58 protein-coding genes are annotated in these 52,830 nt (G+C 67.8%); 11 read left to right on the top strand and 47 right to left on the bottom strand.

Features of this window, described 5'->3' with window-relative positions:
* The 8 genes from N825_RS30450 to N825_RS30415 form a co-directional block, all read right to left on the bottom strand.
* Nucleotides 1-896, bottom strand: an 896-nt coding sequence (locus tag N825_RS30450) for an Hpt domain-containing protein (protein WP_037460088.1), incomplete at its 3' end; no start/stop codon positions are given.
* Nucleotides 893-1,300 (bottom strand): response regulator, encoded by a 408-nt coding sequence (locus N825_RS30445; protein WP_037460087.1) that lies wholly within the window; start codon nucleotides 1,298-1,300, stop codon nucleotides 893-895. The genes N825_RS30445 and N825_RS30450, both read right to left, overlap by 4 nt.
* Entirely contained in the window at nucleotides 1,293-2,171 is an 879-nt protein-coding gene (locus N825_RS30440; RefSeq protein WP_198038967.1) for a CheR family methyltransferase, read from the bottom strand. The genes N825_RS30445 and N825_RS30440 overlap by 8 nt, the downstream gene beginning before the upstream one ends.
* Nucleotides 2,172-2,175: 4 nt before the next feature.
* The gene (locus tag N825_RS30435) at nucleotides 2,176-2,769 is read right to left on the bottom strand and encodes a HEAT repeat domain-containing protein (protein ID WP_037460085.1); all 594 of its coding nucleotides are present in this window, start codon (nucleotides 2,767-2,769) and stop codon (nucleotides 2,176-2,178) included.
* Nucleotides 2,760-3,881, bottom strand: a complete 1,122-nt coding sequence (gene cheB / locus N825_RS30430) for a chemotaxis-specific protein-glutamate methyltransferase CheB (RefSeq protein ID WP_037460083.1) — start codon at nucleotides 3,879-3,881, stop codon at nucleotides 2,760-2,762. Before cheB ends, N825_RS30435 begins: the two co-directional genes overlap by 10 nt.
* The gene (locus N825_RS30425) at nucleotides 3,878-5,416 is read right to left on the bottom strand and encodes a chemotaxis protein CheW (RefSeq protein WP_084165198.1); all 1,539 of its coding nucleotides are present in this window, start codon (nucleotides 5,414-5,416) and stop codon (nucleotides 3,878-3,880) included. Before N825_RS30425 ends, cheB begins: the two co-directional genes overlap by 4 nt.
* 20 nt (nucleotides 5,417-5,436) lie before the next feature.
* Nucleotides 5,437-7,401, bottom strand: a complete 1,965-nt coding sequence (locus N825_RS30420; RefSeq protein WP_037460082.1) for a methyl-accepting chemotaxis protein — start codon at nucleotides 7,399-7,401, stop codon at nucleotides 5,437-5,439.
* Nucleotides 7,402-7,607: 206 nt separating this feature from the next.
* The gene (locus N825_RS30415; protein ID WP_037460081.1) at nucleotides 7,608-8,072 is read right to left on the bottom strand and encodes an acetyl-CoA carboxylase biotin carboxylase subunit family protein; all 465 of its coding nucleotides are present in this window, start codon (nucleotides 8,070-8,072) and stop codon (nucleotides 7,608-7,610) included.
* Nucleotides 8,073-8,459: 387 nt separating this feature from the next.
* On the opposite strand from N825_RS30415, the gene N825_RS30410 reads away from it, so the two are divergent.
* From N825_RS30410 to N825_RS37210, 3 genes are all read left to right on the top strand, one after another.
* The gene (locus N825_RS30410; RefSeq protein ID WP_051513610.1) at nucleotides 8,460-8,846 is read left to right on the top strand and encodes a PRC-barrel domain-containing protein; all 387 of its coding nucleotides are present in this window, start codon (nucleotides 8,460-8,462) and stop codon (nucleotides 8,844-8,846) included.
* 321 nt (nucleotides 8,847-9,167) lie between these two features.
* Nucleotides 9,168-9,509, top strand: coding sequence for a hypothetical protein (locus tag N825_RS37215; protein WP_051513608.1), 342 nt, complete (start codon nucleotides 9,168-9,170; stop codon nucleotides 9,507-9,509).
* Between the two features lie 321 nt (nucleotides 9,510-9,830).
* Nucleotides 9,831-10,904 carry a tetratricopeptide repeat-containing serine protease family protein gene (locus N825_RS37210; RefSeq protein ID WP_051513605.1) on the top strand — a complete coding sequence of 358 codons (1,074 nt, stop codon included), beginning with the start codon at nucleotides 9,831-9,833 and terminating at the stop codon, nucleotides 10,902-10,904.
* Between the two features lie 414 nt (nucleotides 10,905-11,318).
* Here N825_RS37210 and N825_RS30395 read toward each other — a convergent pair whose 3' ends face one another.
* The 11 genes from N825_RS30395 to N825_RS30345 are packed head-to-tail and all read right to left on the bottom strand — an operon-like array spanning nucleotide 11,319 to nucleotide 24,109.
* On the bottom strand, nucleotides 11,319-12,491 hold the full coding sequence (locus N825_RS30395) for a tail fiber domain-containing protein (RefSeq protein WP_037460080.1): 1,173 nt from the start codon (nucleotides 12,489-12,491) through the stop codon (nucleotides 11,319-11,321).
* A gap of 4 nt (nucleotides 12,492-12,495) precedes the next feature.
* Nucleotides 12,496-13,299: a phage tail protein gene (locus N825_RS37205; protein WP_051513603.1), complete on the bottom strand. Its 804-nt coding sequence runs from the start codon at nucleotides 13,297-13,299 to the stop codon at nucleotides 12,496-12,498.
* Complete coding sequence (locus N825_RS30385) at nucleotides 13,296-13,490, bottom strand: hypothetical protein (RefSeq protein WP_037460079.1); 195 nt, start codon at nucleotides 13,488-13,490, stop codon at nucleotides 13,296-13,298. Before N825_RS30385 ends, N825_RS37205 begins: the two co-directional genes overlap by 4 nt.
* 25 nt (nucleotides 13,491-13,515) lie before the next feature.
* The gene (locus tag N825_RS30380) at nucleotides 13,516-13,992 is read right to left on the bottom strand and encodes a hypothetical protein (protein ID WP_037460078.1); all 477 of its coding nucleotides are present in this window, start codon (nucleotides 13,990-13,992) and stop codon (nucleotides 13,516-13,518) included.
* A complete protein-coding gene (locus N825_RS30375) occupies nucleotides 13,989-14,276 on the bottom strand; it encodes a hypothetical protein (RefSeq protein WP_037460077.1) in 288 nt (95 codons plus the stop codon). The genes N825_RS30380 and N825_RS30375 overlap by 4 nt, the downstream gene beginning before the upstream one ends.
* Entirely contained in the window at nucleotides 14,273-14,698 is a 426-nt protein-coding gene (locus N825_RS30370; RefSeq protein WP_037460076.1) for a hypothetical protein, read from the bottom strand. The genes N825_RS30375 and N825_RS30370 overlap by 4 nt, the downstream gene beginning before the upstream one ends.
* A 4-nt stretch (nucleotides 14,699-14,702) precedes the next feature.
* A complete protein-coding gene (gene gpJ / locus N825_RS30365) occupies nucleotides 14,703-20,321 on the bottom strand; it encodes a TipJ family phage tail tip protein (RefSeq protein WP_037460075.1) in 5,619 nt (1,872 codons plus the stop codon).
* Nucleotides 20,321-20,809 (bottom strand): NlpC/P60 family protein, encoded by a 489-nt coding sequence (locus N825_RS37200; RefSeq protein WP_051513601.1) that lies wholly within the window; start codon nucleotides 20,807-20,809, stop codon nucleotides 20,321-20,323. The genes gpJ and N825_RS37200 overlap by 1 nt, the downstream gene beginning before the upstream one ends.
* Before the next feature lie 5 nt (nucleotides 20,810-20,814).
* Nucleotides 20,815-21,288: a DUF1833 family protein gene (locus tag N825_RS30355; RefSeq protein ID WP_037460074.1), complete on the bottom strand. Its 474-nt coding sequence runs from the start codon at nucleotides 21,286-21,288 to the stop codon at nucleotides 20,815-20,817.
* A complete protein-coding gene (locus N825_RS30350) occupies nucleotides 21,288-21,644 on the bottom strand; it encodes a hypothetical protein (protein ID WP_051513599.1) in 357 nt (118 codons plus the stop codon). Before N825_RS30350 ends, N825_RS30355 begins: the two co-directional genes overlap by 1 nt.
* Entirely contained in the window at nucleotides 21,644-24,109 is a 2,466-nt protein-coding gene (locus N825_RS30345; protein WP_037460073.1) for a phage tail tape measure protein, read from the bottom strand. Before N825_RS30345 ends, N825_RS30350 begins: the two co-directional genes overlap by 1 nt.
* A gap of 56 nt (nucleotides 24,110-24,165) precedes the next feature.
* On the opposite strand from N825_RS30345, the gene N825_RS30340 reads away from it, so the two are divergent.
* Nucleotides 24,166-24,354 carry a superinfection immunity protein gene (locus tag N825_RS30340; RefSeq protein WP_037460101.1) on the top strand — a complete coding sequence of 63 codons (189 nt, stop codon included), beginning with the start codon at nucleotides 24,166-24,168 and terminating at the stop codon, nucleotides 24,352-24,354.
* An 8-nt stretch (nucleotides 24,355-24,362) separates the two neighbouring features.
* On the opposite strand, the gene N825_RS39315 is transcribed toward N825_RS30340, so the two are convergent.
* The 25 genes from N825_RS39315 to N825_RS30220 form a co-directional block, all read right to left on the bottom strand.
* Nucleotides 24,363-24,515: a DUF7697 family protein gene (locus tag N825_RS39315; RefSeq protein ID WP_157619648.1), complete on the bottom strand. Its 153-nt coding sequence runs from the start codon at nucleotides 24,513-24,515 to the stop codon at nucleotides 24,363-24,365.
* Nucleotides 24,516-24,562: 47 nt separating this feature from the next.
* Entirely contained in the window at nucleotides 24,563-25,129 is a 567-nt protein-coding gene (locus N825_RS30335) for a hypothetical protein (protein WP_037460072.1), read from the bottom strand.
* Nucleotides 25,126-26,415 (bottom strand): phage tail tube protein, encoded by a 1,290-nt coding sequence (locus tag N825_RS30330; protein ID WP_037460070.1) that lies wholly within the window; start codon nucleotides 26,413-26,415, stop codon nucleotides 25,126-25,128. The genes N825_RS30335 and N825_RS30330 overlap by 4 nt, the downstream gene beginning before the upstream one ends.
* A gap of 14 nt (nucleotides 26,416-26,429) precedes the next feature.
* Nucleotides 26,430-26,867 (bottom strand): hypothetical protein, encoded by a 438-nt coding sequence (locus N825_RS30325; protein WP_037460069.1) that lies wholly within the window; start codon nucleotides 26,865-26,867, stop codon nucleotides 26,430-26,432.
* Nucleotides 26,864-27,541: a DUF6441 family protein gene (locus N825_RS30320; RefSeq protein ID WP_037460068.1), complete on the bottom strand. Its 678-nt coding sequence runs from the start codon at nucleotides 27,539-27,541 to the stop codon at nucleotides 26,864-26,866. Before N825_RS30320 ends, N825_RS30325 begins: the two co-directional genes overlap by 4 nt.
* Nucleotides 27,538-27,897 (bottom strand): head-tail joining protein, encoded by a 360-nt coding sequence (locus N825_RS30315; protein WP_157619647.1) that lies wholly within the window; start codon nucleotides 27,895-27,897, stop codon nucleotides 27,538-27,540. The genes N825_RS30320 and N825_RS30315 overlap by 4 nt, the downstream gene beginning before the upstream one ends.
* Before the next feature lie 19 nt (nucleotides 27,898-27,916).
* Nucleotides 27,917-28,609 carry a hypothetical protein gene (locus tag N825_RS39915; protein WP_037460066.1) on the bottom strand — a complete coding sequence of 231 codons (693 nt, stop codon included), beginning with the start codon at nucleotides 28,607-28,609 and terminating at the stop codon, nucleotides 27,917-27,919.
* Nucleotides 28,610-28,645: 36 nt separating this feature from the next.
* Nucleotides 28,646-29,053 (bottom strand): hypothetical protein, encoded by a 408-nt coding sequence (locus N825_RS30305; protein WP_037460065.1) that lies wholly within the window; start codon nucleotides 29,051-29,053, stop codon nucleotides 28,646-28,648.
* 10 nt (nucleotides 29,054-29,063) lie between these two features.
* Nucleotides 29,064-30,122, bottom strand: coding sequence for a major capsid protein (locus N825_RS30300; RefSeq protein ID WP_037460064.1), 1,059 nt, complete (start codon nucleotides 30,120-30,122; stop codon nucleotides 29,064-29,066).
* A 4-nt stretch (nucleotides 30,123-30,126) separates the two neighbouring features.
* The gene (locus N825_RS30295; protein ID WP_051513598.1) at nucleotides 30,127-30,786 is read right to left on the bottom strand and encodes a head decoration protein; all 660 of its coding nucleotides are present in this window, start codon (nucleotides 30,784-30,786) and stop codon (nucleotides 30,127-30,129) included.
* A 17-nt stretch (nucleotides 30,787-30,803) separates the two neighbouring features.
* Nucleotides 30,804-31,292, bottom strand: a complete 489-nt coding sequence (locus tag N825_RS37190) for a hypothetical protein (protein ID WP_051513596.1) — start codon at nucleotides 31,290-31,292, stop codon at nucleotides 30,804-30,806.
* 10 nt (nucleotides 31,293-31,302) lie between these two features.
* Nucleotides 31,303-32,148 carry a S49 family peptidase gene (locus N825_RS30285; protein WP_051513595.1) on the bottom strand — a complete coding sequence of 282 codons (846 nt, stop codon included), beginning with the start codon at nucleotides 32,146-32,148 and terminating at the stop codon, nucleotides 31,303-31,305.
* Complete coding sequence (locus N825_RS30280; protein ID WP_084165195.1) at nucleotides 32,145-33,752, bottom strand: phage portal protein; 1,608 nt, start codon at nucleotides 33,750-33,752, stop codon at nucleotides 32,145-32,147. Before N825_RS30280 ends, N825_RS30285 begins: the two co-directional genes overlap by 4 nt.
* Nucleotides 33,752-33,970: a gpW family head-tail joining protein gene (gene gpW / locus N825_RS30275; protein WP_037460063.1), complete on the bottom strand. Its 219-nt coding sequence runs from the start codon at nucleotides 33,968-33,970 to the stop codon at nucleotides 33,752-33,754. The genes N825_RS30280 and gpW overlap by 1 nt, the downstream gene beginning before the upstream one ends.
* Before the next feature lie 15 nt (nucleotides 33,971-33,985).
* Nucleotides 33,986-36,097: a phage terminase large subunit family protein gene (locus N825_RS30270; protein WP_037460060.1), complete on the bottom strand. Its 2,112-nt coding sequence runs from the start codon at nucleotides 36,095-36,097 to the stop codon at nucleotides 33,986-33,988.
* Nucleotides 36,084-36,758 (bottom strand): hypothetical protein, encoded by a 675-nt coding sequence (locus N825_RS40140; protein ID WP_037460058.1) that lies wholly within the window; start codon nucleotides 36,756-36,758, stop codon nucleotides 36,084-36,086. Before N825_RS40140 ends, N825_RS30270 begins: the two co-directional genes overlap by 14 nt.
* Before the next feature lie 340 nt (nucleotides 36,759-37,098).
* A complete protein-coding gene (locus N825_RS30260; RefSeq protein WP_157619646.1) occupies nucleotides 37,099-37,845 on the bottom strand; it encodes a hypothetical protein in 747 nt (248 codons plus the stop codon).
* A 296-nt stretch (nucleotides 37,846-38,141) separates the two neighbouring features.
* The gene (locus N825_RS30255) at nucleotides 38,142-39,701 is read right to left on the bottom strand and encodes a DNA primase family protein (RefSeq protein ID WP_157619645.1); all 1,560 of its coding nucleotides are present in this window, start codon (nucleotides 39,699-39,701) and stop codon (nucleotides 38,142-38,144) included.
* Between the two features lie 82 nt (nucleotides 39,702-39,783).
* Nucleotides 39,784-40,110: a hypothetical protein gene (locus N825_RS30250; protein ID WP_037460052.1), complete on the bottom strand. Its 327-nt coding sequence runs from the start codon at nucleotides 40,108-40,110 to the stop codon at nucleotides 39,784-39,786.
* Nucleotides 40,107-41,750 (bottom strand): bifunctional DNA primase/polymerase, encoded by a 1,644-nt coding sequence (locus tag N825_RS37185; protein ID WP_051513593.1) that lies wholly within the window; start codon nucleotides 41,748-41,750, stop codon nucleotides 40,107-40,109. The genes N825_RS30250 and N825_RS37185 overlap by 4 nt, the downstream gene beginning before the upstream one ends.
* Complete coding sequence (locus N825_RS30240; protein ID WP_037460051.1) at nucleotides 41,743-42,120, bottom strand: hypothetical protein; 378 nt, start codon at nucleotides 42,118-42,120, stop codon at nucleotides 41,743-41,745. Before N825_RS30240 ends, N825_RS37185 begins: the two co-directional genes overlap by 8 nt.
* A 51-nt stretch (nucleotides 42,121-42,171) precedes the next feature.
* Nucleotides 42,172-42,843, bottom strand: a complete 672-nt coding sequence (locus N825_RS30235) for a hypothetical protein (RefSeq protein WP_037460050.1) — start codon at nucleotides 42,841-42,843, stop codon at nucleotides 42,172-42,174.
* Nucleotides 42,840-43,181, bottom strand: coding sequence for a hypothetical protein (locus tag N825_RS30230; RefSeq protein ID WP_037460049.1), 342 nt, complete (start codon nucleotides 43,179-43,181; stop codon nucleotides 42,840-42,842). The genes N825_RS30235 and N825_RS30230 overlap by 4 nt, the downstream gene beginning before the upstream one ends.
* Nucleotides 43,178-43,690, bottom strand: a complete 513-nt coding sequence (locus N825_RS30225; RefSeq protein ID WP_157619644.1) for a hypothetical protein — start codon at nucleotides 43,688-43,690, stop codon at nucleotides 43,178-43,180. Before N825_RS30225 ends, N825_RS30230 begins: the two co-directional genes overlap by 4 nt.
* A 65-nt stretch (nucleotides 43,691-43,755) precedes the next feature.
* Nucleotides 43,756-44,250 (bottom strand): hypothetical protein, encoded by a 495-nt coding sequence (locus N825_RS30220; RefSeq protein ID WP_037460047.1) that lies wholly within the window; start codon nucleotides 44,248-44,250, stop codon nucleotides 43,756-43,758.
* A gap of 1,218 nt (nucleotides 44,251-45,468) precedes the next feature.
* Between N825_RS30220 and N825_RS39905 the strand changes: the two genes are divergently transcribed.
* Nucleotides 45,469-45,756: a S24 family peptidase gene (locus tag N825_RS39905; RefSeq protein WP_037460042.1), complete on the top strand. Its 288-nt coding sequence runs from the start codon at nucleotides 45,469-45,471 to the stop codon at nucleotides 45,754-45,756.
* Nucleotides 45,757-45,762: 6 nt separating this feature from the next.
* Here N825_RS39905 and N825_RS30200 read toward each other — a convergent pair whose 3' ends face one another.
* Complete coding sequence (locus N825_RS30200; protein WP_157619642.1) at nucleotides 45,763-46,608, bottom strand: tellurite resistance TerB family protein; 846 nt, start codon at nucleotides 46,606-46,608, stop codon at nucleotides 45,763-45,765.
* 228 nt (nucleotides 46,609-46,836) lie between these two features.
* Between N825_RS30200 and N825_RS30195 the strand changes: the two genes are divergently transcribed.
* Genes N825_RS30195 through N825_RS30170 form a run of 6 tightly spaced genes read left to right on the top strand, consistent with a single transcriptional unit; the run spans nucleotide 46,837 to nucleotide 51,500 of the window.
* Nucleotides 46,837-47,151 (top strand): hypothetical protein, encoded by a 315-nt coding sequence (locus N825_RS30195; RefSeq protein WP_157619641.1) that lies wholly within the window; start codon nucleotides 46,837-46,839, stop codon nucleotides 47,149-47,151.
* Nucleotides 47,148-47,528, top strand: a complete 381-nt coding sequence (locus N825_RS37180) for a LexA family protein (RefSeq protein WP_051513589.1) — start codon at nucleotides 47,148-47,150, stop codon at nucleotides 47,526-47,528. The genes N825_RS30195 and N825_RS37180 overlap by 4 nt, the downstream gene beginning before the upstream one ends.
* Before the next feature lie 21 nt (nucleotides 47,529-47,549).
* Nucleotides 47,550-49,607, top strand: a complete 2,058-nt coding sequence (locus tag N825_RS37175) for a ParB N-terminal domain-containing protein (RefSeq protein ID WP_051513587.1) — start codon at nucleotides 47,550-47,552, stop codon at nucleotides 49,605-49,607.
* Nucleotides 49,604-49,885, top strand: a complete 282-nt coding sequence (locus tag N825_RS30180; protein WP_037460035.1) for a hypothetical protein — start codon at nucleotides 49,604-49,606, stop codon at nucleotides 49,883-49,885. Before N825_RS37175 ends, N825_RS30180 begins: the two co-directional genes overlap by 4 nt.
* 12 nt (nucleotides 49,886-49,897) lie before the next feature.
* Nucleotides 49,898-51,076, top strand: a complete 1,179-nt coding sequence (locus tag N825_RS30175; RefSeq protein WP_037460034.1) for a site-specific integrase — start codon at nucleotides 49,898-49,900, stop codon at nucleotides 51,074-51,076.
* On the top strand, nucleotides 51,069-51,500 hold the full coding sequence (locus tag N825_RS30170; protein ID WP_198038965.1) for a thermonuclease family protein: 432 nt from the start codon (nucleotides 51,069-51,071) through the stop codon (nucleotides 51,498-51,500). Before N825_RS30175 ends, N825_RS30170 begins: the two co-directional genes overlap by 8 nt.
* Nucleotides 51,501-51,677: 177 nt before the next feature.
* Here the strand turns inward: N825_RS30170 and N825_RS30165 are convergent, their stop codons facing one another.
* Together N825_RS30165 and N825_RS30160 are read right to left on the bottom strand one after the other, a co-directional pair.
* Nucleotides 51,678-52,058 (bottom strand): hypothetical protein, encoded by a 381-nt coding sequence (locus N825_RS30165; protein WP_037460032.1) that lies wholly within the window; start codon nucleotides 52,056-52,058, stop codon nucleotides 51,678-51,680.
* Nucleotides 52,055-52,830 (bottom strand): tetratricopeptide repeat protein (locus N825_RS30160; RefSeq protein ID WP_037460029.1); only part of this gene is annotated, 776 nt, incomplete at its 5' end. The genes N825_RS30160 and N825_RS30165, both read right to left, overlap by 4 nt.

Below are 52,830 nucleotides of genomic sequence, written 5' to 3'. Positions count from 1 at the left end.
CCCTCGTGGCGTAGCGCGTTCGCGGCGGCCGCCGCCGCGGAACCCCAGCGCCCCGCGACCTCACCCGCCGCCACGCCGCCGTCCGCCAGCAGCCGCCGCTGTTCGTCCAGCACGGAGCCGACGATATCGGCGGCTTCTGGCGGCGCCAGGGATTCCGCCTCCACGGCGCCGATCCGCACCTGATCGGTGACCAGCCGGAACGGCTGCCGCACCACCGATTCCTCCCCAACCGCCAGCGCGTCGATCCTCAGGGCGCAGACAAAGGGGTCCAGCGCCTCGGCGGCGGGCCACGCCTCGCGCGGCTGGATCCGCAGCGCCACCAACCCATCCAGCCGACGTACCAGCTTCAGCGGGTCCTCGCCGGCGAAGAAGCAGTTGCGGTCCGGCAGATAGGTGATCCGGAACAGGCCGGCCCCGGCCGGCAGCCCCTTCAGCGCCTCGAATCCCTTCCGCCGCTCCGCTTCGGTGAAGGCGTCGGGATCGTCCTCGTCCCGCGTCCCCACGTCGGCGCCCTTGGCCTCCACGCCCCGCAACCGCTGGACCAGCCCCGTCGCCACGGCGTCGGCACCGTCGTCCAAGCCGTCGCCCATTTCCAGCGCGTCCAGCCAGCGCGCCGTCTGGTCCAGCGTCTCCAGCAGCGCGTCGGTCAGGCCGCCGTCGATCGCCGCCGTCCCGGCGCGGGCGTTCTCCAGCACCTCCTCCGCCGCGTGCAGCACCCGCGTCATCGGCCGGACGTCGAACACGCCCGAAGACCCCTTCAGCGTGTGGAAGGCGCGGAACACCTCGGTCAGCAGCGTGTCATGGGATGGCGTCCGCTCCAGTGCGATCAAGTCGCGGGTCGCCTGCTGGATCAGGTCGCGGCCCTCCAGCAGGAACTGCTCCAGCAGCGCGTTCATGCCAGCGCCCCGCCGGAAGGGGTTCCCGTCAGCACGGCGACATGGAGCGTCAGGTCCGCCGCCGCCACCGGCTTGACCAGGTAATAGTTCGCCCCCGCCGCGCGCGCGTCGCGCGCGTCCTGCTCGCCCGCCTCGCTGGAGATCACCAGGGCGGGGATGGCGCCCGCTTCGCCGTCGCGCGCCCGCAGGGTCCGCAGGAAAGACACGCCGTCCATCTTCGGCATGTTGATGTCGACGATCAGCAGGTCGAACCGGTCGGTCAGCACCTTCTCCAGCGCCTCGATGCCATTGATCGCCTCGGCGACCTCGAACCCGGCCGCCTCAAGCGCCTCGCGGTAGTACAGGCGGATCAGGCTGCCGTCGTCCACCACCAAGACTCGCGCGGATGCTGGCCCGTCACGCATGGCCGCCCTCCTCGGGTTTCTGGTACACGATGGCGTCGGGGAACCGGCGGACCTCGAACAGAGGCGAGATCCTGCTCATGGATTCGGTGTGCCCCAGGCAGATGTAGCCGCCCGGCGCCAGGCTGTCGTAGAGGTTGCCCGCCGCCGTCCGCCGCGACACCTCGTCGAAGTAGATCAGCATGTTGCGGCAGAACACCACGTCGATGCCGCGCCACCGCGCCATCTCCGCCTGATCGATCACGTTGACCCGGCTGAACTGGACCGAGCCGCGCAAGCCCTCGTCGATCCTGTAGCGTTTGTCGCCGATCCGGGTGAAGTACTTATCGACCAAGGGGCGCGGCAGCCGCATCAGCGCCCGTTCCGAATACTCCCCCGCCTCGGCGGCCTCCAGCACCTTGGTGTCGATGTCGGACCCGATGATCTCGATGTCCCAGCGATCGACCTCGGCCCAATTCTCCAGCAGCCAGATCGCGATGGAGTAGGGCTCCTCGCCGGTCGAGCAGGGCATCGACCACAGCCGCACCGGCTGGCCGATCCGCTTCCGCGCCACGATCCCGTCAAGCAGGGTCGAGGTCAGGCAGCGCAGCTGGTATTCCTCGCGGTAGAAATAGGTCTCGTTGACCGTGAACAGCGAGATCAGCCGCTCCATCTCGCGCGGCTCCACCAGCAGCCGGGCGAAATGCTCCGCGAAGCCGCGCGATCCCGCGGCCACGATGCAGTCGGCCAGCCGCCGGTCGACATAGACCCGCTGCGTGTCGCCGAAGACGATCCCGGTTCGCCGGTAGAAGAAGTCGCAAAACCGCCGGAACTCCGGGTCGGTGATCCGGATGTCCGAGGCCACCAGCGGTTCCGTCGGGTTGACGCTGGCCATCGCGTCAGGCCCGTCCGCCGGTGACGCGCCTGATGGCGGCGTTCACCGCGAAGGGCACGATCGGCTCTCCGGGAAAGCGTCCGGCCAGCCGCCGCATCGCCGGCGCCGCGTCGGGTGTGCCGACCTCCGCCAGGATCTCCAGGGCGGCGACGCAGACATTGGCGTCGGTTTCGCGGTCCAGCAGTCCGCACAGCGACCCGGTGGCGTCGTCCGCCGGCAGGCAGCGCGTGATCTCGACGGCCAGCAGGCGGACATCGGCGTCACGGTCGGCCAGCAACTCCGGCAGCAGCGGAAGCACGGCGCCGGGCATCGCCTGCAACGCCTCCACGGCGCCGTTCCTCAAGCCGGCATCCTGCGACCGCAGCAGCCCGGCTAGCGAAGGCGCCGCCTCCGGGATCGCCGCCAAGCTGGTGAACACCGCCTCGCGGACGGCGGCGTCGGTCTCGGTCCCCAGCAGCGCCATCAGCACCGCCACGCTGGCGGGATCGCGCGGCAGCGCGCGGACCGCCCGCCTCCGTTCGGCGGGATCACCGCTCGCCAAATCGGGCCGCCCGTTGTCTGGGACCCCGTCCGAGGGGCCGCGCCGGATCAGGGGCATGTCACCTCCGCCTTCCGCCGAACCGCCCTGACCACAGCCCGGGCGATGTCGGGCAGCGGCGCCACGATGTCGGCGCCGTCGCGTTGGGCCAGCGACCCCGGCATGCCCCACACCACCGAGGTCTCCTCGTCCTGCGCGATGGTGTGGCCGCCCTCCTGGCGGATCCTCACCATGGCCGCCGCGCCGTCATCGCCCATGCCGGTCAGCAGCACGCCGATCAGCAGCTCGGCCGGGACAAGATTGAGGGCGCTCGCCACCATCCTGTCGACTGACGGATGCCAACGGTGGGATGCCGAGGCCGGCACCGGCAGTGCTATCAACCCGGCGGGCCGCCGCGCGATGATCATGTCGGCGTCGCCACGCGCCACATGGACCTGTCCCGGCCGCAGCGGCGTCGAGTGCCCGACCTCGATCACCGGCAGCGCGCAGATCCGGCTCAGCCTCTGCGCGAAGGCTCCCGTGAAGCTGGCCGGCATGTGCTGGGCCACCAGCACCGGCCAGGGCAGGTCGGCGGGCAGCCCGGTCAGCACGGCCTCCAGCGCCTGCGGCCCTCCGGTCGAAGCCCCGATCAGGATCAACCCGGAGCCACGCTCCATCTCCGCGGGCGGCGCCGCCACCGGAATCCGCTCGACCAACCCCGCTCCAGCCTGACCCGCTCCCGCCGGCACCGAACCCAGCCGATGCCGGATCCGGTCGGCCAGCCGCAGCGTCGGCCGCAGCTTGGCCCGCGCCGCCGCCCGGATCTTCTCGACCAGCATCGGCTCGATCCGGTCGATGCTGAGCGAGACTGTCCCCTCCGGCTTGGCGATCACGTCGACCGCCCCCAGCGCCAGCGCCTCGAAGGTCGTCTCGGCGCCCTCGCGGGTTTGGGACGACACCACCACGACCGGCAGCGGCGTCTCGACCATCAGCCGGCCCAGGCAGGTCAGCCCGTCCATCACCGGCATGTTGATGTCCAAGGTCGCGACATGCGGCGCGAAGCTCTTGGCCAGCTCCAGCGCCTCGGCCCCATTGCGCGCCGCCTTGGTCTCGAAGCCGCCGGCGCGCTCGAAGATGTCGGTCAGCAGCTTCCGCATCAGCGCGGAATCATCGATGATCAGGAGACGGATCACGCGTCCATCCCGGACAGCGCGTCGGCCTCGCGCCGGTCCAGCAGGTGCGCCGGATCGAGCAGCAGCACCATCCTGCCGGCGCCGTCGCCGGCCAGGTTGGCGACGCGCGAGATCAGGGCCATCTGCTCCGGCGACAGGTCGGGCGCCGGCTCGATCGCCTCGGCCGCGATCCGCAGCACGCCGGTCACGCCATCGACCAGCAGCCCGGCGCGGACGGTCCCGATCGCCACCACGATGATCCGCCGCCCCCGGCCAATCTCCGCAGGCGGCATCGCGAAGCGCCGCCGCTGGTCGATCACCGGCAGCACGGCGCCGCGATGGTTGATCACTCCCTCGATGAAGGCGGGAGCCTTCGGCACCTCGGTCAGCCGGTCCGGCACCGCCAGCACCTGCTCGACGCGGGAGGACGGCAGCCCGTATTCCACCCCGCCCAGCCGGAAGATCACGAAAGCCTCGGCGCCGGCCAAAGCGGCGCCCGCGCGGTCATCACCCATGTCATCCTCCACCGGACCCAGCCCGCGCGACACCGCCTCCGACTGGAACAGCCGCTCCGGGTCCAGCACCGAGACCAGCCGGCGCCCGCCGTCCAGTCGGCAGATCGCCTCGATCTCGCCGCTGTCCTGCCGGAACAGGGGCGGCACCGGATCGATCAGATCGCCGCCGACCCGCAGGATCTCGCGCGCCCGATCGACCACCAGCCCGGCCCGCACGCCGTTGAAAGACAGCACGATGATCCGCGCGGCGGCGGTGTCAGCCCGCTCGCCCGCTTCCAGCCCCAGCAGGCCCCGCAGGTCGAACAGCGGCACCAAGCGTCCCCGCAGCGTCGCGACGCCCAGCAGGTTGCCGTCGCCATGGGGCATCCGCGCCAGCCGGCCCTCCCGCCGCCCCTCCAGCCGGACCACCTCGCGCACGGCGGAGACCGGCACCGCGTATTCCTCCCCGCCGGCCTCGAAGCTGACCAGCATCAGCGTGTCTTCGCCGCCCGCGACCGCCACCGTTCGGCCGCCAGCGGGGGCCTTCCCCGTGATGGCCACCGCCGCGGCGGGACGCGCGGCCCGCGCCGCCACCCGGCCCAGCACGCGGTCCAGCGCCAGCACCGAGATAGCCGGCCGGGCGCCATCCGCCGGAACCGTCCCGCTGACGAAACCGGCGTCGCCATCACCCGTCCGCTCCAGCCGCGTGCCGTCCAGCCCGACGATGCCGACCACCCGATCGACCCGCAAGCCGACCCGGGTTCCCCGCAGCACGATCACGCGCGTCGCGTCGCCAGCCGGAGACGCGCCGGTAGACGCCGTGGTCCCAAGCACCCGCCCCATGTCGATCAGCACCGTCACGGTGCCGCGCAAGTTGATCAGGCCCTCGATCGCCGGCGGGCTCAGCGGGACGTCGAGCACGTCCGGCCGCCGGACCACCTCGCGGACCTCGGCAAGGGGCAATGCCGCCAGCGTGCCGCCGACATGGAAAAGCAGATGCGGCGCCAAGGCATGGGCGACCGGATCCGATGAAAGCGCCTGGGCGGCAGGGATTGGGGGCATGGGACCGGTCCGGCTCGGCGTCAACCGGCCGAATTCTGCAGTTCGTCGGCCAGCGAGGCGATCTCCTCGATGGCGGCCGCCAGATCCTCCGCGCCCCGCGCCTGCTGGCGAGACGCCGTCGCCGCCTCCGTCGCGGCCCTGCTGGCCTGTTCCGCGGCGGCCGCGACCTCCTGCGTCCCGGCGGTGGCCCGCGCCGCCGCCGACAGGATCACGTCGGCGTCCTTCAGCACGGCGGCGTTGCCGGCGGTGACCGTCGCCATATCGGCCTCGACCGCGCCAAACGTCGTGATGATGTCGCGGTTCTTCTGGACCTCCATCTCGGTGGCGGCCAGCGTCAGTTCCAGTTCCCGCCGGACCGCCCGGACATGGTCCTGGATCGCCCGCACGGTGTCCTTGATCTTGTCGCCATTCTCGGCGGAATCGCGGGCCAGGGTGCGGATGTCGTTGGACACCAGCGAGAACCCCCGGCCAGCGTCGCCGCTGCGCGCCGCCTCGACCGAGCCGCTGATCGCCAGCATGTTGGTCTGGATCGAAACGGTGTTGATGCCATCCACGATCTTCTCGATCCGCCGCACCATCCGTTCCAGCGAACCGATGCCGCCCAGGCTGGCTCGGGTCTGCTCGACCGCCTGTTCGACGCCGCCGATCAGCGACGTCACCGTCCGCCGCCCCTCGGCCAGCAAGTCGCTCATGACGGTCGCCCGCTCCACGGCGGCGCCGGTGGTGGCGCGGGTACGCTGGGCCGCCGCGTCGATCTGCCGGAGCGCCGCACTCGACTGCTGGGTGGCCGCCGCCTGCTGGGCCGAGCCGCGGCTGATCTGATCGACCGCCGTCATGATCTGCGCCGCGGCGCCCGACAACTCCTGGACCGTCGCCGACAGCTCCTCCGACGCGGATGCCACCTGTTCGGCGCCGCGGATCAGGTCGTCGGTCTGGCGCAACTCGTCGGACAAGCCGGACAACTCCTCCGCCGCCAGCCGCGCCTGTTCCAGCGCCAGACTCTGTTCCGCCAGCCCACGCAGCGATTCCTCGGTCGCCGCCGACTGCTCCTCGGCCGCCGCCGCGATCTGCTCGGCGCCGCGCTGGACCTCGACCGACGCGCGCTCGGCCTCCTGCGCGGCGTCCACCATGTCCAGGCTGCTTTGCGCCAGCCCGGCCATGTCGGCGCGCACCTGATCGAGGTTGGTCACCACCTTGGCGCCGTTGTCGACCTCGCGCATCGAGGTCGCCGCCGTGGCGGTGATCGCGGCGGCCAGCGACTTGACCTCGTTCTGGATCTTGTCGACCAGTTCGGTGATGTCGCGAGCACTCTTCTCCGCGACCTCCGCCAAGGCGCGAACCTCGTCCGCGACGACGGCGAACCCATTGCCGGCTTGGCCAGCGCGCGCCGCCTCGATCGCGGCGTTCAGCGCCAGCAGATCGGTCTGGTCGGCGATATGGCCGACTGTGCGGACGATGGAGCCGATGCTCGACGCAAGATCCTCCAGCTCGCCGATCAGGGTGACGGTGGCGGTCTGCCGCTTGGCGGCCGCCGCGATCCCTTCGACCGACGCGGTGATCCGGGCCCCGGTCTCCCCCAACTGGACACGCAACGCCTCGGTCTTCTCGCGCGAGGTGGTCGCCATGCCGCGCGCCTTGGCCAGCAACTCCACGATGCTGGTGACGGCCGAGAGCGACTCGCGCGCGGCGCTGGACGCCTCGTGGGCGCCGCTGGCGATCTGCTCCATCGCGCGCCGCAGCTCCTCCGCCGCCGAGGCCGCCTCGCTGGTCGACGAGGCGATCTCGGTGCTGGCGGCCGCGATCCGCTCGGCGATCTTCTGCTGCCGCGCATAGGTCCGGGCGCGGGCCCGCTGGGGATTGGCGTGGGGCAGGGGGGATTGGGATGGGGATTGCGACGAACTCGGCGGCGCGGCGCCGCCCGACCCCTGCTCCGAAGGCTCGGTGGGGCGCCGCGTGTCATAGGTGGATTTCTTGATCAACGCCATCCGACTTGCCCCTTCTCACCCGCGAACCCAGACCGGGTCGCCTAACCCCGACAGGGTCGCCGTCGGGGGTGAAGCGGCAAACATAAAGTATTGTAACTCGGTCGCAAGCGCTCTTTCCGATCGAATTTTCCGCCAATTCGCCGCTAAATCTTCCAACACACTAAGTACCGCCATCGAAGGGCACGATCCGACCGGTTGGCGGAGGTCTACCACGTGAGCGCTTGGATCTTCCGGATCGTCTCGATGTCGTCCAGTTTCTTGCCGGCCTGGGCTTGGCTGAAGATCAGCAGCATCTCGTTCAGCGTGGCGGCGATCGGCCCGGAGGTCGGCCGCGGGAAGGTCATGCCCGGTATCGCGTCCGACAACCGCTGCCGGATCTCGCGGAGTTCCGCCAGCACCCGCTCGTCCAACCCGCCCTGGACCCCAGCTGTCATCGCCGCGGCCTTGACCAGAAGCACCATCACCTCCCTGTCGTTCATCGGGCGGTGCGACAAGACCGGCTTCTCCGCGACGTCGGCCGAACCGCCGGGACCTGTCAGGGGCAGCAGCTGAAGCATCGGCCCGACATGGGAGGTGAGCAGGCTGGCCGAAGCCACGCGAAGCCCCGTCCGTCCGTTGATCGGCTCCAGTCGAGCCGAGTATTCATGGATCAAGGTCCTCGCCTTGTTCATCGAACACGCCGCGACCGGCGCCGAAGAATCGCCCTCGACATAGACGGGAATATGGCGAACCGATGAAAACCCCACGACCGAGCCCTCGTTTGTTGCCCGGTCACCCTGAAGCCAAAAGTTTTAGAACCAATTAAACCGCATCCCGTCAAGCTGCGGCGCCCACAAAGGGGACATTCTGGTTTGAAGTTTCCCGGCGGATGGTCGTCCTTGAAACATCAAACCAGAATGTCCCCATCCTCCTTACGCTCCGACTCTCGCTCGTTGAATTCCACCGTGACCAATTTGCCCTTTCGCGTGTTGTCTGGAAGCGCCGGGCATGCCGCATGCCCGAAAAAGGCGAAGCGAATGAACGCGATACGATTGAACGCAATGAGTTGGAGGAAGACCATGTCATACCGCACCACGCTGATGGCCGCCGCCGTGGCGCTCATGATCCCGGCCGCCGCGATCGCGCAGACCGCCGCCAATCCGCAGGGGCTGTCGAAGGTGGATGACGACCGCACCGACCTGACCTGGCGGGGACACACGATCGACAAGCTCGAGGACATGGACCTCTACAACAGCGCCGGTGACGAGATCGGCGAAGTCGAGGATGTTCTGATCGACGCCACCGGCCAGCTCAGCGCGGTTTCGGTGGAGTTCGGCGGCACCCTGGGCATTGGCGACCAGGAGGTCGTGGTGCCGCTCGATCGCCTTCAGGTCGGCGAGAATGGCCGTCTGACCACGGACATGGCGGAAGGCGAGTTGAGCCAACTGCCCAAGTGGGACGACTGATCCACAACGCCGGATAACCATCCAACCACCGCCGCCAGGGGGCGCCACGGCCAGCCACCACGCCCCTTGGCGGCACATCCAGATCAACCCCGAACCCGCAAGTCATCGATCGGCCTTCCGCAGCCACCCTGAAGTAAACATACCCCGATGTTCGAATATCGCGTCTGTAGCCCGTCCCAAAATTTCGAATTTGAAACATATAAAATTCGAACTTGAACGATCTTCCGCAAGTATCTACCTTGGGACCGTGCCTGTCGCACGGAAGTATTCATCCGCACCAACAAGCATCCGGATGAATGCTCGCTTCAATCCAGGGGATCGATGATGAAATTTGGCGCGTTCATTGTTGTGGGTCTCGCCCTGATCGCGGCGACGCCCGCGCAGGCGGAGAATTGGAAGAAGAATTTCTGCGGCAACCAAGATTACATCCCGGCCGGTGGCAAATACCCGCATCTGCATTGCGGAAGCGATTTCTATACCTACTCGGCCACCAGCAGCAAACATGTCAACATGGCGCAGGGTGACAAGGTGGATTGTGCCAAGGTGCGCTCGACCATCGACACCATCAAGGCGCTCGACCCCAACACGGCAGGAAAGGCGGAGATGCAGGCCAGCACCGTCAGCGTCGGGCAGGCCTATTGCAAGAAGAAGGACGGCAACTAAGCCCGCTGAAGCGATCCGCCGCCGGCGCGTCGGAACGCCGACTGTTGACGACCGTCGCAGCGGGGATTCCGACCCTCTCGGCGGCGGGAGGCTCAAACCTACCGCTTTGGCTACAGGCCTCACAGTTCTAATTTCATGAATGCATGAAATAAACACGAAGTAACAGAGTGCTCGCCCGAAGTAGGTCAAGTGTACCACTGAACCGTCACGGTGGTTGCCTAATCCGATGCCTCTAAAACTCCATGCGATCCGAAGAAGCGTGATTGCGTCGATCATGCCGGTTGAACCAGGCTCGTAGCACTTGCAGCTCCGGGGTTTGGGATGATCGCATTTATTCGGATTTTCTTCGTCGGGTTGGTCTTCATCAGCCCGGTCGCGCATGCTGAGCAGCCTGATAAGACGGTGATCGCTCTTGAAGTACTCGCCAAATCTGGAAGCACTCGCGCTCAGTTCGAACTTGGACGGCGGCTAGAATCAGGAATTGGGACAAACGCCGACATTTCTAGAGCATTCACGTACTTCTGCCAGGCTGCGGCCAAGGGTCACCCGATGGCTGCCTACAAGATCGGAAATCTGTATCTTTCCGGTAAAGGCGTGGCTCGTAACGAGGCGATGGCGGCCTCCTGGTTTCGTCGCTCAATCGAGCTGGGTAGTCCCGAAGCTCGGGAAATTATGCGCAGATTCTCCAGTATGAAGGATCTGCCTGCTCCGGGTTGTTTCACTGGCAAAATTCCCAACGGTCCACCCGGAGCGACGCAGTCCAAAGCCCGATTGCCGGCGCCGGAGCGCGCGCCCCGATACGTGGTTATCGGATCCGGGAGTGGCTTTTACGTCAACGACTTCGAACTGGTGACCAATCACCATGTCATCAAGTCCTGTGACAAGGTGACGGTGGAAAAGGGGAGCGAGTCCGTCACCGCTACCGTCGTCGCCATCGACAAGAGCCTGGACCTGGTCGTTCTACGCACGTCAACCAAACACACAAGTCATGCTCGCGTTCGCCAAAGTCCTGGCGCCTTGGGTGAGTCAGTTTATCTGTTCGGTTATCCACAACGCCCAATATTGACGTCGATCAACATGACCAGTGGAATCGTCAGTTCACTTACAGGTTTCAAGGGGGCCAAAAACGAGCTTCAAACGAACGCGGCGGTGCAACTTGGCAATTCGGGCGGGCCACTCGTGGACTCCACTGGCGCGGTCATCGGCGTCATCACATCCCTCCTCCGAAACAGTCAGAACGTCGGCTTCGCCGTGAAGAACACCACCCTCATCAACTTCCTGGAGGACAATAAGATCTCCTTTTCCAGTCGCAGCGTCCAGACCGTAGCGGCCACCGATGTCGCCAAGGAGGTCCAAGACTTCACCTTCCCAATCGTCTGTCAGATTAAGCGATAGTGTTATTTCGCCCCGGCTCGTGTTGGAGAGTGCAACGCGGGGGATGACTCTCGACGTGCCGCTCGGGGCAGGGTCGGTTGTAGGTACGAGGATGATCCTCTTGCTCCGAGTATTGGCGCAAGGAAAGCAGGTTAATCGGTACGAAGGAAAAAGCGCCAAGGCTGCATCAGATGTGCGCTTCGCCGCAGCTGTTTGCCGCGCTCCTTACCCGGTACTTATCGAGTCCGCACAGTGACACGGTGCCGGAATTGGAAGAGCCAGCCAACCCGGAAGGTTGGCTGGCTCTTCTGCTGGTAGCGGAGGAGGGATTTGAACCCCCGACACAAGGATTATGATACTTCTCCAACCCGTATAATATCAATGGGTTAGAGACGTTTTGTGGCGGTCTTGTGGCGGTGCGAACGCCGTTCGCGGTCAGTCGGATTGCGGCTCGAGCGCGGCGATCCGTGACTCCATTGCGGACAAGCGGGCGTCCTGCTGGATTTGGCCATGCCGAAAGGCGGCCACCACCATGGCCCACAGCTCGCTCTCGCGGACGCCGTACCTATCGCGTTCGACTCCATCGTCGCCGATCCACTTGTCGTAACAGACGACGCCGTAGCAAAAAGCGTCGAGGCCGTGATCCGCGAAAAGGGACACCACGTCCTGAGCGCGCACACCAAAATGAACACGTGCCGCGGCGCCCTTGGTCTCGATGGCCTCAATCCATCGATAGGCTCCGATCAGATCGGCGACCCCGATCGCGACGGCCAGTTCGGCCGGCGAGAGGGGACCGCGCCATTCTTTTTCGCGAGCGTCGGACGTGGAGATCACCGCCGTGCCGGCGACCAGTTGGGCGACGCGACGTGCGGACGATCCCACGCGGAGCAGGTTGTCGAGGGTTGGCGCGAACGTCCCATCGCTCATGACATCGAAAGCGCCGCCGGCGGATTGCAGCCGCGCCGCGCCAGCTGGCGTATTGATCGACATCAGCAGCAGGTCGCCAGCGCCGTAGTACCCCATGCCTCCTACCACCGTGCCCGCCGAGTTTTTCAACCCGAAGGCCGAAATTCCGCTCGGCTCGGTGTTCCTAATGTATGACACGTACTCATACGCTGCGGCCTTGACGATGTCCTGTGGCTCCAAAGTGGCCCAGAAGGTCACTTTCCCGGCCTGTATTTCCAGCACTTTCTGGCCAGCCACCGAAAGCGCGTAATGGTTCTGTCCGATCCGGTAGAGGCCATTGTCCTGGTCATTCGCGAACGCGATGCCCGGCGCCGCGGCGCTCCCGTCGCCGAACCGACCGGCGAGCGCCAGGTCCGCGGCGGCCTTGTACAGCGTCGCCAGGGCCTCCATGCGCGCCGTCAGCCCCGCCGTCGACAGGTAGAGCTTGAGGATCGCATAGGTCTGACCCGACCCCGTGGCGCCGAGGTATGGGGTCGTCAGGGTGAGGTGGGTATTGTCTTCCACCGCGCCCAGTTGGTACGGGCGACCGTCCGGCCCGAAGAACACGTCGTCGGCATCGGCGCCGGAAAAGCCTGTGCCGGCGCCGACGACGGCGGTGGATCCAGCGGTGACGCTCACGGTGCCGGTGCGCAGCCATGTCATCGTATCAAACTCCCGTGTAGATAATGTGGTTGACGACCAGCGTCGGCTGGAGGATGGGGTGCGATTGACCGCCGCCGACGGCGTTGTCGAACGACGTGTCAGTGTCCAAGCTACCGATGTCCGTGTAGGACGCTCCGATGTAGCGGCCTGGATTCGCGGCGATGCCGGCACTGACGCCGGTGGGCATAGGATGCGCGTGATGCGGGATCTCGGAGATGTCGAGCAGGTGTTGCTCGGCGCCGCCGGCAGCGCCGAGCGTCGAGCCGGAGATCGACGTCGCCAGCCGGCCCGCGACGGAGCCTCCCATATTGTCCCGGCCAGCCGCCACGCGGCCGCGGAGATCTGGCACCTGGAAGGTCGTGGCGCCATCTCCCGCGCCATAGGTCGAGCCGATCGCCGCGTGGAGCGCCGGGTAGTCCGACCGGCTAACCAACTGACCAGCGCACCACAACCAGCCCTGCGGCAGCGAGACGCCGGCATAGGGCGCGATCACGCCGACCGGCAACAGGCGACCGCCGGCCAGCACCGCATCGTACGCGGCCCGGGTCGCGCGCAGGGAGTCGGCGAGGCCGGCGGCCGACAAGCTGACCAGCAGGATCGAGTAGCTTTGACCTGCTCCCGACGCGCCGCGATACGCGGGCGCGATCGTCAGGTGGCCGTCGTTGGTTATGGCCGTCAGGCGGTACAGCCGATCATCGGGACCGACCAGCATGTCGCCCGGCGCGGCGGCGCCGAAGTTGGTACCGGCGCCGAGCACCATGTCCGAGCCGGTCGCCACGGTGACGGTCCCCGCGGTCAGCCAGGTCATTGGGGCAGCTCCCCAATCGCCGCCAGCTGGGCCGCGACGGCGGCGTCGAGGTCGGCCGGCGCCGCGAAGATCTCCGGGAAGGTCAGGTGGTAGGTGGCCACCACCTTGCTGACCGGACCGATCTCGTCGAGCAGCTGGACCTCGGCCTCGGTCCTGGGCACGCCGAAGGCCACCGCGGTTGAGCGGATCACGACTTTTCTCATTGTATCCTCATGGTTAGATGAATGTGCCGGCGTGGATGCGGTAACTGAGCGTACCGCCGACTAGGGTGAGGTTCAGGCTGGGGTGGGTGCCGGAATTTTGGTTCCACCACTCCTCCTCGAGGAGGAGTTGGCCGGAGACCGCGCGGAACGTGATCGTCCATAAGCCGCGCATGGTGCGCTGGACGTCCTCTCGGTACCAACCCCAGACGATCGTGCCGCCAGCCGAGAAGACGCCGACATTCGGCAACCCGCCGCCGGCCGGCGCGCTGACCGCCTTGACCTGCCCCATCACGAAATCGGCTTCGCTGTTGATCGACCCCAGGACGGTAGTCGCGCGCTGCATCCTGTTGTTATTCGACGGCTTGTCGGCGATCGACACGGTGCCGGTCAGCAAATTCGTGATCGCGAACATCCGGCGGTTGGTGTCGAACACCGTCTGCCCGGCGGCGTTGGTCACGTGGATGCGGTCGGACGCCATGTTGAGGCTCATGACGCGCACCCAACCACGACCGCCGCGAAGGACACGTCCGATGGTGTCGTGACCCCCGTGTTGGTCGCCGACACCCCACGGTAAACCCAGCCGCTGACAACGTAGGAGACGCCCTCGCCGCGATAGTCGTTGCCAGCCCCGGTCGATGGCGCCAGCGCGATGGTCTTGCCGCCGACCAGCGCGAATTCGGGACTATCGCTCTTGGCGATGTACTTCCGCGCGGAATTCAGTTTTCCGGCCGATGCGCGGAAAGCCGACGGTGAGAGATACAAGACTTCGGTCATTGGAAGTTCCGATCGAAGACGAAAATCCTGTAGTTGAAGGTTTGCGCCGGCGCCTTGACCGCGATCTCGTGGATGACGACGTGGGTGTCGGTCGAGCCCAGCGTCAGGCCGCGAAAATCGCAGGGAGACGGGGCCATCCAGGTGATCGTGGTGCCGACCAGCGGCTGACCGGATGGTACCAGCACACCGGCGACCAGCGGCGTGCCGGTGCGCCCGTGCGCGAAGAGCGACCGGCTGGTCGAGCCGGAGCCGGCGCCACAAGCAAGCGTCCCGGTGTGCTCGGACACGACGGCGAGGTAGTCCAACGACGAATGAAAAAACAGGTGGCGCAGGTTGCCGAGCGGGTTGTCGACCGCTGCGGACGTGCCGTCGTGGATGACGACGGTACCGTCGCTGCCCCGCGCGTACAGGGTCTTGGCCATGGTCCTACACCGTCATCGAAAGGCTTTTGCCGTCGAAGTCGAGCACGAACTTGTCGTCGGTCGACCGCAACTTGACCGCTGTCAAAAGCTCGATGAAGCCGTCGGCGATCGAGACCTTGCCGCCACTCACGACGAAGGGCGCGCGGACCTCGGAGCCGTCCAAATTGACCACCAGAAAGCGGTCGGCCAGCACCGCCACCTCGGAGCCCAGCGTCGCGTCCGCCGATACGCCGATGCCGGCAAACACCTTCCGGCCACCGGCCACGGTCTGGACCTTGACCTCGTATTTGGCCGATAGCTGGTCGGTTAAGTTGCTGACGGCGGTGGCGACTTGTTGTACGGCCGCCGTGCCGTTGTCCGCGACGACTTGCACCTGGTCGATCCGCTCGCCGATGGCGCGATCCTCGTCGATCCTGGCCTGACGCTCGGTCGCCACCGCGACCGTCGTCGAGTCAAGCCGCACCGCCGCCTCGTCGATCCTGCGCGCCAAGGCGCTGGTCGTGGTCACCCGGGTTTCGGCCTCGGACAGGAGCGCCGCCGCCGCCTCCGCGATCTTGGCGCCGAGCAAGCCGCGCTGGTGGGCTTCGGCCAGCTCGCCCTCGATCACGCGGGTCAGCAGGTCCTGCTTCAGCAGCGCGATCCCGCGTTCCTGGGCGATGGTCTCCAGCTGCTGACCGACGTCACCCTCGTCCGCCCGCCTTTGAGCCACCGCGACCAGCGACTTGCTCTCCGACGCCTGGGCACCGAGCGCGTCAGCGCTGGTGCGACGCACGGTCTCGATCGCCGACTCGTTGGTGGTCAGGCGGGTGCCGTGATCGCCGATCGTCCCCTCTGCGGTGGTGACGCGCGCGGCCACCAGCTCGCGGGCCGTCGCCTCGGCCGACACAGCGTCGGCCCGGGCCTGCCGCTCGTCCTGGAGCCCGGCCTCGGTGCCGGCGATCCGGGTGTCGGAGGTCTCAACCCAGCCGCCAGCCTCCCAGCGGTAGGAGCGGTTGCCATCGTCGGCGTCGTACCAGATGTCGCCGTCCAGGCCGGCCGCCGGCGCCGTCGGCTGACGGTAGGTCCTGTTGCGGGTCGCGACGGTTGCGGCCACCAGCTCGCGCGCCGTCGCTTCGGCCGTGAGGGCGTCGGCCCGAGCCGACCGCTCGCTCTCGATCGCCGCCTCGTTGGTGGTCAGCCGGGTGCCATGGTCGCCGATCGTCTCCTCGGCGGTGGCGACACGGGCGGCCACCGCCTCGCGCGCCGTCGCCTCGGCAGTGAGGGCGTTCGCGGTGGCGGTCCGGACATCGGCGATTTCGGCGTCCACGTCGTCGATCCGCGCCGTCAATTGGAGGCTGGCGGTGGCGGCTGCCGACACGCCTTCGGCTATGGCGGTGGTGAGTTCTTCCCTGGCGTAAGCGAGATTGGCCCGCACGCGTTCGCCGCCTTCGGCTTCAGCGACCAGGGCTAACAGTGTCAGCTCGGCAGAGGTGTCCGAGGCGACCGCGATCAGGGACCGGGTCTCTTGGGCGGTCGCGGTGTCGCCGTCGATCCGCGAACGCCGTTCGTTGGTGATCTGGGTAAGCGCCGACCCAAGCTCCACCTGGATCGTCTCTACGTCGGATGCGACGGCGGCGATCGCGGTGACCCGGATTTGCGATTCAGCGACCAGAGCCGCCTGGACATCGCCAACCGTACCGGACAGCTCCAGCCGGGAAGCCGCCTCGGCGGCGAGGCCGTCGACGATCGCGGCCGTCAGGTCGGTGCGGGCCCGGGCTACCGAGGTGCGCGCGGCTTGGTCGCCCTCGGCCGACGCGACCAGCGCCGCGAGGGTGCGCTCGTCGCCGGCGGTCTGGGTGACGGCCAGCCGCTCGATCGCCACGACCTCGTTGGAGATCTTGCCGGCGAGCGCGTCGATCGCGGTCTCGGCCGTGGTCAGTCGCTCGGACTCGCCGTTCAACTCCACCTTGGTCGCGGCGAGCTGCAAGGCGGCCGACAGCCCGTCGATCGTCGTCTCGGCGGAGGTGAGGCGCGTCGCCTGAGCGTCCACCGAGGTCTGGCTGGCTTTGAAACTCACCGTCGCGGTGAGACCGTCGATCGCCGTCTCGGCCGTGGTCAGGCGCAGCGTGACACCTTGAAAAAGCGCGAGATCGGCCTCGCCCAGCACGGCCGCCGCCAGCACGTTGTCCACATAAGTGACCGATGCCTTGGTCAAGACAGACGCCTTGATCGCGTCCAACGTCACCGTGACGTTGTTGACCCGCGCGTCGTTCTCTCCACGGTACGATTCCAGTGCGTAAAGCACCACCTTCCCGGTGGCCGGGTCGGTCCGGATGCCGGCGTCGCGCAACAGGCTCGATGTCTCCTGCTGGCTGGCGTGCAGCGACAGCAGCGCTTCGCCCAGCTGGTGGCGCACCTCGACCTTCACGGATTCGAGCCGGTCGGCCACGTCGGTCGCGGTGGTTTCGACCTTGGTCAGCCTGATTCGCGCCGATTGGAAGTCGGGTACGAGGGTGTTGATCTGGCCGATCAGGCCGCCGGTGATCGTCGGTACCGTCGGCACCCGCACGCCGTCGACCTCGTTGAACAGGTCGGTCGTGTCGATCAACTCGATCGTCTCGAGCAGGTCCGGCACCAGGGTGGAGCGCTCGACCACTTGGTTGGCCAAATCATCGTGACTGAGTTGCTCGGTGGTCGCGACCGTGCCCAGGGTCGAATTTAGTGGGCCGCGGTTGCCGCCAGCGTCGACCGCGTAGGCCCACAAATAATGTGTGACCAGTCCGCGCAGGTTGCCCTGGCGCAGCGTGACGCGGGCCAGCGGCGTCGCCGGCGTCGTCGCGACGGGTAAGGCCACGGTCCAATCGTCCACGGAGGCGCTGATCAGGGTGATGCTCGCGACATCGCGGTCGGCGGGTGCTGTGCAGGTCACCACGATTTCGCGGTGGCCGCCGATCGCCGCCAACGCGGCCGGAGCACCGGGCGCCAAGCCCTCGCCCTCGACCATGTAGGACGCGCTCGCCGGCACGCTGAGGCGCCCGTCGGCCCCCTCCGCGATCACCTCGATCCGGTGCTCGCCCTCCTCCGCGTCGAGGATCTCCAGCCGACCGGCTGCACTTTCCAGCGCCTGCCGCCAGAGGCCGTCCGCTCCGGCGATCCGGAGGCGGTGGCGGAGCGCCGAGGCGGTCGGACGCCACAGCCACGTCAGCTTGGTTCGCCGGGTCCCGGCCGACCAGTACAGGCTTTCCGATCCGCGCGGCTGGCTTGGTGCCACCACGTCCGCGAAGCTGATACCGGGGTCGTAGTCCGGGATCGCCTCGCCATCGGCGGTGTGGACCGCTGGCGCCATGTCAACCAGCGTCAGCTTGGCCGAGAGATCCGGGCCCGGCTCGATCGCCTTGACGACGCAGGCCAGCGTCTCGCGGCCGAGGCGTCCGAAAGCGACCAGCAAGTCGCGTCGCAGGAGATCGGCTGGGATCGGATCCACGAAGGTCAGGACCGACGTTTCGCCCGGCGCGGTCACCACCGCCGCCAGCCGGTTCGGCCGGCCGCGGCCGAGCCGGATCGAGAGGCCGTAGTCCTGGCCCTCGACCATCTCGACCGTGTCGTCGAGATCGACACCCGTGGCCAGCTCGCCGACGATGATCACCGCCTTTATCCTCGCCTGGGCCAGTCCGACCACCAGGACATCGTGGGCGACGTCGACCGGGTCGCCCCGCGCCACGACGATGTGCTCGACGTCCTGATAGACCGTGTAGGTTTCCGGCCGGAGGATCAGGCAGGCCAGATGGTAGCGGCCATGGCGCCAGGCGAGATCCGCGTCGGTGATGCCGTCGCCCAGGTCCAGCGCCTCGAACACGGTGGCGTTGGTCGCGTCGTAGCCGTCGGCGTAGACGGTGATCTGGTCGCGGCGCCAGCCGGCGGCCTCGCTGACGAAGCTGACCCGGAGCGCGTGGAGATCGCGGCGGAATGTCTTCACGCTGCTGAACCCCCAGCTGTTGCGCGGGGTCAGCAGGTGGACGGACGCGGCGCGCGGCCGGTCGATCAGCACGCCGTATCGACCGGATGGCATCGCGAAGGCGGCGCGGCCAGCCGAAGCGATGTCGTCGAGCAGCTCACGTTCGGTCTGGCCCCCGACGACAGAGGAATAGCTCCAGCCCTGGATCCGGCACCAATCGTGGAACTCGATCAGGCTGGACAGGTCGAGCCGATCGTCGCCGACCGGCACACGGCCGAACGGCGCCTGGAGCACATGGCGGTAAAGCGATGCCGGGTTGGTGGTCGCACGGTCGATCCACTGTCCTGTCGCGTGGTCGTAGTCCGGCAGGATCGATGTGACCAAAACAGAGAATGCCGGGAGCTGGCCCTGCAGCTGGCCGCTCGCCTTGACGCGCAGCGCGATGGTGGTCGCGTTGGTCATGACGGTGTCGGACAGCGGAGCCTCGTTGCGAAACCGCCGCAGGATGTTCCACCAACTTTCGTCGGCGACCCGGTCGGAGGTGCTGTCGCCGGTGATGCGGGTCAGCCGGACCGTGTAGTCGCCGCGCGCGACCGGCCACGTCACCGTGACCCGAACGGCGTTCGCGCGCGACGCCGTGACCGTCCGGGTCTCGACCACGGTCCAGTTGCCGCCGCTGGCGCGGTACGCGACCTCGATGCTGACGATCCGCTCCACGCGGTCGCCCCGGTCGTTGTATTCGACCAAGCCGCGCGGGAACTCGATCTCCACCGCCAGCTCGTCGGCGCCGGCCGGCGCCGCGCGCTCCACCGCGACTCCCGCCTTGAGCTGGGTGCCGACGCTGGTCTCGGCGGCCGAGCCCGGGAACAGGGTATGGGCGGGATCACCGGGCTGGCGGACATCGATCTCGACGCCCTCATAGGCCGTCAGGGCGGTGTCGCCGAACTGGTGCGCCGAAACATCGTAGCGGCCGAGGCCGACGACGAAGAGCATGCGGTAATAGATGTCGTCGCCAATCATCTCCCGGTAAGGCTGGGCCGCGAAGTCGCAGACGTGACGGCGGCGACCGAGGATCACGGGCATTGGCTCGTAGGGCCGCAGCCGGTTGGCGGCGCCCGCGATTCCGTACACCGGATCGTCGCGGACGGACGCGCCCCGGCTGTCGATCCTCGCTTTCGGCGGCGGGGCCAGCGCGTTGATCGCCAAGCTGCCGACCAGCCCGATCGCGCCGCTGATCGCTCCGGTCAGCAGCGCCATGCCGGTCCCGGTGGCGGTGAGACCAAGTCCGAGGCTCGAACTCAAGGCGCCCGCCAGTGGGCCCGCGAAGGCGAAGGCCGCCGCCATGACCGCCAGCGTCAAGATCGTCCGGAGCGGGTTCTTGCCGCCGCCACCTCCGCCGCCGGTGGCGACGGCGCGGAACACCACCGTTACCCCGGTGCGCGGCCGGATCCGGTGCGCCAGCGCTTGGGGTACTTGGTGCGGACCGAGCCAGATCAGGCAGTGCTGGCGCCTAAGGTCGATCCCTGCCGCCTCGGCGCACTCCACCAGCGTGGCCGGCGCCGGTACCAGGGCCTCGACCCGATCCGCCGCGAACGGCCGCGGAGCGGCGATCACGCGGATCTGGCCGACCGGCAAGCGCGTTTCCGGCGGCAGGATCTCGCCGTCCAGGACGGACAAGCCATCCATCATCACGCGGCCTCGGTCAGTTCGGGGTGACGGACCACGGCGACCAAGCGCGGCAGGATGTCCGGGCGGTCGAGCCGGTCCAGGCGCACGCCGGCGCCGGCGTCCTCGGTGTGGAGCAGCCAGCCCGGCGCCGCGAGAATGCCGCAGTGGCAGACGTGGCGACCGATCCGCATCAGGGCGACGTCCAGCGCGCGGGGCTCCAGGTGCCAGCGCAGCGGCTCGGCCAGCGCCGACCGCGTCGCGACCTGACGCCAGCGATCACGGTCGTATCCCGCCACCAGCGCCGCCAGGGCGGCCCGATCGGCGGCCCCGCCGGCGGGAACCGTGTCCGCGAACAGCGGCATCTCGATTCCGGCGACAGCCAGCAGCACCAGGCGCACGAGGCCGTAGCAGTCCACCGCGTCGGGACCGCGCGCGCCAAGCCGATAGGGCAGGCGCTGGAAGTCGGCGACCCACGGCGCCGGATCACGGGCGGGCATCATCATGACCATGATGATCAGAACACTCCCGGCGCGGTGGCCGGATCGTAGCGGAGATCCGGCCAGGCGTTGCGGAGCTTCGGCTCGTAGCCGAGCGAGCCTGAGACCTGCAGCGCGTCGTAGGACGCGCTGGCCAGTTCGAAGGAGTAGGGACCCGCTTCCAGCAGGTCCGGCGTGTCCAGCTCGACGATCTCGATATCGACGGACACCGGCGTCGCGATCTGGCGGAGCGTGGTGACGATCATCTGATCGACGTTGTCGATCCGGATCGTGACGCGGGCGGTCTCGCGCTCCTTATCCGCCGGCAGCGCCACGTCCATCGGGTAGGCGACATAGCGGGCACCCCGGCTGATCACGTCGGCCTGATTGGCGGCGAGCCGGATCGGATCCTCCAGGTCGGGGTGCGAGATCCTGACCAGCAGGATGTAGGCTTGTCCTGTCTCGCTGGCCTGCAGGCCATCCCAGACGCGTTCGGACACTTGGCGCGGCATCAGGCGAGCCTTTCCAGTTTGGCGGTGAGTTTCCATTTGACGCCAGAAGGCTTGATGTCCGGCGCGTCGGCGGTGAATCGGTACTCCCGCGCCACGCCTTGGCGCGGATCGGTCCAGGCGAATCGCTCGGTGCCGTCCTTCAGGGTGGCGCGGAAGAACGTCTCGAACGTCGTGACCTGCTCGGTGGTCAGCAGCAGCACGAGCGCCACCGGGTCGGGAGCAGCGGAACCGCGCCGGCGGAGCTTGGCCGGACCCGAGTCCATGGCGGAGCGGATCACGTTGCGGCCGAGCTGCTCCCCGTAGCCCTCGCGCAGCGGGAACGCCGGCAGATAGGCGGGCCAGGTTGCCACGGTCATCAGGCGCCTCCCGGCCGCAGCCCGTAGGCCGCCCGCATCTCGATGTCGTACCGCCCGTCCAGCAGGGCGGTGCCGACCGTGTCGGTGATCAGGATCTCGATCTCGCGCGACCCGTCCGGTCCGTTGCGTTCGGTCACCTGGGCGGGTGCCGCGTCGCCGCTCCGCTGGTCGATGATCGTGATCGACACCGGTGCCGCGACGGACGGCGCGGCGCCGGTGGCCGGGGCGGTGGCGCGCGGACGAACGCCGTTCGGGATGAACAGCTCGGGCTGGGCGTCGATGCCGATCCGGTAGGGCTGGCCGGCCCGGCCGGGGCCGCCGCTGTCGCGTGACTCCATGCCCGCCGGATACTGGCCGCGTGGGTAGAACTGCCCGGGCACGTCCGGCACGAAGATCTCCGGCTGGGCACCGCGACCGATCAGGTAGGGCTGGCCGGCGCTGCCGGGGCCGCCGCTGTCGCGAGGCGGCATCGGCTTCGGCACGTAATTCTTGGGAGTGCCGAGCGAGAAGTTGTCGCCCGTCAGCCCAGGTGTCCCGAACAGCGACGCTCCGAAGCTCTCCAGCGCCTTGGCGAAGAAGTCGAAAGCGGGCGATGTGGCCTTGAAGAACAGCCTCTCCCACAGCTCGCGCTCGATCGCCTGGCCCACGCGCGCCAAGCTGGCCTCGCTGCCGCTGGCCCAGTCGGCCAGCGCCCGGGCGCTGGAGCGGCCCCAGCCCTGGATGGTCTCGCCAAGCTCCTTCCAGCCGCTGTCCTGCTTCTTCAGGGCCTCGCGCATGTCGTCGGCCGAGGCCATGACGGCCCGCTGGTACGTGCTGGCGGTGATGGCGCCTTCCTGGTGCAGCCGGGTCAGTTCGGCGACGCGCGCGTTGTGCTGCTCCTGGGGCGTCAGGGTTTCCTGCAGAACTCGGCGGCCATCGTCCAGCGCCTGGGTGTGCGCCTTGGCCGCCTGTTCCGCGTCCCAGCGCCGGCCGGCCTCGATCTGGATCGCCTCGGCTTGATCCTGGGTGACTTCGATGTTCGCGCGGCGCGCGACCTCCTCCGCCTTGAGAAGCGCGTCGGAGATCGCGCGTTGGCGATCCGTCATGGCGATCTGCTCGCGCTCGACCGCCAGCAGTTCGATCTGGCGTTCGATGGTGGCCACGGCCTCGCGGCGCTGCTCCGCTTCACGCTGGAGCGGGGCGTTGTCCCGCTTGGCGGCGTCGGCCTCCTTCTGGTCGATGTCGGCCCGTTGGCGCTTGGCGATCAGTTCGGCCTGGGCGATGGCGTCGTCAATGGCGGTTTTGTTGGAGCCGTCGGGCGCGCGCAACGCGTCCAGCTTCTTGCGCGTCTCGGCGAGCTGGTCGTTGACCGCCTTGATCTGTTCGGCCGGCGTGGCGACCTTCGCCAGCTCCTTCTCCAAGTCCTCGCGGATCTTCTTCAGACCATTGAGCGCCTCGTTGGTGCTGGCGCCAGCGTTGCCGGCGGAGCCGCCGCCGGGCGGGCCCTGGAGGAAGGCGATGCGCGCTTCGAGCTGGTTGATCAGCCGCTGCTGCTCGGCGATCTGGTCGTCGAGCATCTTGCGGCCAGCAGCACCGCCGATGACGACGCGGGCATTTCGGGTCGCCTGCAGTTCGGCCAGCTCGGCCTTCTCGTTCGCCAAGTCATAGCGGAGTCGTTCCAGCGAGCGGTCCTCGGTCGCGCGGAAGCCCTCGCGCGCCAGATGGACCTCGCGGAGCACGCCGAGCACGGTGTTCTTCCACGTGGTATCGAACCACGTGGCCCACTCGCTCCACTCCTTCTTGCTGGCGAGCGCGGCGTCGATGTTCTCCCGTTCGAAGATCGCGGCTTGTTTGCCGGCGTCCTCGATCGCCTGCCGGCCCCGGCCCAGCGCCAAAGCGACGCGCGGCCCGGCCTCCTCGCCAAACAGCTTGGCCGCGACGCCGGCGCGCTCGGTCTGGCTGGGAATTTTGGCCAGCGCGTCGGCGAGGTCCAGGATGATCTGGTCGGTGGACTTGATCCCGCCAGCGGCGTCGCGGACGGAAACCCCGAAGCCTTCCAGCGCCTCGGCGGTGTCGTTGCCACCTTGCGCGGCTTCCGCCAGATTCGGCAAAAACTCGCCCATCACGTCGGCGAATTCGCCGGCGCGGAGCCCCAGCGATTCCAGCGCGTGCCCCATCCGCTGGTACTGCTCGACGCTAATGCCGGCGGCGTCGGCCGAGCGCTGCAGCTCCACGGCGGTGTTGACCGCATCCACGCCCATCTGGGCGATTGCGCCGACCGTGACGCCGGCGGCGAGACCGGCGACACCCGCCTTCAGCGCGCCGACCGTGCGGTCGAGCGCCAATAGGCCGACGCTGGCACCGGCGGAACCGCGCTCGATGGAACTCAGCGCCGCCTGGCCCTCCTTGCCGAGGTCACGGAGCGCCCGCTTCAGCGCCTCCTCCCCTTCGGCGGAGAGGCGGATCGAAAGATTTCGCGTTGTCATTTCATTAATCGCGATCGGACATGGCTCCGCGAACGGCGTTCGCGGGGGGAGGCGGCATGTCTGATTCGATTGGTTTTTTGGTGATCATGGGTATCGCGATCGTGATCTACTTCGCGCCGACGTTCATCGCGGTGGAGCGGCGGCATCATCAGATGTGGGCGATCGTCGCGACCAACATCATTTTCGGCTGGACGTTCATCGGCTGGGGTCTGGCCATGATCTGGGCGGTGTCCGCCAAGCGCTGACTTCGGGGTCATTCCGGCTCCCGATCCCGCCGCTTCTGGATTTCGATCAGCAAGCCATGCTCGACGGCGGCCAGCAGCGGTGCCGCCACGTCGGCCGGCACGCCGGACGCCTCGCACACGGACAGGGCCGCCGGCATGTCCACGTGCCGCCAGCCGTCCATGTCCGTGGTCCGACACTGCATCGCCGCTTGCCATGCCGCGTTGCCTTCTACGCTGCGGGGCTGGTGGCGGACGTAGGGACAGAGCTGGCCGTCGGCGCCGCGCTCGCCCCGGGCGCAAGGCTGGCCTCGGTCGGAACAGGAGCCGCAGTATTCGGAGCCTCCACCGAAGTGCCAGATCGCACGTTCTCTGAGAGCTTTTTTTCGGCGTCGACCTCCGGCGACTTGTCCCACAGGGTCAGGAAGCGGTCGGCGATCACCGGGGCCAAGTCGAACAAGTCGGCGATCGCCGTCGCGGTGACCGGCGCCGGGCTGGAACCGTCCGCGCTCTCGACACCTGTCCATTCCTTGATCGCGTAGAGGCCGAGCGACTGGACGTAGAAGGCGTCGGCGAGGCCGGCGCGGATGTCCGGGTCCGACAGGTCGGGCAGGTCCTGGCCGACGACGCCGTTGGCGCGCAGGGTATCGAGCGTTTCCAGCAGGTCGCGCACCTTGCGATGTGCCGCCGATCGCGCGGCGGAACAGATGGCGTAGGCGCGTGGCCGCAGCAGGACCTTGACCCCGTAGCCGAGATCCTCCCAGGCCGCGACGCGCGGCTTATCCTCGACCCTGATCATGGTGCGTAACTCGCGACATCGTTGGTCAGGACCGCCGTCATCGCGGCGGCGGTGGTGACGGCGCCGGCCGCCTGGCGCTTGGCGGCCATCCAGGCGTAGCTGGCTTCGACTCCGGCCGGCCCGGAAATCGACCGCTGGGGCTTGGGGAGCCAGACACGCGGATAGGCGATCGACAGGGCGGCGCCCGGGCTTGGCTGCCAGCGGTACAGGAGATCGACGGGCGTGTCGGATTCCGCGCGGCTCTTCAGCGTGCCGGACCCGAACCGCGCGGTGATGGTGCCGTCGAGCTTGGCCGTCGCCACATCGATGTCGGCGATCCGGCCACCGTATCCGAGCGACCGCACTCCGCTCAGGGAGTTGTCGTAGACCATGCTGCTGGCCGTGATCTCCGCGACCTGCTGGCCGTCCACCAGGAGCGATCCCTGGGCCTGCAAAAAGCGCTGATAGGCGTGGGTGACCACGTCGCCCAGCGCGGCGCTGACGACTTCATCCTCGCGGTGCGCGATCAGGCTCGCGGTCAGCGAGGCCCGGCCGGTGCTGGCCAGGGCGAGCTGGGCGCGGGTCATCCAGACGCCGAGCTGGCGCCAGGTCAGCGCCGCCGGCGTCGAGCGAATGACCATGGTGGCGCGTCGGATGTCGGAGGCCGAGCAGCCGGACCCGTATGTGTGGGTATAGGTGGCGGTCAGCGTGGCGCCGCTGACCGTCGCGGCGCTGGCGGCCAGGCTGTACTCGGCGCCAGACGCTCCGGAGGTGTCGTGCTGGATATCCAGCCGGACGCCGTCGCCGACGGTGTAGGTCGCCGCCGCGACCTCGGCCACCACCGAGGCGTTGGCGGCCGCGGCGAGGGCGGTGACCGAGGCCAGAAGGTTGGCGCCGGTCTGGACCTCGGTCGCGGTGGCGGGGGCGCCTGACACGAAGGTGAAGACGGTGCCGTCCAGGGTGACGGTGTCACCCGCGCGCGGGTCGGCGCCGAAGGTGACCGAGCCGTAAGCCTTGCTGGCGGCCGTCGTCGGCAAGCCCAGCAGCAGCGCCAGCCAGAAACCGGTGCCGCGAACGTCCATCGGCACGGCGATGTCGCCATCCACCGTTTCGTCGCCGCGATCCGGATCGGTGGGATCGCGGCCTTGGCCAAGCAGGTCCGAGGTCTCCTTGCCGATCCGGCCGCTGAGGCCGTGGGACGTGAAGGGCAATCGCAGATAATCGCCGGCGGCTGGCGTGCCGATCGCGCCGGATTCGAGGCGGCCGAACAGCTCGCAGTCGAGGCCGGATAGGACGCGGAATGTCATCGTGGGATGTCCCGTCAGAGCAGGGGGTTGGTGGTGGAGTAGGTCAGCGTCACTTCGACGACGGCGCCGCGAAGGCCGGAGGCGCCCTCGATGGCCTCGTCGTCGAGATCGCGGGCCGCCGACCACGTCAGTCGCGTGACCGTGCCGCCGAGGGTTTGGTCCGCCGCGAGCGCCTGGCCCAGTCCGCGCAGCAGCTCGTCGAGATTGGCGATCCGGGCCGCGCGCGGAGCGGCCTGGACGATGGCCTCGACCAGTGCCACGTGGTCGTATTCGTAGGTCGGCGGCGAGAGGGTGATTTCCGGATCGCCCGGATCGCCGTCGCGGAGGATCAGCAGGCCACCCGCCGGCGCCGATTGCGGCAGCGGCTCGTTGCGGGTGACCTTGGCGCCGGCGACGCGCGACAGCACCGCCTCGAGGCCGGCGAGCGCCCGCTCGCGCGTGCTGAGGGTCACTTGGCGGCCTCACGGTTCCAGGCATCGACGATCAGGGTGATCAGCTCGCCCTGCCATTTCCGCGCGGCAGCGTCGATGTCCAGCCGCTTGGGCATGCGGGTCTGTTTGACCAGGTTGAACATCACCACCGAGGTCTGGCCCAGACCGGTCTTGGCGCGTTTGACGCCGATGTTGCGGTAGCCGCGCACCTTGCCGTCGGCCTTGCGGACGCTGGCGACCAGCATGTCCATCACCAGGAGCGCCGACCGGCCGCTCCTGTAAATGAAGCGCAACGGCCGGGCGAAATGCTCCTCGACCGACGCCGGGGTCGGTCGGCGCGAGGAGCCGCGGCCTCCCCGCTGGCGCGGTGCCGCCGAGGTCGGGATCGCCAGCCAAAGGCCGAGCTTGCCTTTGATGGTGGACCCCTCGGCGAAGGATGTGACGATGGTGGGAGCGCGGCTCCACACCAGCGTCGCGGCGCCCAGGCTCTCCTGGCCGTTCTTCGGGAAGACGCCCCGGCGCCAGGTCCGCGCCAGCCGCTCGCCGAGGCCGGCGGCGCGGACCTGCGCCTGAAGATCGGCGCGCAAGCCGTCGCCGGCGGCGCGGACACCGGCCGTCACGGCCTTGCGGCCGGCGGCGAGGTCCGCCTCGAGCATCTTCGACAGGTTCCCGGAAAAGGCCGCGTGGATCTTCACGGGGCGTCTCCGGAGACCGCGACGGTGTCCAGCGTCCACAACAGACGGCGCGAGTCCTCGCGGCGGGGCTCGCCCTGGACCTCGCGGGTTTCGAGCGGCTGGCCAGCCCCATCGAGCAACGTGATGGTGTCGCCGGCGGCGGGCGTAACGCCGGCGGCCGACAGTTCCATCACGCGGGCGAGGTAGACGCTGGCCTCGGTCACGATCCGCGCACCGGAAAACGGGACCACCTGGTCGGCGGCGTCGCGGCGCAGCCGGACCGGGATGCCGTCGCCCTGATCGCCGACGCGGTAGAGCGCCGAAAGGCCCAGTTCCTCGAAAGCCGGGCGGTGCAGGATGTCGTCCCAATCGATCATGGTCGCGAACGCCGTTCGGTCAGCGCAGGCCACGCCGGCGATCGTCGATCCGCGCCCAGGCGGCCATGGCGACGCCGGCGAGGGTGACCAGCGTGGACAGGATCGACGCACCCGGGAAGCTGGGCGGCAGGGCGGCGACGCCGTCGGTCACCGCCTGGAGCGCCACCGGGTCGGCCAGCAACTGGACGGCGGCGCCGGCGACCGCGCCGAGACCGGCGACACCGGCGCCGATGATCGTCCGCGACGCGACCAGCGGCCTGGGCGGCGGCTGGATGCCCGCCAGCAGCAGGCCCTTGTCGATCGTCGCGGCGTCATAGGGCTGCTGGCCGTTTTCCTTGGTGATGATGGCCTCGACCAGCGGGCGCATGACGGCGTGGTCGTGGACGTTGATCGGCTGGTCGACGCCGCACGAGAGCCGGCCGGCGACGAAGGCGCAGTACTCGACCGTCACGTTCTCGTTGGGCGGAGCCCAGCGGGTGACGATCTTGCGGACGGTGCCGCAGTCGTGACGGTCGGCGTAGGTGATCAGCACCCGGGCGAGCGCGCGTATGCCCCACGCCGGGTCCTGGAACACGACGAACCGCTTGTCGCCGGACTGGTCGCTGGCGAGCCCTTGCCACTTGGTCGGCGGGGTGGTGCGCTCGATATTTCCCGGGTTGTTGTTGCGGATGCCGCGCGGGAGCGTGGCGACCGGCTGTCGCGGATTGACCATCTATGGGTCCTCGTGGTGTTCGGGATGTGGAGAGTGTCAGCCGCGGTCGGCGGCGACGCGGCGGGGGCCACGGGGCTCGACCAGATCGGCGATTCGATCGATCCCGCGCGTCAGGACCTCGGCGAGCTGCGATGTCCCCTCGAATTGAGCCAACTGGCCTTCGAGCGAGGAGACCCGGGTGGACATCTCGGCGACGGCCCGCCGGCCCGTGATGTCGTTGCCGACTTGGTATTCCACCTTGGCCAGCCGCTCCTTCAGTTCGTCGATCCTGGCGTGCATGCGGCCGGCGCGGGCGCGGCCCTCGACCGCTTCGTCGGCGACCGCCTTCAGGAGTTTCGCTTCCATGGCCGCAAGCAGCGCGCCGACGCGCCAGATGACGCCACCGAAGACCATGAGCAGGCCAACGATGCCACTGACCAGGTTGAGAGCCGCTTGGGGTTCCATGGAGTGGACCTCAGGGCGCCGCGGCGACGGTCACGCAGGCCGACGCGTTGGGGCGGTAGGGGAACACGAGGGGCGCGGACTGGAGCAGCAGCCAGCGGACGGCGGGGTCCTTTTCCAGCCACGACTTCGTGAAGTAGCGTGCGGCCATGAAGTCCGCCTCCTCGTCGTGGATGGCGCCGTAGGCCCGGACGCCTTCGAGCTGGCTGGCGCTGGCCAGCGTCATGCTGAAGTCCGGCAGCATCTTGTATTCGGTCAGCACGCCGGCGTCGTTCTCGTCCACATAGACGTCCTGGTAGACCCAGATGTCGAAGTCGCCGACCGAGCCGACATAGCGGGCCTTGTCCTTCCCCTGGCCGCGGGCCATGGGGCTTACGTCCAGGCTGACACGTTCCACCCGGCGCAGGTCCAGGTACTTCTCGATCTGCGGGTCGTTGCGCATCAGGCGCCAGGCCAGCGGGTCGAGCACGACGGTGCGGGCGACGGCGCCGGACTTGCTCTGGATCAGCGCCGAGGTCTCCTCGATGGTGTCCAGCGCCTTGACGCCTTCCTGCCCCCAGCGCTGGCCGTCCGCGAGGCTGCTGGTCAGCGCGGCGTCACGGCCGAAATCGACCACCACGGTCGGATAATCCTCGCCCTTGACGGTGACCTTGCCGGTGGTCAGGGCCTCGGCCGCCATCGCCTCCTCGCGCCGGGTCAGCATGGTCAACTGGTCGGCCAGCGCCTGGCCGATCTGGCGCTGCCGCCGCTGCATCGGCGTGAGGACGCCGCCGATCTGCTCGCCGATCGCGCGCTTGAGCGGCGCGCGCGGATCGAACCGGCGCTTGTCCTTCGCGTAGGCCGGGCGGAACGACTTCGACTCGTAGCCCTGGCCCTCGACCACGCGGCCGGCGCGCGTCGGGTGGACGAACGGCGTCAGGCGCGGCTTGCTCTTGTCGATGTCGAAGGCGATCTCCTCGGCGCCGTCGGACGTTTGCTCGCTCGGGAAGAAGGTATCGAGGATGAAGCTGGCGGGCTGGTCGAGGTGCTCGACCACGCGGGACAGGAAGGAGGTGCTGAACAGGTCGGCCATCGGATCAGGACTCCAGGGTTCTGCGCAGGAAGATGTGGCGGGCCGCCAGGGGAGCGCGGATCGCGGCGAGGGTCAGGCCGGCGCCGAGCGTCAGGCGGCCCTCGCGGAACTCGCCGGTCAGATAGATCCCGGCGCGGACCGTCGCCGTGGCGGCGGCGGCGTCGTAGGCCAAGATCGTGACCGGATCGGCGGAGCCGTCGAGCGCGGCGGCGGTCGCCAGCCGGTACTGGCCCGACCCGGCGGCGACGGTGACGGTGATCGTGTCGCCCACCGCGAAGTCGGCGGACCCGTCGGCGACGGTGAAGTTGATGTGCGGCCCGGCGTAGGCGACGCCGACAGTCGCGTCGGCGAGGCGGTAACCGTCCGGATCGGTGACCGCGAAGGTACCGCCGTTGACGGCCGCGACAGTGCAGCGGAGCACGTAGGCGCCGACCTTGGCCTTGGCGCCGAGCGGCGTCGCGGCCAGGGTCAGGACACCGTTGCCGGTGTTGCCGCCGGTGGCCGCGACCGAGGCAGCGCCCTTGGTGATCTGGCCGAGCACCGAGCCGGCGACCAAGTCGGCGCCGGACGCGATGGTAACCGTCTCGGAGGCGCGCGGGTATTCGCCGGCGATCAGGTCGTCGGGGGACCAACTCCCCCGGCTCTCGTAGGATGCGAGTGACATTGCTGCGGTTCCTGCGGTTAACGGCGACGGGCCGACGCGGCGATCTGCTTGGCGAGATCGTCGTCATCGAGTTTGCCGCCGTCGCCATCGGCGCCGAGCGACACCTTGGGCTGGCGGGACATGGCGTCGGCGAGTGGCGACCCCTTGGGCTTCGTCGACGTCTGGGCGGTAGGCGCGGTCTTGAGGATGCCGATCGCCTGGATGGGCGATAGGCTGGTGTTGAGCGCCAGGTGGAGCGCCTGCTCAAGGCGGCCCGTGGCGGCTTGGCTGGAGAGGATCCGCCCGATCCGCTGGCGCTCGGCGGTGCGGGCCTTCGCGGCCGGCGTGGACTTCTCCTCCTCCTCGGTGTCGTCGTCCTCGCCGTCCTCGGCCTTGTCGTCGTCGGAGGTCTCGTCCTCCTCCTCGCCATCCGTCGTGGCGCCGGCGTCCTGGCCGGTTTCGTCTTCCTTCTTGTCCTCTTCGGCCTTGTGGCCGAGGAGGTTGGCGAAGCTGAATCTCTTGCCCATCGTCGGGACCTCAGTTGCAGTGGTTGATGAAGGCGGTGGCGGCGACATCGGGCGATGCCACTGCGTCGGCGAGGCGGAGGCGGAGGGCCTCGGCCAAGCGGGTGGGGCCGCTGTAGGCGCGGGCCTCGGTCGCCCCGGCGATCTCCTCGGTCAGGCCCAGCGAGGCGCGGTTGCGCGCGACGGTGGAGATGAACAGAGTGCGCAGGTCCTCGACCTCGGCCGTGAAATCGGCCAGGACATCGGGCGGCAGCGGCTCGTAGGGGTTGCCGTCGGTCTTATGGGCGCCGCCCCGGATGACGGTGACCTTGTAGCCTTGCTTTTCGAGCGCCGCGCTGACATCGAGGTGCAGCGTGACGACACCGATCGAGCCGACGCCACCGACGCGCGGACAGGCGATGCTGTCGGCGGCGCTGGCGATGGCATAGGCGGCGCTGTAGCAGGCGTCGTCGACCACGGCGGCGATCGGCTTGCCGGCGGGTTCCTTCGCCACCGCCATCCAGTCGACCAGATCGAAGCACCCCGAGGCATAGCCGCCCCCGGAATTGACGTGCAGCAGGACGCCCCGGATCTCCGGATCCTGGAACGCTTGCTCCAACTGGAGCCGGAGCACGTTGTAGCCGGTCGCCCATGGCCAGCCGACATAGTCGAGGTAGGGCACCAGCAGGCCGTGGACCGCGATCACCGCGACGCCGCGCTCGACCGGGTAGAGGGTCCGGCGCTCGACCGCGTCGCCGATCCACTGCGCGGTCGCGGGGAGCTTGCCTTGGGCGATCCGGGCGAGGGTGTCGGACATCGCGGCGGCGTGGCGCGGGTCGACCAGCGCCGGGAGCGGCCCGGTGATCAGGGGGATGGTCACTTGGATTTTTCCTGCTGCTGGTTGCCGTCGGTCGGCGACGTGGCCGTCGCCGCGACCAGGTCGGCGGTGGCCCAGGCCGGGCGCGGCAGGTTGAGGCGGTCGGTCTCGTCCAGCTCGCGCCGGCGCTGCTCCAGCACCTCCTGCCAGTCGAGGCCCTGCTCGGCCGCTTCCGCTTCGAGGGTGGAGAGACCCGCCTCCATCCGCATCTGAGCGGCGAGGGTTTCCTTGACCGGGTCGATGTAGCCACGTCCTGGCCCGATCCAGCGGGCACGGACCCACGCGGCCGGCATGTCGTAGAGCGACGGCGCGTTGGGCGGCAGGGTGACGGCGCCGGCGTCGATCGCCTCCTCGAGCCAGGCCAGATAGACCGGCTGGACGAACCCCGTGATGAAGGAGGCGCGATTGACCACCAGGCCCTTCCACACGTCGAGCAGCGCCGCGCGGGCGCTGCTGTAGTTGGCTTGGCTCCAGTCTTGGCTGACCTGCATGTACGTCTGGCCGGTGCCAGCCGCGAGGTGCTGGAGGAAATGGCCCATGAAGGGGCCGAAGCCGGCGGCGGGGCGCTGGGCGGCGTTGAGCTGGAATCGCTCGCCGGGGAACAGCTTGGGGATCTTGACGCCATTGAAGCGCATGTTGGCTGACGCGTGATATTCCGCGCGTTGCGCTTGGTAGCCCTTCGTCATGTCGCCGAGGCCGAGACGTTGATCCAGGAGAGTGGGATCCATCGGTGATTCGATGAAGGCGGCGAAAACCGCGTTGATGATGAAGGCTTGCAGCTCCAGGTCCGCGCCGTGCGACAGCATTTTGACGGCTTTGATCACGGCGGCCGAGGGGACGCCCCGGCTCTGTTCGGCTCGGTCCCCCTCGAAATGGTGGATCACGATGGGTCGGCCCCAGGCGGTTTCGCGCTCCAGCCGCTCCCAGCGATAGGCGTCGGCCCGCGAGGTGCCCCACAGGTCCATGCGGTGGCGCACGCGGATGTGATAGGCGATCGGCGCGCTGTCCTCGGACTGCTCGACACCGGCCCGGATCCGGTCCGTGTCGCAAGCCTCGTGCGGATTGGACAGGCGATCCGGGTCGACGATCCGCAACGTCGTGGCCCAGGGGCCGCCAGCGTCCGGGCGCCAATGCAGGACGGCCAGCGCCTCGCCATCGGTCTGCCAATGACCATAGGCGAGGCGCTGGAGACCGCCGAAGGTGCGGCGCCGCGCGACGTCGGACCGCATCAGCGGATCGTCGGCCCACTGGCGCCACGCCGCCTCGATCTGGGTCGCCACTTCCGTGGCCTGGGCATGGCTGAGGCCGAGCGCCCGATAGTCGGGGCGGGATTGCAGGATCAGGCCACCCCCGACGACGGCGTCGCGCTCCCGCTTGAGCAGGCCCTTGACCCAACCGTCATTGCGCGCGAGGTCGCGAAACCGGGCGACGATCGTGTCGCGCTCGGGGAGGAGGTCGGCGTCGGCGGAGGCGAGCGTCGGCATCCAGCCAGCCAACTCGGACGCGTAGCGCTCGGCCGCCTGATAGGCCGAGGTCGCGCCGGAGGCGGCCGACGCGCGCGGCATCGGGCGGCCGGAGACGTCGAGGATGGGCGAGGGGTTCAGCATCAGAAGAACCGGGGCATGGCGGGGGCGTAGCCGGCGCACTCGCCGAGCTTGATCTTCAGCTCGGCGATATGGAGGCGCAGCTGGGCGGACTGGGCCGGCGCGTAGGTGATGCTGCTGCCGTCGCCGCTGGCCACGGTGACCGACTTGCCGATGGTCAGGCGGTGCAAGGCGTCCTCCGCCTCGGTGAGGCGGCGGCGCAGGGTCGTTTCGTCGGTCATTGGATCCTCAGGGCCTCAGAGGTTGGCGAGGGCCAACAGAGGGTTGGAGAGCGGCGTGGCGGCAGGGGCCGGCGCTGGCGGTGCCGGTTCCGCGGCCGGCGCGTCTTCGGGGCGAACGGCGTTCGCGCCGGGCGACGGTTCCATCGAGGGGGCCGCCAACGCCGTGCTGAACAGGTCGGCATGGCCCGCCGGCGGCGGGGCTTGGCGCGCGGTCATGAGCTGCCGCCAGCCGGCGTCGTCGAGCCAGCCGGCGCCGACATGGTACGCGAGCGCGCGGGCGCCGACGGCGATGTCGAGCGCTTCGTTCGGCTGGTTGGCCTTGCGCTTTTGCCAGGATGTCCGGTTGTCGGTTTCGGACTTGACCAGATGCTCGGCGGTCAGCTGCTCGAAATGCTCGATCGTACGGAGCTTGGAGTAGATCAGGGCGCCGGGCCTGAAGGCGCCGTGTTCGTCGGCGCCGGCGAGCGTGAGGCCAAGCGCGCCGTAGACCTCCGCCTTCATCGGGTGGGTGCCGATCGGCCAGATCTGGGCGCCGCCCTTCAGGGTCTTGCCGGCGATCGACACGTCCACCGGGCTGGCGGCGCCCAGTGCCGGCCGGAGCGCGCCGGCGCGACCGTCCGTCGCGTACAGGTGCGCCGCCTTGCGGCTGAACATGTAGACCTGGTTGGAGTTGTAGCCGCTGTCGATGCCGAAGGCGTCGACGGGCCAGAGCTTGCCGGCGGCGTTGGGATACTGGCGGCGCACGACCTGCCAGAGCTTTTCCCAGACGCCCGGCAGCGTCGTGTCGCCGGGGATGACGCCCCAGTCGATTTCCCAGCCGCTCATGTACGGTCCCCAGGCGTATACGGACCATTCGAGCCGGTCGCCTTGGACGTCGCACATGCCGGTCAGGATGGCCGCGCCCGGGGGGAGGCGCCGCACCGGGAAATCGGCGGTGACCTTGACCAGCAGCTGGGCCTCGGGGACGTCGACGGTCTCCTCCCAGGGCTCGGCGAGTTTTTGCTGGGTGAAGGTTTTCAGCTTGGACGGGGTGTCCTTACGGTCGAGGTAATCCTTGACCAGGTCCTCCCACGACGTGAATGGGTTGATGACCGCCCAGAACGCATAGGAGGGTTGACGGCCACGGGGAGAGCGGCCGCGCCAGACGTCGATCATCTCGGGAGCGATGCAGGCCGGCGGCGCTGGGTTGTCGTTGACGGCATCGTCATCGACGTAGGTCGGCAGCCAGACGCCAGCGCGGTTCATCGCCAGCTTGTGGTGGTGCTCGATCCTGCCGTCGCAGTGCTGGCACCGGAAATGAGCGGGGACCCGGCGGCCGTCCTCGTCGAGATAGCGCAGGCGGCGCCATTCGAGCTGCTGGTACCAGCCGCACGCCGGGCACGGCAGGTAACGGCGGCGGCGGTCGCCCTTCGCCTCGTTCGCGGAGATTCGGCAATAGCCGGCCAATCCCGGGGTCGAGACGTCCAAGATCTTGACGCCCCGCTGGCGCCACGCGGTCAGCCGGTCCTCGGACAGGTCCATGGGGTCGCCGCGTCCGTCCACGTCGAACGGCCATTCCGAGATCTCTTCGCGGATCAGGACCCGCGCGGAGATCATTTGTAGGCCTTTGGAGCTGTTGGCGCCGGTGACGATGCAGAAACCACCTCGGTACCGCTTCATCAAGGCGGTGGAGCCGGTCGCATCCCTCGACTTGTCATCGCGGACTTTGTCGCGGAGCGACGGGGTTTCGTCGATCGTCGGCTGGAGCTTCGTCTTGTTGTACTTCTTCCCTTCGTCCAACGACGGCAGGACGATCAAGACTGGCGCTGGCTCGACATCGATGACGTAGCCAACCAGGTTGACCCCGCCCTCCGATTTGGCCGATTGCGCGGGTCCGAGGATCACGATGTGCGTACTCGGATCGCTGAAGCTGAGACAATCCATCGGCTCGACCAAGTGCGGCACCCGGTCATTGTCCCACGGACCCGGATGCGGGCTTCCGCTCTCGGCTCCAACGATGCGCTTGTCGGCAGCCCACTGGCTGACCGTCACGCGTGGAGGCGGGCGCAAGCCACGGGCGAGCGAGGCCGCGAACACGGTGGCGCCGTTGGCCAAGCCCGGCAGCGCGCTGGCGCTATTCGGCCGCACTGGGTAGCTCCTCCTCGGCGGCGCTCGCTTCGGGGCTGGCGCCGAGGCGGCGCTCCAACTCGGCGGCGAGGCGCTCCTGCATCTGGCGGAAGCGCTGATCGAGGTAGAGCGCGATCTCGCGCGGCTCCAGCATGCTCGCCAGCGTGACCGAGAGGTCGCTCGCCAGATGGCCCAGGTAGTCGGCCAGCATGCGGCCAAACTCGAACGCGGTTTCGTCGACCAGTTGGCGCTCGACCAGGAGGCCGGCTTTCTCCTCGCGCTGGGCCCGGGCGAGGAGCGCCTGCTCCTTCACCTTCTCGGTCTGCCACTGGGCGAGGGTGGCGACGGGGACGCAATCCAGGGAGCCGGCAGGGGCGGCGGTGGCGGTTGGTGCCACTCGCGGAGGATCTTCCTCGAAGGTGACGGCTACCGATCTGGGGGAGGTTTCGATAGCGTCGACTCGACGCATGGCCGGGTTGAGGTTCGCGGAGCGGGCGGTCCTGGCCTCGTTGATGTCAATGAGCGGACGCTTCTCGGTGCCTCGGTTCGGATAGAGGCGGCCAACCTGCCGGGACACCGTCGACTTGTTGACGCCAAGCAGCTCGGCAGCCTGTGACACGGTCACAAGGTTCACATCGCGGCCGGGTCTCCCGGTCGCGGCTATGTCCAACGTCTGTTGCATGCTTGTTGCTGTCTGTTGCTCGGATCGTTGCTAGGGCAACGTCTGTTGCATCAAATTTTCGGCCCGGTACGACCGATACAGAACGCCCTTGCCGACCGTATACGGATTTTGGCCGGGAAGGACCCGTGACGCCCAAGAGCCAGGGTGATTGCCGGAGGATGCGGCGGCGAGGTGAGCGCGAGGGCATGCGGAGCCCGCGCCTCGACCTCTCCCACCACCGCCGCCCGCACCCCAGCCACCGGAACCGAACCCCCGAAACGCGTTGGGCCCGGCGGAAGTCATCCGCCGAGCCCAACTATGCCAATCATGCGGGGACAGTACGCAGACCCGTCCCCAACCGTCAAGGGTCTTTGGGGTGAGGATCCTCCTTTTTCCAGTTCCTGCTGACGAAGAGTTTCAACGCAACCGCGACCATATCAGCGGTCTTGCCATTCCGGAGACCAACGCGCCGATCCAGCGCCCGCGTGCTGTCCGACAGCACGACGACGTGGGTGACCAAGTCCAGCGCGCTCACGGTCATGTGCGAGCCCTTGACCTCCCGCAACCCCGCCCGCGCGTCCATCGCCTGGATCCAGCGCGTCAGCGCGGACATGTCGGCGCCATCCGCCAGCCCCGACAGGTGACCCGACCACAGCTTGCCGCCGTCGACCCGGACCTTGCCGTAATCCATGGCGGAGATCCGACCCGCGCCAGTCCCGATCTCCGCCGCCGCACGGATCAATGTCGCCGCCCGCAGCTCCTCCGCCCCGATCTTCCCGCTCGAAAACAGGCCGTTGACCGGCCACCCGTCCCCACGTCCGGGATTGCCGAGCAGCGCCTCGGCCCGATGCGCCGCGTACCCAACCGGCAGCGCTTCGGACTGCATCCGGATCGGCACGGACCCCAGCCCGGCCCCGCGCTCATGACCGCCCCTTTCGGCGTCCTCGCCCAGCGCCAGCGCCAGCGCGCCGACCGCGTCCCGCGCCGCTTCCCCGCCCGCCTTCAGCGCAACGGCGGCGATCCGCTCCACCAGCGGCCAGAACCGCAGCGCCAAGTTCTGATCATCCCAAGCCTGGGTTCCCCTGAGGTCCTTAAGCGACTGAGACATGATGCTTTCCCCGGAGAGTTCTTGGAGGGTTGATGGAGGGTTTGTTCAAGCTGAAAGCTAGATAGATCAAACACTTAAGAGGGTTGGTGAGGGTTTGGAGGGTTTTCACACACCTAATGTGACTTCCCCCGAACCCCCCTTCATGGAGCGGGGGCAAACCCTCTCGAACCCTCCAACCCTCGCAACGCCCTGTAATCGTTAGTCCTTTTCTGACGAGGGTTGGTGGAGGGTCTGTCATCCCCGGAGGGTCGCCCCGCCGCCGTGAGGATGGGGGAGCGGGGAAGGAACGCGCGCCATCACAGTCGATCCCAAATCTTCAGCCATCGGGGATCGACCTCGATATGTAGATATCGGACCGTTCCCTTGGTCTCGGAGGTGAGTTTCGTCTTCACCAACTTCCCAAACCGCGTCATGCTGAAGGGCTGCATACCGCTTTCCTCGCACCATCGCTGATAGACGATGTACAGTTCTTTGCCAGATATGAACGCTGGTGGGCTCGTCACCGCCGTTGCCCTCAAGGCCGCGCGGATGAACTCGCCGACCGGATCGCTATCCGCCCGGTACTTCTCGGTCGCCTCGACGACGTCCTCCGGCACCTCGAGGCCGGTCTCCAAGTACAGCCGGAGCCCGTCCAGCAACCAATTGAGGATTCCGGGCAACTCCCCCAGCAGCCGGGCGGGCAGCTCGTAGTCCTTGATCGGCAGGTCGGGATATGTCGCGGCCTCCCGCGCCTCGATGTAGCGCGCCCGCCAGGGCACCAGGTCGATGCGCCGCCAGGTCCCGTCGTCGGTCGCCTTGATCACCGGCTGCTCATTGAACATCAGCGTCAGGTGATGCTGAGGAATGAACGAGAAGAAGCCCTTGTTGAGGTGCCTGGCCTGCATGGTGTCGCGCTCGGTCAGGATTTTGATCGTCCCGACCGAGAAGGTGGCGCCGGTGTCCGGTTCGGCCGCGACCACCAGCCGCCGCCCGGGTAGATTGGCGATGTCGGGCGTGGCGTCCGCGCCCCGGCGCCGGTCATCCTGGAGCAGCGACGCGAACAGCAGCCGTAGGGCGTAGTTGCCCATCAACTTCTCGATCGTCTCCAGGAACGTGCTTTTCCCGTTGGAGCCAAAGCCATAATACATGGCCACCTTTTGCAGGCTGGTCCGCCCGGTCAAGCCATAGCCATGCCAGCGTTGCAGGTATTCCCGTTGCGCCGCGCTTGGCTGGACATCGCCGATGAACTGAAGCCAAGCCGGACACACCGCGTCCGGGTCATAGCTGACATCGGCCAGCCTGGTGATCAGATCATCCCGGTCATGCGGCCGGAAATGGATCAGGCCCTCCACATCCATCCGGACCTCAAGCGTCCCGTTCCGGACATTGAACAGGTCCGGGTGCGCGTCCAACTCCTCCATCCGCTGAGTCACATAGGGTTGCGCCTGGGCCAGCATCGCGGCCAGCTTCGGCCCGTTACCGGACGTGACTCCCCACTTCCGGTGCTTCTCCAACCGCGCCTGAAACTCTTCCGGCGACTCGTTGCCCTTCGGTCCAGCGGCCCGCAACGCCTCCGCCTCGTAGAAGATCGCCATAGCGGTGTCGTCCGCCAGCATCTTCGCCCGCCGCCCGCCGTCTTCCAGCGACCAGTGGGTGCCGACCCACACGTGCCATCCGACCTCCGCGACATACAACAGGTCCCGGCCAAACCGGGCGATCAACCGCTTCGCGTTGCCCAAGTCGTTCTTCAGATAGCCGGCGAGCTCGATCTCGAACTCCTCGTCCCCGGGGCCACGGCCGCGCGGCTTGTCCGGCTCGTAAGGCTCGGCCTCGTCGAAGGCCTTGCCGATGATCACCCGCAGGTCCGGCGGCGGCATCAGCGCCACCCCCGCGCCGGCCCATCGACACCCTCACCGCGAACGGCGTTCGCCAGCAGGTGCCCGGTGACCATCCCAGTCGTCATGCGGCCCACCGTGCCAACTCCAGGACCGGCAATCCCGCGCCTGTCAGCGTTCCATCCACCTCGCCTGTCCCGTCAGGCCCGTCAGCGGCGCGTTGGGCGCGAAGCGCCAATTTCCGCCCCTCCGCCGCCGTCACCAAGGGCTGGATATCCAGCAGCACGACCACCAGCAGGTCGAACACCTCCGACCACGCCGGCACGCTCACCCTCCGGGGTCGGGGCTTCCGACCCAAGTCGGCCAGCACGGCCTCCCAGACCTGAAGCGCGGTCATCGACGTGCCCAGCATGAATTCCAACGCGACCAATCTCGCTTCAGCTTCGGTCATCGCGCACCCGCCGAGCCAGCCGCCGATGACACCAGCGAGGGCACCCACATGGTCCTCACTCCTCGGCCGCCGGCCGCCTGGGCGCTGCCGGCGGCCTCGACGTGGCGGGCGATCCGAGCGTCGCGCGCGCCCTTGCCGTTGACGGCGAGCGTCACCGCCCGGCATTCCGGAGGCAGCACGACGTGGCGCAGGTTGTCCAAGGTGATGGCCGACCAGACCGGGTCATGCGGCCGGACCATCCGGACGGCGAGCGCCGTCTCGATCCCGCTGGCCAGCACCATGGACGCGCCGGCGGGACCAAGCCGGACGCTGGCGCCGTGGATCGCGCCGATGGTTCGGCGCGCCGGCAGGATCTCGCCCGTTTCCGGCGCCGCGATCGTCGCGGCGCGTGTCGGATCCGCGGCGTCGAGGTAGACGACATGCACAGCCACCACGCGCCGCTGGTCACCCGCCAAGCCGGCCACCAGACAGGGCCATCGGCCGATCACCCGCGGCGGCTCGCCTTTCGCCGCCGCGTGGAGATAGTCGACCTCCGCGTAACCCAGCGAGGCCAAGCTCTGGCCAAGCGACCGGACCTCGATACCGAGCGCGCGGAGATAGCCGTCGGCCGGCGTCCCGTCGATCGGCGACCTCCCGCCCCATACCGCCCGCCCAGCATGCGCCGCCGCTTCCGACACCGCCGGCCGCCGGTCTCGCGGTCCTAGCCGATCGCCCCTACGCGTCATCGAACCCCGCGTCGACGGCGAGGGCTCCGGCACGCCGCGCGGCTGGGCCATGCCGGCGTCGATCCCGTCCTTCACGCGCCGCTCGATCTGGGCGATCGTCCAGCGGTCTTTCTTCGGATCATGGGTCCACGCCAGCGCCGCCGCCGTCAGATGCTGCTCGACGAGGGAGCGGGGCAGGGCGCCGCCCCCGACAAGCTGACCCAAGCTGAACGCGGCCGAGTTGAGCGCGTCGTTCTGCCCGCCGGGTTGTGTGCCCCTGACGCGCTGTGCCTCGTCGTCCAGCGCCTTCCGCGCGTAGGCCGGCATGGAGTCGGTGGATGGCGGCGCCGGCCGCCCGACCTTCGGCGCCGGCGCGTCCAGCAGCATGGCGAGCAGCCAGGCCGGCGCCTCGGCGATCGGCACTTCGGCGTCCGTCGCCCAGGCGTACCGCCCGCCGTTCGGGTGGATGCTCGGCGGCGCCAGGATGTAGCCCCCCTCGCCCCGGGTATCCAGGCCGTTGCCCAGCCGTTTTTGGCTGGAGTTTCGCACGTCCAGCCCCACGGGGTTGGCGAAGATCCGGTGGATGCCGCCGGACGGCGTCAATTGCCGCAGCGTCTCCGGCAAGGCGCCGTGTTCGGCGACCAGCCGGCCGAGCGTCGCCTCGCCATCCTTGCCCTTGGCCGCGTCGATGTCCGAATCGAGCACCCACACGCCACTGTCCGGACCGCAGGCCAAGCCGACATTGGCCGATGGCCAGCGCCGCCACAGCGCGCGGACACGGTCGGGGTCGGACGTCGCGTCCCGGCACCCGTGTTCGAAGAAGCCGTCCGCCTTGCAAGGTTCCTTACCTCCGGCGCGGCAAGGAAACACCCGCCATCCCCGCGCCGCGTAGGCCAGCGCGGCGACCAGCAGCTCCGACCCAGGCACTTCACGCATCGCGCCGCCGAGCCCGCTGGCCCATCGCGGCCAACCCCAGCGCCAAGCCCTTTTCAAAGTTCCGCGATCCCTGACCGGGCCGGAACGTGCCGGCGTCCCATGGGTACAGCGCCCGCGTCAGGCCGCCGGCTGGGTCGATCTCATGAGCCAGATACGCCACCGCCGCGCGAAGCAAGTCGTCCGAGCCGGCGGGGTACAGGGCATCGTCATGTGCCGGTGTCCGGCCATGCCGTGTGACCTGCCCGCCGCGCTCGCGGATCACCGCCTCCACCAAAGCCACCTCCGCGGCCGGGAACCCCGGCGCCAGGGTGATCAGCAGGGTGCCCCGCCGACCCGTGCCGCTCTGCGCACCCACCAAGTCATCATCCATGTTCAAGCCTCCCTGGCCCGGCGCTGCCGGGCGCCGTTACAGAATGTCCACCTAACCCCAGCGACTGGTGTCGACCTCGACCACCTCATGGCGGTCACCGCCGCGCGCCGACGACGGCCGCGTCGGCGCCGATCGAGCCGGTTCGCGCGGCGAGATCGGCGGCATCAGCGCCCAGGCGACGTGCTGCCCGTCGAAACACAGCACCGTCACGTCGCGCTTTTCGGCCAACCGCTCTGCGATCCGCCGTTCCACGGTCTTTTCCGTGCCCCGCACGCGGACCAGGATCACCGTCTCGACCGAGGCCGGAATCTCGACGTCCATCAGCATCATTGAGGAGATCGGCGACCATACCGGCGCGGCCATGCACGCCAGCGACGACACGCGCAGCGCCTCGATCGGATCCGACGCCAGCCCCATCATCCGCCCGACCGGCGGCCCGAACCGAACCGCGTCGGTCGCACGCCACGGCCCCAAGATGACCGGCTCGCCGCTCCGAACGCCGTTCGCCTCCAGCGGCTGGCACCACGCGGCGCCGCTCGCCGACCCATCCGGCGAGGTGACCGGCAGGATCAGCCCCAGCTGGCGACGACCGTCGGCGCCGGAGATCGGCAACTCGCCGCACGCCACGCAATCCGGCCGCGACAAGCCGAGACTGTCGAGGTAGAGCGACGCCGCGTCGCCCTCGACCGCCCGCTGCGCCAGCAGCTCCGCCAGCCCGATCACTCCGCGCGCTCCAGCATGCCGGCGACCCGGATGCCCTCGACCCGGGCGCGCTCGATCTCGCCCCGCGACGCGTCCATCACGGACCACGCGTGGTCCCAGTGGTCCCAGCTTGGGGTGTCCGGCACCCACGGGTTAATGGTGCGCGGCAGGCCCTCCAGCCGCGCCGCCGCACCGCAACCCGCCGCGTTGTAGCGCGCGGCCAGGCACTGCCGGCCAAACGCATGGCCGAGATGAATCGAACTGCCAAACTGATACCCAGCACCGTCGTGCCCCTCCAGCGCGGCGCGGTAGCCGCGGTCGAACATGTCTGGGTTGACCTCCAGGATACTCTCGGTCATGGCGCCGACCTCCCAGGCCCAGCCTGCTCGACCGCTTTCGCCAGCCGGATCTGGGTCTCGTCGACCACCGCGTTGCGCTGGCTGATCCCGGCCGCCTCGGTCAGCGTGATCATCGCCCCGCCCGGAGAGTGCGGGCACTGGGCCGCCGCGATCTCCCGCGTCAGGTCGCTGGCGGCGTGGTGCAGCCGGAGCGATTCGCGGTCGATGTCGTACCGGACCGCACCGAAACAGTTGCCGGTCATGCGCGACACCTGCTCCGCGTAGTACCGCCCGATCGGAGGCTCCAGGCCCGTGCGGTCGTGATACAGCCGATCCATCGCGAGGCATGCCTCGATCGTCGGCTGATCCCGCCTGTCCTCGTCGGCCCAGCCGCGCACAGTGGAAACCGACCGCGCGCACGCCTCGGCGACGATCGCCACACCGGGCCCGATGTCCTCGGACCCCGCCAGTTCGACCAGCAGCCGGTGGATGACACCGGCAATACTTGTCGCGTTGCGTATCTTCTGCACCGTCACAATGCCCTCCAGTAGTTGTAGTCGCGCCCCAGCCAACCCGGGGGCATGGTTGCGGCCGATCAGCCCGCTGCGGCGGGACTGGGTTCGGGACCGGAGGAGGGCAGGCCTTGGTATCCCGCCGGCACGGGCAACCCGTCGAGCAGCAGGGCGGCGACGGCCAGGGCGTTGGACTGCGTCGGCGACAGGTAGGTCGAGTAATTCGACACGCCCTGTTCGACGATCGACACCAGATATCCCGGCGCCTCGCCGCCAGCGCCCGGCGCCGCGATCTCGACCAGACGCTTGCGTCGGCCAAAATCGACAGCGTCATCGGGGCCAGTCGTGGCATTGGGGCTCGGCACGACGCCATGCAGCACGAAAGCGGACATCATCGCGGCCAGCGGCAGCACCCGCTCGGACACGTCGCCATCACGCTTGCACGCCAGCTCCAAGCAGGTCAGGCGCACGCCCGCGCCAAACTCGGCATCCGTCCTGTCGGTCGCGCCATCGTCAGGCGCCCCGTCCCGTTCCTCCAGCAAGCGGAGGTACGCCTCAGCGTCTTTGTTCGCGGACATGGTTCTTCGTCCCGCCCTGCGGCGGCTCCTTAGTGGATGGGGTAGGGAAGAGTTGGAAAAGCGATCAGCCGGACATGCGGTTTGCGAGCGATCTTTGCTTTCTGCAAACCAATGCGGAGTTGTCGTCCGTTTTGGAGACGCAATTCTAAGGCTGAGTGTTCTTTCGCATAGGAATTCGGCTCATACCCGCATCGTGGGTATAGACTCGCTTGGCATCCCAGATGCACCTCAGTACGGGTGTATGAGCCACTATGGGACGAGCGATGACAAAGGCCCGAATAACGAAGGCGTCGAAGGAACTTCGATCCACCGCCGCAGAACTGGGGAGGATCTCGGCGGACATTCTCGCGGCGTCGAGACGGATGTCCGAAGCGATGGCCGACTGCGCCATGTCCATAGAGCGTGCGAAGACACGTTTGGAGTTGCGCGCGGATATGCTGGGAGGCGATCACGATCAATCACCCTGACCAGATTGACCGCCATCCCGGCATGGATCATTCGCTGAAATGAACTCGGTAATCTTGGCGCGAAGCTTCCTCCGAACCTCTCGGCCGCCCTCGATGTCGAAAACCAGTCGAGGATCCCCAGCGACCTTTCGACCAAAGCTGGTGGCGGACATCTCCGCTCGTTCAAGGAACGAGCGGATTTCGGGGAGGAGGCGTGTTTCATCGAGCATCATAGGATCGGAACGTAGGATTATACCTACGATCCGTCAAGCCGCATGTGCAGGATAAATCCTATTTCCCAGGTAACATTTCGTTAAGTAGGATGCATCCTATGAACGATGTGCGAAAACTTGTCCGTCAGCTGCTAGAAAGCCGCGACCTCACCCTTGCGGAGGCGTCCCGGCGCATGGGTAAAAACCAAACCTATATGCAGCAGTACCTTAAGAACGGAACACCCGCGCACTTGCCTGAGAGATCTCGCCTCAAACTCGCGGAGGTGTTGGGTTGCGATCCGGAGATTTTGCGAGACGAACCGACGCTCATAGATGACGCTGGGCGAGAAATATTCTTACGAAATAGTTCGCGACCTGAACAATCAAATAACAATATTCGACATCTTGTTTCGCAGGATGATTCTGCGGATACTGCTGGCACAACTTCTGGTCCCGCATACAGTGATATATACCTACCTGTATACGGTAAGATAGTGTCAGGGGCGCGATTTACCGTGATAAAGTTTGATAGTCCGCCTGCTGCGCTAGAAAGGCGTCCCATGGAACTCGCGGGCGTGGCGGACCCTTGGGCCACCTTCGTTCCCGACGACTCGATGGAGCCGAAATACAGCGCGGGAGACAAGGTAATCGTTCATCCGAATAGGCTCCCAACTCCGGGCAAGCCGATCGTGGTGCTGGATATGGAGAACCAAGCCATCATCCGACTGTTCGTCAAGCTGACCGAGGGCCAGCTGACGGTGCGTCAACTGACCCCTGACCAGGAGTACGAAATCCCGATTGATGGGATCCAGGGGATCTACCGGATTTGCGGTTCAATCGAGCTTTGACCCATACTACGCTGGCGCTAGGCGCCGCTGGATATCCATTATCAAATCAAACTCGGCGGGGTGCTGAAGGCCGTCGGCATCCATAAGGGCGATCGCGCTGCGCAAGAACAAGCGTTGGTCGGACGCGTTCTCATCCTCAAGCTTTCCAAGACAGCGTTCGAGCACATCGGCGCTGGGATGTTGCCGGCGCAGATAAGCCGCCACAGCGGATCGATCGGCCTCGCCCATGACTAGACCGGCGCGATCAGCTTTCTCCGCGACGTAGTCCAGAACGATTTCCAGCTCATCACCGTGCAGCAAGCCATCCGCACGGGCGAGGGCGATCAGCACCCTGAGACCGTCCCTAGCTGCTTTCCTGTGAGCCATCCCGGGCTTTTCCACAGCGGGGGAGGCGGCCTTCACCCGCGCTTGAATTGGTGCGCTGGAGAAGTCCATGAACTCGGTCGCCTGGAGTTCACGAGCGAAGAAGTCGCCAGGATCGTGTATGACGCCATCCAAATCGATCACGGACTCGATGCGATCGTATCGAAAGGACCTAATGGCTTTCCGTTCGTGACAGAGGCACGTCAGGTACAGGATCGCACCCTCGCGATGCAGATCTTTGACGGTAATGCGGCGCCTGCTGAAGTTGCCTGCCGCGTCGCTGTACTCGATCGCGAAGGTCGACCCAACAATATCGGTACGGGCTTCATCATTGACGTCATCAATGCTGATTTCCGCCGGGACTGAACCTGGCATGTCCAAACTGTCTGGAACATCCAAACCATCCGGATGAAAACTAGCGACCATTGGAGGCGGGGCCGACTGGGTACGGCGGAATAGCGAAGTGAGTGAAGCGAATATGCCCATCATAAAACTCCTTGAACGTGACCTCCCAAAATTACCAAGCGCGTTCTCAACAAATTCGAAATGGCATCGCGCGCCACATCATCGTCGCCGTACGTGGATATGCTGAACCTGTCAGGTTCCTATGTCCCTACGGCGCAACAGTGTAGGAATGTAGGATATTGCCTACGATCACCATTGACACAAACGTAGGATAAATCCTACGCTGCCTCCCGTCACACACAGGAGGCAGTCATGAAAAACCTCGAAGCACCCACAGCGCCCGATTCCGCGGGCCTCCCTCTCGGCGAGATGATCGACGCCGCCGATCCCGCGCGCAAGGTCTGGAACCCCACAGACGCCGAGTCGGATACGAATGGGTGGATCTATTTCGATCCAGGCCCGCCCAATGGAAAGAAGCGTGGTCTGATCTGGTCTGACAAGCATCCTGTGGACAGTGGCGAAGTTCCCGGCGCCTTGAACATCGAAGAGACATCCCTGCGCAGCTACAGGGACAGCTTCTCGTCCTGGTGTGACGATCCGGTAGAGCGCGATGAGGTGACGGCATGACCCCGCAAGCCGCCACCACCATCGCGAACGCCGCTCGCCCCACTGCCACGCCCACCGCCCAGCGCCCGGACCCGCTGACCCCGCGCCAGCTGGAGGTGCTGCGGATCATCGTCGAGTGGACCGACATCCACCATGTCGCCCCCTCGCTGAAAGAGTTGGCCTGGGAGTTGGACACCTCGTCAGCCGCGAACGCCATGCGGCTGCTGGCCACGCTCGTGAAAAAGGGCTGGATCAGCCGCACTCCGTTTTCAGCCCGGGCCATCCAGGTCCTGCACCGCCCGCCGCCGCTGCCCGACTGCGAGTGGGAATTCCACTCCAGCCCCGACTTCCTCCCGCCCGAATTGGCGGCCGAGTTCCTGGCGATGGCCGGTCTCTGACGCCGCGAAGGAGAAGAGCACATGGACACCAACTTACCGGTCGACACCCTCTCGCCCTCGACCCTGGGCCTGGAAGTGGCGCGGCGAAGGGGAATGGCGGGCTGGAGCCAGCGCGAACTGGCGCAGCAATCCGGCGTCGCGCAGAGCAAGATCTCGCTGCTGGAAAGCGGCAAGTCGCAGACCGCTGAAGTCTCGACCGTCCAGGATCTCGCCAAGGCGTTCGGGTGCCACCTCACCGAGCTGCTGGGCGACACCGCGCCTCCGGCGCCGGCGATCGCCACGTCCGACGAGGACGCTGGCGACCGCGTCACCCGCCACATCACGAAGCTGTTCCCATCGCCGCTCAACCCGCGCAAGCGGTTCGACCCCGCCGCCGTCGCGGAGATCGCCGACAGCATCGCCGCCAAGGGCCTGCTCCAGCCGCTGACGATCCGCGCCGGAACCCGTGACATCCTCGACGCCGTCGGCCAGCTCGCCGAGGTCTACATCGGCGGCACCCGGTACCGCGCGCTCAAGCTGCTGCACGACGAGGGCCGCTGGCCCGAGGACCGGCTCCCCGGCGGCATGGTCCCCTGCACGCTGCGCGAATGCTCCGACATCGAGTTGATCGAGATCGCGCTGACCGAGAACATCCAGCGCCAGGACATGCACCCGCTCGAGGAGGGCCAAGCCTTCCTCGATCTGGAGCGTGCCGGCAAGGCCGACCCGGCCGAGATAGCCCGGGTGATCGCCAAGACTCCGCGTTTCGTCCAACTCCGCATGCAGATGGCACGAGACCTCGCCCCGGCCGCCGCCGAAGCTTTCGCCGCCGGCAGGATCTCCACCGAGATGGCGCGCGAGCTGGTCCGCGTGCCGCACGATGTCCAACTCAGCCACCTCGGCCCCTTGCTGAAGGCCGACTGGGGCTACAAGACGGCGTCCGAACTCCACGAAAAGATCCACGCCGGCTTTCCGAATCTGGGCCACGCGCTGTTCGACAAAGCCCTCTACACGGGCGACCTCGCCGAGGACCACAACACCTATGGCGGCAAGACCCTGAAATGCTGCGACGTCACCCTGTTCCGCCAGCTCCAGGACGCCGCCGTCGAGGCGAAGGCGGTGGAACTCCGCGAGACGCACGCCTTCGTCGAGATCGTTCGATCCAAGACGACATGGCTCGATCTGGACCCGGCGAAACTCTCCAAGACCTACGCGCGGGATGAGCGCGGCGGAGCGGCGATCGTCATCATGCCCGACTACCGCGTCCAGATCGTCGAGCCGGTCCGGCGCTGGTCCGGCGACACCAAGCCCGCCGAGATGAGCACGGCCGAAAAGAAGGCGCTCGCCAAGAAGACCGATCCGGTCGCGGGCGTATCGACCGGACGACGGATCTACGCGAAGGCGGCGAAGAGCCGCGCGCTCCAGCGGGCCACGCTGGAGACTGGCACCGCCACGGTCCTGCGTGTCGCGATCATGGGGCTGCTGGGCGACGACGTCGTGGCCATCCGTCCGGAGGCCAAGGGACCGGACAATCACGCCCTGGATGCCGGCTTGGCGCTGCGGCTGGGCGAGTGGCGCGACCGACTCGGCGCCGGTCTGGTCGACCTCGATCCCTACCTCAAAGCCCGGAGCAGGGGAGATACGAAGCTTTGGGCGGCGCTGCGGGAACTCGACCGCCCCGCGCTGGAGGACCTGCACGCCTGTCTGGTGGTGCAGCGGCTGGGCGTCTGGTCCGACCCCTGGCGCGATGACAACCTCGGCGACACCCCGCTCCAGATCGCCCTGGCCTCGGCGGTCGACCTCGACATGGCGGAGGTTTGGACCGTCGACGCCGCCTATGTCGCCACCCTCGACAAGGCCCAGCTCCTCGACCTCGCCGACAGCGTCGGGCTGATCTTCGGCGACCGGCACGAATGGGCGAAAGCCAAGGTCAGCGAACTCCGCCAAGCCATCGTGGCGATCGCCCAATCCGCGAACGCCTTTCGCCACCTCCCCCCGGAACTCGCCTTCGCCTCGGCGAAGACGATCCAGCAGCGCTTCCGCTCCGGCACGGCCGCGCCGGCCAACCCCGCCACCGCTCGCGGAGGGCAGACGATATGAGCGCCGGAATAACCACGGCCCCGACACCGAGTTCCGCAGCCGCGACACCGCCGGCGCCGCTCGCCATCGACCTGCTGACTGGCGCCGAGGCGATCGGCGCCTATCTCGGCTGGCCCAAGCGGAGGGTCTACCTTCTGGTGGATCTGGCGAAGCGTGGCGAGACCAGCCTGCCAATCTGGAGCGAACCGGGTGTCGGTATCTGCGCCAGGAAGTCCCAACTCGACGCGTACTTTGCGGCGAGGGCGGAATCCGCTGGCACCCTTCCGCGCCACCGCTGAAAATCGCCGATCATGGCATCGATCCGCCAAGTCACCTGGAAGAAGAAATCCGGCACATCTAAGCGCTGGGAGCTGTCGTATTTCGACGCCGCCGGCAAGCGCCACCGCTCGCTGCACGACATGAAACGGGATGCCGAGGCCGAGCGGGTGCGGATCGAGGGGCAACTCGCCGCCGGTACCCACGTCGCCGATCGGGACAGCCGCACCGTCGGTGACGTGTGCGAGGCTTGGCTCACCGATATCGAGCACCTAGTCCGCACCGGAACCCGCGAGCGGATCACCCTCAAGGGCTACAGGACCCATGTGCGCCGGCACATAGCGCCGCGTGACGTCGCCCGCGTCAAACTGACCAAGCTCCGGCCCTCCGCCGTCATGGCTTTCGTGACCGAGCTGGAGGCGGAACTGTCGGCCGATCTGGCGGGCAAGGTGTTTGGGACATTCAAGATGGCGCTGGGCTACGCGCGCCGGATGGAGATGATGACCCACGACCCGGCATCCGACGTCAAGATCCGCACGACCGAGCGATCGGATCGGGAAGAGGAGGGGGATGTCGCGATTCCCACGAAGGCCGAACTCAAGGCCCTGGTCGCCGCCGCCAAGCTGGACCAGACCGGCCGGTCGATGGCGATGATCAGCCTCATGATGTTCGCCGGCCTTCGGATATCCGAGCTGCGGGGCCTGACTCGGCGCGGCGTCATGCTGACCGGCGCCCAGCCCGAGGTCTGGATCTTCCAGCGCGCCGACAGCTACCAGGCGGCCGGCCCGTGCAAGAGCAAGGCGAGCCGGCGCCGCGTGCCGATCGGCCCCGACACCGTCGCGGCGGTCCGCGCCTGGCTGCCGTCGATCCCCCAGTCGGACAGCGGGCTGATCTTTCCCACGGCGTCCGGCACGATCCAAAGCTACGCCAACCTATGGAACCGCTGGTGGGTGCCGCTGATGATCGCCGCCGGTCTGGTCAGCGAAGCGCCCCCCGGAAAGCCGGCGGGAAAGCCGGCGCCGAGGTTCGGGATGCACGGCCTCCGCCACGTCGCGGCCTCGCTCTGGATCGAACTGGGCTTGCAGCCGAAGCGGATCCAGAAGCTAATGGGCCACAGCACCTTGCAGATGACCATGGACCTGTATGGCCACCTCTGGACCTACCCCGACGAAGACGCCGCCATCGGCCGCGATACCGAGCGTCAGCTTGGCTGACCAGCTACGCCGTCAGTTGCCCAGTCGCGCGGCCGGGGCCGTCGTCGCCATGGCCGTCCTCTTCGCCATCTCCCCGGCCCAGCCAGTCGCGAGGCCGTCGCGCGTCACGATCGCGTCGGCCACGGTCGAGACGGTCAAGGATGGTGACACCATCACCCTGCGGTCGGCCAAAGGCACCCTGGTGACCGTCCGAATGTCCGATTACGACAGCCCGGAGATCGGTCATGGTTCCGCCCGGCCTGGGCAGCGGGGCGGCGACGCCGCGCGCGATCAGCTGCTCTCCCTGCTGCCGATCGGCGCCAAGGTGAAAGCCACCTGCTACGATGTCGACGTCTACGATCGGCTGGTCTGTCATATCTACCGCGGACGCGGACGCGGCCGGAAGAACGTGAACCTTGAAATGCTCAGGTCGGGATGGGGATAGCTGCCGGATCGCGGCGACTGGATCCGCGACGCGGCGTCCGCCGACGCCCAGGCCGAGGCGAAGGCGAATCGCCGGGGCGCTTGGGCCCTCCCCGGACAGGTCACGCCAAAGCAGTGGCGCGTCCAGTGCTGGGAAGAGGGCCGGTGCCCTTCGCCGGCTGCCAAGGGCTAGCCGCGATCAGCCAATCGAGGTGGTGTTCTGGTTGCCGCTGACCTGCGCCGCCTTCGCGCCGGTGCTTCTGGACTGATCGATCGTCTGCGTCGTGGCTCCCGTGCCCGTCGCCTCGGGCAGCAGCGCCTTCAGTTCCTCGACGAGGCTCGGATCGGCCGCCAGTGCCTTCGCGAGCCGCTTCCGAAGATCCGCTCTGTTATCTTCCAACGTTGGGTTCGCTTCAAGATCGTCCATCGCCTCCGCCACCGGCACCGGGCCGGTGAACCTGCCCTTGATCCAGGCATAAAGGTCCTTACCCGCCGTCTTCGTCACCTCCTTCCCGCCCTCGACAAGATAGGGGCTCAAAACCGCCACCGCCGCCGTGGCCAAACTCACCGGATCCATCATGCTTGCTCTCCTTGGTTTTTTTGCTTCTGCTCCCGATCCATCAACTCACTGAGCACTGGATTGATCGGCCCCAACAGCTCTTCGTCCGGCTCGACGTCCAACGCCTTACACCGCTCGAGGTGTTGCTGTACCATCGGCAACATCCAATGAAAGAAAGCGTGTGGCAGAGCGAGAAAGGGCTCGCATAGAGTCTCGATAGCTTCTCGGTTGGCCGCCAACGCTTCGGTCAGCCGATCGGTAGCCACAAAACAATTAGCAAGGACAGCTAAAGACATGGCGAGGTAGGGCCGGAAGGCGTCTGGCCGCGCCGCCGCCAGCTCCTGGTAAACAGCCACCGCCTCCCCGGCGCGTTCCAGCGCCTCCTCGCGCCGCCCGAGAGCGCTGAGGAAGCTGGCCAGGTTGTTGAGCGACAGGGCGAGGTCGGGCCGGAAGGCGTCTGGCCGCGCCGCCGCCAGCTCCTGGTAAACAGCCACCGCCTCCCCGGCGCGTTCCAGCGCCTCCTCGCGCCGCCCGAGATCGCTCAGCCGGTTGGCCAGGTTGTTGAGCGAGCCGGCGAGGTAAGGCCGGAAGGCGTCTGGCCGCGCCGCCGCCAGCTCCTGGTAAACAGCCAGCGCCTCCCCGGCGCGTTCCAGCGCCTCCTCGCGCCGTCCGAGAGCGCTCAGCCGGTTGGCCAGGTTGTTGAGCGACAGGGCGAGGTCGGGCCGGAAGGCGTCTGGCCGCGCCGCCGCCAGCTCGCGGCGGATCGCCACCGCCTCCCCGGCGCGTTCCAGCG

It is taken from the genome of Skermanella stibiiresistens SB22, from assembly GCF_000576635.1.
Classification (GTDB): Bacteria; Pseudomonadota; Alphaproteobacteria; order Azospirillales; family Azospirillaceae; genus Skermanella; species Skermanella stibiiresistens.
Note: the sequence above shows the minus strand (reverse complement) of the source record. Positions and strands in the feature narration are given on the sequence as shown.

Coding starts and splice junctions, on each gene's coding strand:
- N825_RS30445 (WP_037460087.1), bottom strand. CDS start 1,300: ATGCGTGACGGGCCAGCATCCGCGCGAGTCTTGGTGGTGGACGACGGC.
- N825_RS30440 (WP_198038967.1), bottom strand. CDS start 2,171: ATGGCCAGCGTCAACCCGACGGAACCGCTGGTGGCCTCGGACATCCGG.
- N825_RS30435 (WP_037460085.1), bottom strand. CDS start 2,769: ATGCCCCTGATCCGGCGCGGCCCCTCGGACGGGGTCCCAGACAACGGG.
- N825_RS30425 (WP_084165198.1), bottom strand. CDS start 5,416: ATGCCCCCAATCCCTGCCGCCCAGGCGCTTTCATCGGATCCGGTCGCC.
- N825_RS30420 (WP_037460082.1), bottom strand. CDS start 7,401: ATGGCGTTGATCAAGAAATCCACCTATGACACGCGGCGCCCCACCGAG.
- N825_RS30415 (WP_037460081.1), bottom strand. CDS start 8,072: ATGAACAAGGCGAGGACCTTGATCCATGAATACTCGGCTCGACTGGAG.
- N825_RS30410 (WP_051513610.1), top strand. CDS start 8,460: ATGTCATACCGCACCACGCTGATGGCCGCCGCCGTGGCGCTCATGATC.
- N825_RS37215 (WP_051513608.1), top strand. CDS start 9,168: ATGATGAAATTTGGCGCGTTCATTGTTGTGGGTCTCGCCCTGATCGCG.
- N825_RS37210 (WP_051513605.1), top strand. CDS start 9,831: ATGATCGCATTTATTCGGATTTTCTTCGTCGGGTTGGTCTTCATCAGC.
- N825_RS30395 (WP_037460080.1), bottom strand. CDS start 12,491: ATGACATGGCTGCGCACCGGCACCGTGAGCGTCACCGCTGGATCCACC.
- N825_RS37205 (WP_051513603.1), bottom strand. CDS start 13,299: ATGACCTGGCTGACCGCGGGGACCGTCACCGTGGCGACCGGCTCGGAC.
- N825_RS30380 (WP_037460078.1), bottom strand. CDS start 13,992: ATGAGCCTCAACATGGCGTCCGACCGCATCCACGTGACCAACGCCGCC.
- N825_RS30375 (WP_037460077.1), bottom strand. CDS start 14,276: ATGACCGAAGTCTTGTATCTCTCACCGTCGGCTTTCCGCGCATCGGCC.
- N825_RS30370 (WP_037460076.1), bottom strand. CDS start 14,698: ATGGCCAAGACCCTGTACGCGCGGGGCAGCGACGGTACCGTCGTCATC.
- gpJ (WP_037460075.1), bottom strand. CDS start 20,321: ATGATGGATGGCTTGTCCGTCCTGGACGGCGAGATCCTGCCGCCGGAA.
- N825_RS37200 (WP_051513601.1), bottom strand. CDS start 20,809: ATGGTCATGATGATGCCCGCCCGTGATCCGGCGCCGTGGGTCGCCGAC.
- N825_RS30355 (WP_037460074.1), bottom strand. CDS start 21,288: ATGCCGCGCCAAGTGTCCGAACGCGTCTGGGATGGCCTGCAGGCCAGC.
- N825_RS30350 (WP_051513599.1), bottom strand. CDS start 21,644: ATGACCGTGGCAACCTGGCCCGCCTATCTGCCGGCGTTCCCGCTGCGC.
- N825_RS30345 (WP_037460073.1), bottom strand. CDS start 24,109: ATGACAACGCGAAATCTTTCGATCCGCCTCTCCGCCGAAGGGGAGGAG.
- N825_RS30340 (WP_037460101.1), top strand. CDS start 24,166: ATGTCTGATTCGATTGGTTTTTTGGTGATCATGGGTATCGCGATCGTG.
- N825_RS39315 (WP_157619648.1), bottom strand. CDS start 24,515: ATGGACGGCTGGCGGCACGTGGACATGCCGGCGGCCCTGTCCGTGTGC.
- N825_RS30335 (WP_037460072.1), bottom strand. CDS start 25,129: ATGATCAGGGTCGAGGATAAGCCGCGCGTCGCGGCCTGGGAGGATCTC.
- N825_RS30330 (WP_037460070.1), bottom strand. CDS start 26,415: ATGACATTCCGCGTCCTATCCGGCCTCGACTGCGAGCTGTTCGGCCGC.
- N825_RS30315 (WP_157619647.1), bottom strand. CDS start 27,897: ATGATCGATTGGGACGACATCCTGCACCGCCCGGCTTTCGAGGAACTG.
- N825_RS39915 (WP_037460066.1), bottom strand. CDS start 28,609: ATGGTCAATCCGCGACAGCCGGTCGCCACGCTCCCGCGCGGCATCCGC.
- N825_RS30305 (WP_037460065.1), bottom strand. CDS start 29,053: ATGGAACCCCAAGCGGCTCTCAACCTGGTCAGTGGCATCGTTGGCCTG.
- N825_RS30300 (WP_037460064.1), bottom strand. CDS start 30,122: ATGGCCGACCTGTTCAGCACCTCCTTCCTGTCCCGCGTGGTCGAGCAC.
- N825_RS30295 (WP_051513598.1), bottom strand. CDS start 30,786: ATGTCACTCGCATCCTACGAGAGCCGGGGGAGTTGGTCCCCCGACGAC.
- N825_RS37190 (WP_051513596.1), bottom strand. CDS start 31,292: ATGGGCAAGAGATTCAGCTTCGCCAACCTCCTCGGCCACAAGGCCGAA.
- N825_RS30280 (WP_084165195.1), bottom strand. CDS start 33,752: ATGCTGAACCCCTCGCCCATCCTCGACGTCTCCGGCCGCCCGATGCCG.
- gpW (WP_037460063.1), bottom strand. CDS start 33,970: ATGACCGACGAAACGACCCTGCGCCGCCGCCTCACCGAGGCGGAGGAC.
- N825_RS40140 (WP_037460058.1), bottom strand. CDS start 36,758: ATGCAACAGACGTTGGACATAGCCGCGACCGGGAGACCCGGCCGCGAT.
- N825_RS30260 (WP_157619646.1), bottom strand. CDS start 37,845: ATGTCTCAGTCGCTTAAGGACCTCAGGGGAACCCAGGCTTGGGATGAT.
- N825_RS30255 (WP_157619645.1), bottom strand. CDS start 39,701: ATGCCGCCGCCGGACCTGCGGGTGATCATCGGCAAGGCCTTCGACGAG.
- N825_RS30250 (WP_037460052.1), bottom strand. CDS start 40,110: ATGACCGAAGCTGAAGCGAGATTGGTCGCGTTGGAATTCATGCTGGGC.
- N825_RS37185 (WP_051513593.1), bottom strand. CDS start 41,750: ATGCGTGAAGTGCCTGGGTCGGAGCTGCTGGTCGCCGCGCTGGCCTAC.
- N825_RS30240 (WP_037460051.1), bottom strand. CDS start 42,120: ATGGATGATGACTTGGTGGGTGCGCAGAGCGGCACGGGTCGGCGGGGC.
- N825_RS30230 (WP_037460049.1), bottom strand. CDS start 43,181: ATGACCGAGAGTATCCTGGAGGTCAACCCAGACATGTTCGACCGCGGC.
- N825_RS30220 (WP_037460047.1), bottom strand. CDS start 44,250: ATGTCCGCGAACAAAGACGCTGAGGCGTACCTCCGCTTGCTGGAGGAA.
- N825_RS39905 (WP_037460042.1), top strand. CDS start 45,469: ATGGAACTCGCGGGCGTGGCGGACCCTTGGGCCACCTTCGTTCCCGAC.
- N825_RS30200 (WP_157619642.1), bottom strand. CDS start 46,608: ATGATGGGCATATTCGCTTCACTCACTTCGCTATTCCGCCGTACCCAG.
- N825_RS30195 (WP_157619641.1), top strand. CDS start 46,837: ATGAAAAACCTCGAAGCACCCACAGCGCCCGATTCCGCGGGCCTCCCT.
- N825_RS37180 (WP_051513589.1), top strand. CDS start 47,148: ATGACCCCGCAAGCCGCCACCACCATCGCGAACGCCGCTCGCCCCACT.
- N825_RS37175 (WP_051513587.1), top strand. CDS start 47,550: ATGGACACCAACTTACCGGTCGACACCCTCTCGCCCTCGACCCTGGGC.
- N825_RS30180 (WP_037460035.1), top strand. CDS start 49,604: ATGAGCGCCGGAATAACCACGGCCCCGACACCGAGTTCCGCAGCCGCG.
- N825_RS30175 (WP_037460034.1), top strand. CDS start 49,898: ATGGCATCGATCCGCCAAGTCACCTGGAAGAAGAAATCCGGCACATCT.
- N825_RS30165 (WP_037460032.1), bottom strand. CDS start 52,058: ATGATGGATCCGGTGAGTTTGGCCACGGCGGCGGTGGCGGTTTTGAGC.